Annotated in this window: 55 protein-coding genes (1 of these 55 only partly in view); 19 read left to right on the top strand and 36 right to left on the bottom strand. The window is 66.8% G+C overall.

What is annotated here, in order from left to right:
* Both QB898_RS03340 and QB898_RS03335 read left to right on the top strand, forming a co-directional pair.
* Nucleotides 1-381, top strand: the 3' portion of a protein-coding gene (locus QB898_RS03340; RefSeq protein WP_279523787.1) for a 6-phosphofructokinase. It extends 687 nt beyond the left edge of the window; only the last 381 of its 1068 coding nucleotides appear in the window; its start codon lies beyond the left edge, outside the window; it ends in the stop codon at nucleotides 379-381.
* A gap of 195 nt (nucleotides 382-576) precedes the next feature.
* Nucleotides 577-1407, top strand: a complete 831-nt coding sequence (locus QB898_RS03335) for an RluA family pseudouridine synthase (protein WP_279523786.1) — start codon at nucleotides 577-579, stop codon at nucleotides 1405-1407.
* A 213-nt stretch (nucleotides 1408-1620) separates the two neighbouring features.
* Here the strand turns inward: QB898_RS03335 and QB898_RS03330 are convergent, their stop codons facing one another.
* Both QB898_RS03330 and QB898_RS03325 read right to left on the bottom strand, forming a co-directional pair.
* On the bottom strand, nucleotides 1621-2277 hold the full coding sequence (locus QB898_RS03330; RefSeq protein WP_279523785.1) for a GAD-like domain-containing protein: 657 nt from the start codon (nucleotides 2275-2277) through the stop codon (nucleotides 1621-1623).
* A 29-nt stretch (nucleotides 2278-2306) separates the two neighbouring features.
* Nucleotides 2307-3359 carry a YeiH family protein gene (locus QB898_RS03325; RefSeq protein ID WP_279523784.1) on the bottom strand — a complete coding sequence of 351 codons (1053 nt, stop codon included), beginning with the start codon at nucleotides 3357-3359 and terminating at the stop codon, nucleotides 2307-2309.
* Nucleotides 3360-3612: 253 nt separating this feature from the next.
* On the opposite strand from QB898_RS03325, the gene QB898_RS03320 reads away from it, so the two are divergent.
* Both QB898_RS03320 and QB898_RS03315 read left to right on the top strand, forming a co-directional pair.
* On the top strand, nucleotides 3613-3837 hold the full coding sequence (locus QB898_RS03320; RefSeq protein WP_279523783.1) for a hypothetical protein: 225 nt from the start codon (nucleotides 3613-3615) through the stop codon (nucleotides 3835-3837).
* A gap of 40 nt (nucleotides 3838-3877) precedes the next feature.
* Nucleotides 3878-4060 (top strand): hypothetical protein, encoded by a 183-nt coding sequence (locus tag QB898_RS03315; RefSeq protein WP_279523782.1) that lies wholly within the window; start codon nucleotides 3878-3880, stop codon nucleotides 4058-4060.
* Between the two features lie 62 nt (nucleotides 4061-4122).
* Here QB898_RS03315 and QB898_RS03310 read toward each other — a convergent pair whose 3' ends face one another.
* The 14 genes from QB898_RS03310 to gspG all read right to left on the bottom strand — a co-directional run bounded on the left by QB898_RS03310 (nucleotide 4123) and on the right by gspG (nucleotide 16917).
* Nucleotides 4123-4407: a hypothetical protein gene (locus QB898_RS03310; RefSeq protein WP_279523781.1), complete on the bottom strand. Its 285-nt coding sequence runs from the start codon at nucleotides 4405-4407 to the stop codon at nucleotides 4123-4125.
* Between the two features lie 94 nt (nucleotides 4408-4501).
* The gene (locus QB898_RS03305) at nucleotides 4502-4786 is read right to left on the bottom strand and encodes a hypothetical protein (protein ID WP_279523780.1); all 285 of its coding nucleotides are present in this window, start codon (nucleotides 4784-4786) and stop codon (nucleotides 4502-4504) included.
* The gene (locus QB898_RS03300) at nucleotides 4783-5895 is read right to left on the bottom strand and encodes a hypothetical protein (RefSeq protein WP_279523779.1); all 1113 of its coding nucleotides are present in this window, start codon (nucleotides 5893-5895) and stop codon (nucleotides 4783-4785) included. Before QB898_RS03300 ends, QB898_RS03305 begins: the two co-directional genes overlap by 4 nt.
* Nucleotides 5896-6780: 885 nt before the next feature.
* On the bottom strand, nucleotides 6781-8169 hold the full coding sequence (locus tag QB898_RS03295; RefSeq protein ID WP_279523778.1) for a sulfate adenylyltransferase subunit 1: 1389 nt from the start codon (nucleotides 8167-8169) through the stop codon (nucleotides 6781-6783).
* Between the two features lie 58 nt (nucleotides 8170-8227).
* Entirely contained in the window at nucleotides 8228-8845 is a 618-nt protein-coding gene (locus tag QB898_RS03290; RefSeq protein WP_279523777.1) for a histidine phosphatase family protein, read from the bottom strand.
* Nucleotides 8846-8984: 139 nt separating this feature from the next.
* Nucleotides 8985-9902: a sulfate adenylyltransferase subunit CysD gene (gene cysD, locus QB898_RS03285; RefSeq protein ID WP_279523776.1), complete on the bottom strand. Its 918-nt coding sequence runs from the start codon at nucleotides 9900-9902 to the stop codon at nucleotides 8985-8987.
* Between the two features lie 77 nt (nucleotides 9903-9979).
* A complete protein-coding gene (locus tag QB898_RS03280; protein WP_279523775.1) occupies nucleotides 9980-10651 on the bottom strand; it encodes a phosphoadenosine phosphosulfate reductase domain-containing protein in 672 nt (223 codons plus the stop codon).
* Entirely contained in the window at nucleotides 10648-11130 is a 483-nt protein-coding gene (locus QB898_RS03275) for a DUF934 domain-containing protein (RefSeq protein ID WP_279523774.1), read from the bottom strand. Before QB898_RS03275 ends, QB898_RS03280 begins: the two co-directional genes overlap by 4 nt.
* 34 nt (nucleotides 11131-11164) lie before the next feature.
* The gene (locus tag QB898_RS03270) at nucleotides 11165-13009 is read right to left on the bottom strand and encodes a nitrite/sulfite reductase (protein WP_279523773.1); all 1845 of its coding nucleotides are present in this window, start codon (nucleotides 13007-13009) and stop codon (nucleotides 11165-11167) included.
* A gap of 380 nt (nucleotides 13010-13389) precedes the next feature.
* Nucleotides 13390-14412 (bottom strand): type II secretion system minor pseudopilin GspK, encoded by a 1023-nt coding sequence (gene gspK / locus QB898_RS03265; protein WP_279523772.1) that lies wholly within the window; start codon nucleotides 14410-14412, stop codon nucleotides 13390-13392.
* A 218-nt stretch (nucleotides 14413-14630) separates the two neighbouring features.
* Complete coding sequence (locus QB898_RS03260; protein ID WP_279523771.1) at nucleotides 14631-15437, bottom strand: PulJ/GspJ family protein; 807 nt, start codon at nucleotides 15435-15437, stop codon at nucleotides 14631-14633.
* A gap of 8 nt (nucleotides 15438-15445) precedes the next feature.
* The gene (gspI, locus tag QB898_RS03255; protein ID WP_279523770.1) at nucleotides 15446-15832 is read right to left on the bottom strand and encodes a type II secretion system minor pseudopilin GspI; all 387 of its coding nucleotides are present in this window, start codon (nucleotides 15830-15832) and stop codon (nucleotides 15446-15448) included.
* A 13-nt stretch (nucleotides 15833-15845) separates the two neighbouring features.
* Nucleotides 15846-16325, bottom strand: coding sequence for a prepilin-type N-terminal cleavage/methylation domain-containing protein (locus QB898_RS03250; protein ID WP_279523769.1), 480 nt, complete (start codon nucleotides 16323-16325; stop codon nucleotides 15846-15848).
* A 109-nt stretch (nucleotides 16326-16434) separates the two neighbouring features.
* The gene (gspG, locus tag QB898_RS03245) at nucleotides 16435-16917 is read right to left on the bottom strand and encodes a type II secretion system major pseudopilin GspG (protein ID WP_279523768.1); all 483 of its coding nucleotides are present in this window, start codon (nucleotides 16915-16917) and stop codon (nucleotides 16435-16437) included.
* A gap of 203 nt (nucleotides 16918-17120) precedes the next feature.
* Here gspG and QB898_RS03240 point away from each other — a divergent pair, with 203 nt between their 5' ends.
* From QB898_RS03240 to gltS, 4 genes are all read left to right on the top strand, one after another.
* Nucleotides 17121-17579 (top strand): type II secretion system protein N, encoded by a 459-nt coding sequence (locus tag QB898_RS03240; protein ID WP_279523767.1) that lies wholly within the window; start codon nucleotides 17121-17123, stop codon nucleotides 17577-17579.
* 214 nt (nucleotides 17580-17793) lie between these two features.
* Nucleotides 17794-18696 (top strand): diaminopimelate epimerase, encoded by a 903-nt coding sequence (gene dapF / locus QB898_RS03235; protein WP_279523766.1) that lies wholly within the window; start codon nucleotides 17794-17796, stop codon nucleotides 18694-18696.
* 22 nt (nucleotides 18697-18718) lie between these two features.
* On the top strand, nucleotides 18719-19426 hold the full coding sequence (locus QB898_RS03230) for a DUF484 family protein (RefSeq protein ID WP_050714773.1): 708 nt from the start codon (nucleotides 18719-18721) through the stop codon (nucleotides 19424-19426).
* Nucleotides 19427-19764: 338 nt separating this feature from the next.
* Nucleotides 19765-20991 (top strand): sodium/glutamate symporter, encoded by a 1227-nt coding sequence (gene gltS, locus QB898_RS03225; protein WP_279523765.1) that lies wholly within the window; start codon nucleotides 19765-19767, stop codon nucleotides 20989-20991.
* Between the two features lie 92 nt (nucleotides 20992-21083).
* Here gltS and QB898_RS03220 read toward each other — a convergent pair whose 3' ends face one another.
* From QB898_RS03220 to rbfA, 6 genes are all read right to left on the bottom strand, one after another.
* Nucleotides 21084-21596 (bottom strand): disulfide bond formation protein B, encoded by a 513-nt coding sequence (locus QB898_RS03220; protein WP_279523764.1) that lies wholly within the window; start codon nucleotides 21594-21596, stop codon nucleotides 21084-21086.
* Nucleotides 21597-21872: 276 nt separating this feature from the next.
* Nucleotides 21873-23702: a translational GTPase TypA gene (gene typA, locus QB898_RS03215; protein WP_279523763.1), complete on the bottom strand. Its 1830-nt coding sequence runs from the start codon at nucleotides 23700-23702 to the stop codon at nucleotides 21873-21875.
* A 186-nt stretch (nucleotides 23703-23888) separates the two neighbouring features.
* A complete protein-coding gene (locus QB898_RS03210) occupies nucleotides 23889-24386 on the bottom strand; it encodes an O-acetyl-ADP-ribose deacetylase (protein WP_279523762.1) in 498 nt (165 codons plus the stop codon).
* A gap of 32 nt (nucleotides 24387-24418) precedes the next feature.
* Nucleotides 24419-25015, bottom strand: a complete 597-nt coding sequence (locus tag QB898_RS03205) for a cold shock domain-containing protein (protein ID WP_279523761.1) — start codon at nucleotides 25013-25015, stop codon at nucleotides 24419-24421.
* A complete protein-coding gene (gene truB, locus QB898_RS03200; protein ID WP_050714768.1) occupies nucleotides 25005-25976 on the bottom strand; it encodes a tRNA pseudouridine(55) synthase TruB in 972 nt (323 codons plus the stop codon). Before truB ends, QB898_RS03205 begins: the two co-directional genes overlap by 11 nt.
* Nucleotides 25973-26350, bottom strand: a complete 378-nt coding sequence (gene rbfA / locus QB898_RS03195; RefSeq protein WP_050714767.1) for a 30S ribosome-binding factor RbfA — start codon at nucleotides 26348-26350, stop codon at nucleotides 25973-25975. Before rbfA ends, truB begins: the two co-directional genes overlap by 4 nt.
* 6 nt (nucleotides 26351-26356) lie before the next feature.
* Here rbfA and QB898_RS03190 point away from each other — a divergent pair, with 6 nt between their 5' ends.
* Complete coding sequence (locus tag QB898_RS03190) at nucleotides 26357-26617, top strand: hypothetical protein (protein ID WP_279523760.1); 261 nt, start codon at nucleotides 26357-26359, stop codon at nucleotides 26615-26617.
* 143 nt (nucleotides 26618-26760) lie between these two features.
* Here the strand turns inward: QB898_RS03190 and infB are convergent, their stop codons facing one another.
* The 4 genes from infB to QB898_RS03170 all read right to left on the bottom strand — a co-directional run bounded on the left by infB (nucleotide 26761) and on the right by QB898_RS03170 (nucleotide 32344).
* Nucleotides 26761-29775 carry a translation initiation factor IF-2 gene (gene infB / locus QB898_RS03185; RefSeq protein WP_279523759.1) on the bottom strand — a complete coding sequence of 1005 codons (3015 nt, stop codon included), beginning with the start codon at nucleotides 29773-29775 and terminating at the stop codon, nucleotides 26761-26763.
* 24 nt (nucleotides 29776-29799) lie between these two features.
* Nucleotides 29800-31284: a transcription termination factor NusA gene (nusA, locus tag QB898_RS03180; protein WP_279523758.1), complete on the bottom strand. Its 1485-nt coding sequence runs from the start codon at nucleotides 31282-31284 to the stop codon at nucleotides 29800-29802.
* The gene (gene rimP, locus QB898_RS03175; RefSeq protein WP_050716372.1) at nucleotides 31281-31859 is read right to left on the bottom strand and encodes a ribosome maturation factor RimP; all 579 of its coding nucleotides are present in this window, start codon (nucleotides 31857-31859) and stop codon (nucleotides 31281-31283) included. The genes nusA and rimP overlap by 4 nt, the downstream gene beginning before the upstream one ends.
* Before the next feature lie 74 nt (nucleotides 31860-31933).
* Nucleotides 31934-32344 carry a hypothetical protein gene (locus tag QB898_RS03170; RefSeq protein ID WP_279523757.1) on the bottom strand — a complete coding sequence of 137 codons (411 nt, stop codon included), beginning with the start codon at nucleotides 32342-32344 and terminating at the stop codon, nucleotides 31934-31936.
* On the opposite strand from QB898_RS03170, the gene secB reads away from it, so the two are divergent.
* Nucleotides 32327-32806 carry a protein-export chaperone SecB gene (secB, locus tag QB898_RS03165; protein WP_279523756.1) on the top strand — a complete coding sequence of 160 codons (480 nt, stop codon included), beginning with the start codon at nucleotides 32327-32329 and terminating at the stop codon, nucleotides 32804-32806. The two genes, QB898_RS03170 and secB, sit on opposite strands and share 18 nt — an antisense overlap.
* 262 nt (nucleotides 32807-33068) lie before the next feature.
* A complete protein-coding gene (locus QB898_RS03160) occupies nucleotides 33069-34127 on the top strand; it encodes an NAD(P)H-dependent glycerol-3-phosphate dehydrogenase (RefSeq protein ID WP_279523755.1) in 1059 nt (352 codons plus the stop codon).
* Between the two features lie 205 nt (nucleotides 34128-34332).
* Here the strand turns inward: QB898_RS03160 and thiL are convergent, their stop codons facing one another.
* Entirely contained in the window at nucleotides 34333-35445 is a 1113-nt protein-coding gene (gene thiL, locus QB898_RS03155) for a thiamine-phosphate kinase (RefSeq protein WP_279523754.1), read from the bottom strand.
* Between the two features lie 34 nt (nucleotides 35446-35479).
* Nucleotides 35480-36544, bottom strand: a complete 1065-nt coding sequence (locus QB898_RS03150; protein WP_279523753.1) for an NAD(P)H-dependent flavin oxidoreductase — start codon at nucleotides 36542-36544, stop codon at nucleotides 35480-35482.
* 231 nt (nucleotides 36545-36775) lie between these two features.
* On the opposite strand from QB898_RS03150, the gene QB898_RS03145 reads away from it, so the two are divergent.
* Entirely contained in the window at nucleotides 36776-37174 is a 399-nt protein-coding gene (locus tag QB898_RS03145; protein WP_050714760.1) for a cupin domain-containing protein, read from the top strand.
* Between the two features lie 151 nt (nucleotides 37175-37325).
* Here QB898_RS03145 and hemW read toward each other — a convergent pair whose 3' ends face one another.
* The 3 genes from hemW to QB898_RS03130 all read right to left on the bottom strand — a co-directional run bounded on the left by hemW (nucleotide 37326) and on the right by QB898_RS03130 (nucleotide 39898).
* Nucleotides 37326-38582 carry a radical SAM family heme chaperone HemW gene (gene hemW, locus QB898_RS03140; RefSeq protein WP_428982719.1) on the bottom strand — a complete coding sequence of 419 codons (1257 nt, stop codon included), beginning with the start codon at nucleotides 38580-38582 and terminating at the stop codon, nucleotides 37326-37328.
* The gene (rdgB, locus tag QB898_RS03135) at nucleotides 38579-39181 is read right to left on the bottom strand and encodes an RdgB/HAM1 family non-canonical purine NTP pyrophosphatase (protein WP_279523752.1); all 603 of its coding nucleotides are present in this window, start codon (nucleotides 39179-39181) and stop codon (nucleotides 38579-38581) included. The genes hemW and rdgB overlap by 4 nt, the downstream gene beginning before the upstream one ends.
* A 207-nt stretch (nucleotides 39182-39388) precedes the next feature.
* Complete coding sequence (locus tag QB898_RS03130) at nucleotides 39389-39898, bottom strand: OmpA family protein (protein WP_082203353.1); 510 nt, start codon at nucleotides 39896-39898, stop codon at nucleotides 39389-39391.
* Between the two features lie 239 nt (nucleotides 39899-40137).
* Between QB898_RS03130 and pdxH the strand changes: the two genes are divergently transcribed.
* On the top strand, nucleotides 40138-40776 hold the full coding sequence (gene pdxH, locus QB898_RS03125) for a pyridoxamine 5'-phosphate oxidase (protein ID WP_279523751.1): 639 nt from the start codon (nucleotides 40138-40140) through the stop codon (nucleotides 40774-40776).
* A 205-nt stretch (nucleotides 40777-40981) separates the two neighbouring features.
* On the opposite strand, the gene QB898_RS03120 is transcribed toward pdxH, so the two are convergent.
* A complete protein-coding gene (locus QB898_RS03120) occupies nucleotides 40982-41839 on the bottom strand; it encodes an EamA family transporter (protein WP_279523750.1) in 858 nt (285 codons plus the stop codon).
* A 48-nt stretch (nucleotides 41840-41887) separates the two neighbouring features.
* A complete protein-coding gene (locus QB898_RS03115) occupies nucleotides 41888-42139 on the bottom strand; it encodes a hypothetical protein (protein ID WP_279523749.1) in 252 nt (83 codons plus the stop codon).
* On the opposite strand from QB898_RS03115, the gene argA reads away from it, so the two are divergent.
* The 5 genes from argA (at nucleotide 42138) to QB898_RS03090 (ending at nucleotide 48785) form a co-directional block, all read left to right on the top strand.
* Complete coding sequence (gene argA, locus QB898_RS03110) at nucleotides 42138-43487, top strand: amino-acid N-acetyltransferase (RefSeq protein ID WP_279523748.1); 1350 nt, start codon at nucleotides 42138-42140, stop codon at nucleotides 43485-43487. The genes QB898_RS03115 and argA overlap by 2 nt on opposite strands.
* Nucleotides 43488-43569: 82 nt before the next feature.
* Complete coding sequence (locus QB898_RS03105) at nucleotides 43570-44394, top strand: UDP-2,3-diacylglucosamine diphosphatase (RefSeq protein WP_279523747.1); 825 nt, start codon at nucleotides 43570-43572, stop codon at nucleotides 44392-44394.
* A 362-nt stretch (nucleotides 44395-44756) separates the two neighbouring features.
* Nucleotides 44757-47237 carry a PAS domain S-box protein gene (locus tag QB898_RS03100; protein ID WP_279523746.1) on the top strand — a complete coding sequence of 827 codons (2481 nt, stop codon included), beginning with the start codon at nucleotides 44757-44759 and terminating at the stop codon, nucleotides 47235-47237.
* Nucleotides 47238-47241: 4 nt separating this feature from the next.
* A complete protein-coding gene (locus tag QB898_RS03095; RefSeq protein WP_279523745.1) occupies nucleotides 47242-47874 on the top strand; it encodes a response regulator transcription factor in 633 nt (210 codons plus the stop codon).
* Between the two features lie 44 nt (nucleotides 47875-47918).
* Nucleotides 47919-48785, top strand: a complete 867-nt coding sequence (locus QB898_RS03090) for a bifunctional methylenetetrahydrofolate dehydrogenase/methenyltetrahydrofolate cyclohydrolase (protein WP_279523744.1) — start codon at nucleotides 47919-47921, stop codon at nucleotides 48783-48785.
* 179 nt (nucleotides 48786-48964) lie between these two features.
* Here QB898_RS03090 and QB898_RS03085 read toward each other — a convergent pair whose 3' ends face one another.
* The 3 genes from QB898_RS03085 to QB898_RS03075 form a co-directional block, all read right to left on the bottom strand.
* Nucleotides 48965-49969 carry an MFS transporter gene (locus tag QB898_RS03085; protein WP_279523743.1) on the bottom strand — a complete coding sequence of 335 codons (1005 nt, stop codon included), beginning with the start codon at nucleotides 49967-49969 and terminating at the stop codon, nucleotides 48965-48967.
* Between the two features lie 11 nt (nucleotides 49970-49980).
* Entirely contained in the window at nucleotides 49981-50502 is a 522-nt protein-coding gene (locus QB898_RS03080) for a hypothetical protein (RefSeq protein WP_279523742.1), read from the bottom strand.
* A gap of 242 nt (nucleotides 50503-50744) precedes the next feature.
* Complete coding sequence (locus QB898_RS03075) at nucleotides 50745-52802, bottom strand: TonB-dependent receptor (protein ID WP_279523741.1); 2058 nt, start codon at nucleotides 52800-52802, stop codon at nucleotides 50745-50747.
* Between the two features lie 324 nt (nucleotides 52803-53126).
* Here QB898_RS03075 and QB898_RS03070 point away from each other — a divergent pair, with 324 nt between their 5' ends.
* Nucleotides 53127-54131 carry a helix-turn-helix transcriptional regulator gene (locus QB898_RS03070; RefSeq protein WP_279523740.1) on the top strand — a complete coding sequence of 335 codons (1005 nt, stop codon included), beginning with the start codon at nucleotides 53127-53129 and terminating at the stop codon, nucleotides 54129-54131.
* The last annotated feature ends 466 nt before the right edge of the window (nucleotides 54132-54597 follow it).

The following is a 54597-nucleotide window of genomic DNA, read 5'->3' as shown; positions in this document are numbered from 1 at the left end:
GCGCTCACCATCGAGCGCGTCATCCAGGGCAGCCCCGACCCCGTGCGCCTGGGCGGCGTGGCCCACACCCTGCGCGCCCTGCTGGAGCCGCACCTCAAAAGCGAAGTGCGCGCCACCGTTTTGGGCCACGTGCAGCGCGGCGGCCCGCCCACGCCGTATGACCGCATCCTGGCCACCCAATTCGGCCACCAGGCCGCCAGCCTGGTGCTGCAAGGGCGCTTCAACCGCATGGTCACGCTCGCCAGCGACACGCCCGGCAGCGCGCTGGGCGACATCGCCCTGTCGGAAGTGGCCGACCGCACCCGCTGCGTGCCGCCGAATCACCCGCTGGTCATCACCGCCCGCGAAATCGGCGTGAGCTTTGGCGACGAGGCAGACTGAAGCGGCGGGCGGGAAAAACTGCGAACGGCCAGCGCAAGGCCACGCTCCTGATAGCGGCCAAGCCCGTCAAACCGTGCGGCAAAGGCGCAAAGGCGTTTTCTGGCCCCTGAATTGGCTCCTGCTCCGTGGTGAAACCGGAAGCGCAGCCTGCCCCCTATGAACCGGCTTTGAACCGGCTTTGAACAGGCTCTGAACATGCTTTTGCCGCCGCCGCCCGCGCCCGTTTACGCCGATGAACACCTGCTGGCCTTTGACAAGCCCGCCGGCTTGCTGGCCGTGCCGGGCCGGGGGCCGGACAAGGCCGATTGCCTCAGCGCCCGCGTGCAGGCCGTCTGGCCCGGGGCGCTCATCGTCCACCGGCTAGACGAAGCCACCAGCGGTCTCATCCTCATGGCCCGCAGCCCGCGCGTGCAGCGCCTGCTGGGCGAAGCCTTTGCGCAGCGCCGCGTGCGCAAGCGCTACGAAGCCGTGGTTGGCGCCAGCGCCGCCGCCGTGGCTGCCGCTTTTGCCGCCGCTTTCACCGCCAGCCAGCCTGAGGCGGACGAGGCGGATGAATGGGCGGATGAATGGCTGCAAGAGCAGGAGGCGGAAGAAGACGAAACTGCCGCCTTGTCTGCCGCCCTGTCTGCCACTTTGTCAGCCGTTTCCGCCCCGCCCGGATGGGCCGCCATCGGCCTGCCCCTGCTGCCCGACTGGCCGCGCCGCCCGCGCAGCAAGGTTGATCATGTCCACGGCAAACCCAGCCTCACCCTCTGGCGCCCCGCAGGCGGCGGCCCGCTGCCCGGCACGGCGCGCGTGGCGCTGCGGCCCATCACGGGCCGTTCCCACCAGCTGCGCGTGCACCTGGCTGCCATCGGCCTGCCGATTGCGGGCGACGCGCTCTACGCCCCGCCCGCCGCGCAGGCGCTGGCTCCGCGCCTGCTGCTGCACGCCAGCGCCCTGCAACTGACGCACCCGGCCACCGGCAAGCCGCTGCGCCTGGCCAGCCGGACGCAGCATTTCGACGCCCTGTTTCCCCAGGCATGACGGTCCGCCAGCATCAAAAGCCATGAGCGCCGCTCCAGCGCCTCTGCGCAAAAACATCAGAAAAAGGAGCGAATAAAAAGGGCCGAAATACCGCCCCGCGCAATATCCACTAGGACATCATGCTATGGATAAAGGAGCGAAATAAGGCCGGGTATTCAACATTCAAGCCTGCCCGCCCCAGCCTGCCCTCTGCCGCGCGCGGGTTTCCCCGCCTCACAGCGCCACAAAGCGCGGCGCGCCGCGCTCCAGGGCCAGATCGTGCTGGGCCAGCAGCGGCACGCGGGCCATGTTGGCAATGCTGCGCGAGCCGCCCAGGCTGGGGTGGAGCCTGAAGCCATACATCTCCTCCGCCTGCAAGGGGCCAAGCCGGTACGCCAGGCGGGCGAACAGGGGGCGCTGCGCGTCATCTTCCTGCTCGAAGGTTTCGGGGCGCAGCCCGCCCCAGAAGCGGCGCATCTGCGCATCGGCCTCCGCGCCGGGGGCCTGTGCGGGGGCGCGGTCGGCGCTGGCGTAGTGAAAGACGATGCCCTCCAGCGGGCTGATGAGCGCCACCTGCCCCTTGCCGCTGGCCCAAACCAGCAGCTCGCCAAAGGCCGTGCGGGCAATGACGGCCAGATCACGCCGCTGGCGCAGCAGCGTGCCTTGCAGCCAGCGCGCCAGCAGCGACTCGAACTCCTGCGGATTGGTCATCCACATCAGGCCATCGCCAAAACCGCAAACGCCCACCTCGCGCCAGTAAGTGAAAAGCTGCCGGGGCAGCAGGCCCGCGCAGGCGTCAAAAGCCGCCTCCGGCATTGGCTGGGCGTGCACGGGCGAGCCAAACAAGGCCAGAAAGCGCCCGAAGTCTTCATCCAGTGATTGCGGCGTCATGCGTCAGCTCCTTTGCAAAAAGGAAAAAATCAGGCGGCCAGCAGCACCTGCACGAGGCCGCCCACGCCCACCAGCCACGCGAAAACCAGCAGCCCCAGCAGCAAAGGCTTGATTCCCGCTTGCCGTATGGCGGAAAAATGCGTGGAAAGCCCCAGCGCCGCCATCGCCATGGCCAGCAGCCAGGTATCGGCCTGCACCAGCGCCGCCACCCAGGCGGCAGGCAGCAGGTTCAGCGAATTGAACAGCATCACGCCAATGAAAACGAAGGCAAACCAGGGAATGACGATGCGGCCTTCCCCCTCCTTTTCGCCCTGGCCCGTTTGCCCTTGCGGCGCAGGCGCGCCGCGCCGCCCCAGCCACAGCGACAGCAGCAGCAAAAAAGGCGCCAGCATCATCACGCGGATCATCTTGGTCGTCACCGCAATATCGGCCACCGCCGCATTGATGGCCTTGCCCGCCGCCACCACCTGCGCCACCTCGTGCACGCTGGAGCCGATGTACACGCCAAACTGCCCGTCCGACAGCGGCCACCAGTGCCAGGCGTGCATCTGCGGATACAGAAAAATGCCCGCCGTGCCGTAAATCACCACCGTCGCCACCGCCACCGCCACGCGGTCAGCGCCTGCGCGCAGCACCGGCGCCGTGGCAATCACCGCCGCCGCGCCGCAAATGCTGCTGCCCGCGCCCATCAGCAGCACCGTCTGCCGCTCCATCTTCAGCCAGCGCAGGCCCAGCCAGCAAGTCAGCAAAAAAGTGGAAGCGAGCATCAGCGCATCCGCCGCGAAACTGGCCAGCCCCACATCCAGCACCTGCCCCAGCGTCAGCCGGAAGCCATACAGCATGATCCCCAGCCGCAGCAACGGCCCCTTGCAAAACAGCATGCCCGCATGGCAGCGCACCGCCACGCGCGGATAAACCGTGTTGCCCGCCAGCATGCCGATGACGATGGCCAGCGTCAGCAGGCTGAACCCCGCCTGCGCCGCCCACGCGCTGCGCCCCGCCAGCCAGGCCGCCGCAACCACCGCGCCCACCGCCAGCAGCCCCGCCGCCTTGGCCAGCGGCCCCGTTCCTTCAGATCGCATCGCCCGTTTCTCCTGCCGCCATTATCTGGCGGGGGCGACGGCTGCCTTCTTGCGCCAGGGCAAAACAAGGCGCGGCGGCGCGGCGGCGCGGCTGGCGGGCGGGCGAATAGGCGCTATCCGTTCATCCACGCCCCTGCCAGCAGCAGGGCGCAAACCAGCAGAAAAGCCAGCCATTGGGGCTGCGCCTGGAAATAATCCGCCCAGCCAGCGCGCGAGAAAAAAGCGTTCCCAGCCAAAAAAGCGCGTAAAACGCATGCAGCAGGGCGATGAACAAAATCAGCCAGAAATGAAAGCCCATGACTTTCGCTCCCATCAGCAGGCAGAAAACCGCGCCCAGCAGCAAATCGGCGCTGACCATGTGAAACACGCCATGCCCCGTCAGCCAGTAATCAAAAGCCTTGCCCGCATCCGCCCGCGCCGGGCCGGGGCGAAGCCGCCGAAACTCCGCGCCGCCCGCGAAAAAATGAATGCCGCCTAAAACAAGCTGAACCACGCCCGCTGAAAGAACCCAGTAATTCATGAAACCATCGCCATTTGCTATTGAAACCTGCGCAGAGCCTGGCTGGAAGAAACCGCAGGCCGCCCGAGTCCACGCTTTTCACCCATTCTCCGAATTTGAACAAGCTCTCTGCGCAGCCCATTTTTCAAGAAACAACCCGTCCGGAATTAAAAGCGGCATTCTAAATACAGCAAGCTGGTGACCTGACGCTATTTCTTGATGCCCCGCAAAGTCATGACCCTGAACTTTTTGGGAGGGAACGGCTTATTCCATCTGCTTGATATTCCTGTTCCACAGGGCCATGGCGGTATCGACGCCTTTTTTGCGGTCGCCTGAATCGAAGGCGGCGAACATTTCTTCAATCTGGGCGTCGATGGCGGGAATGAGGGCGGCATCGCGCTTGAGCTGGCCTTTGGCTTCGGACCAGTAGCGCAGCAGGTTTGCCTTGTTTTGTTCGTAGCTCATTGGCATCAGGTAGCGGTCATGCGCGAACATGGCGCAAAAGGCGACTTCAGTGGAGAAATCGGCGAGGGTTTCTTTGAGAGACATGGTGAGGTTGCTAAAAATATCAATGAACTGGAAAAAATGCCGCCACTGGTTATATAGCAAACCAAAGACGGCATTTGAGAAGGGGCGCGGCTGGCTAGCGTAATTTCTTGATATGGCCGCAGCCCCACAAGGCCATTGCAATGAGAACGCCCTTGTCTTGGTTTCCGGATTCAAAGGCGTAAAACATCTCATCCATCAGGGCATCGATGGGCGCGATGCGGTCCACGTCGCGCCTGAGCTTTGGTTTGGCCTCAGCCCAGTATTCCAATATTCGGGCCTTCCTTGACTTATATGCCATGCGGAAGGCGTGCGGATCCTTTCTTAGCGTAATACCGACCAGTGCGTCGGCAAGATAGCTAAGTGATTCATTCAAAGTCATGGCATAAACCCTTTGGGAGGAAGAGGAACTTTATTGATATTTCGTGCCGGGATGGCATATGAACCTCCTAGCGCGTCGGGGCGAATAATCATATAGTGACCTTCGCGTATGGAATGCCATCTTCTAATCTGTAGGGTGTTGGGGCTTTTGAAGGCCAGCGTACTGTCTAAATAAAGATTATTGCCCAGACGTAGATCTGGAATGCCATATTTATCAGAATCAGGCGTAATTAAATGTCGATTTACGGCGGCAATCCGCGATTGCTGATTTTCATCAATGCCCATGTTGCTGAATTCCTCGCGCAATCTGCTACGTACTGCGCCATCTATATAATTACCTATGGCCGTATTGAGGCTTACTCCATGTGAGCGGATTAGCTGGTTTCGACTTGCCAAATCCAAGGCTTCTTCATAAGCTTCATTGACTGTTCTTTGTTGCAGATTGCTCACCCATCTCTCAAATTGCATTGGAGTCATATTCTGATTGCCAATGCGAATATTGCGGTAGTTTTCGCCCCAGGTTGCGCGCAAGCGCCGGTCTTGCAGGAAGGCGTTGTAGTCGCTTTGCAGGCGTTGCGCGGTAGCCTGATAGTCGCGCACGAGGTTGCCGCCGTTCACCCAGGCCATCTGGTATTCGTTGGAGACGTTGGTCATGCCCGCCTCGCGCATGCGCTGGCGCATGTAATCAATCTGGCGCTTGGCGTTGGCTCGATCGTTGATTTGCCTCATCCGGGCCAAATCGTTGTACGGGGCCGGAAGCTCGCCCAGAAAGCCAATCGGGCCTGCTGCCAGATTCAGCGCGGCATCCCAGCCCTGATTGACGACGGGCGAAACCGCGCGCATTCCGCGCGGTGCGCGCGGAGCGCTGCCGCCGGTGGGGATGAAGTCGCCGCTGTCGGGCAGGGAGTCTTCGCGGGCCTGCTCGGCGATCAGCTCGCGCACGACCTGGCGGTGAATGTCGCGCAGGTGTTCGGGGATGAATGAGTCGGGCTGGGAGTGGTCCCTGTTGTCGCGCTGGATGGGGCCGCCGCCGCTGTCTTCGCTGATGACGCGGCCAGCGAACGGAGGCGGCGGGCTGCCTGCTGGCGGGGCGGGGGGGCGCGGTTTCAATGGGGGCGGGCTGGGCGGGGCTTGCGGGCGCAGGGCCTTCGGGGGCGGGGCCGCCGCCAGCGCCGCCGCCGTGGTCTGGCGGGAAGGCGTCGAAAGGCAGGGGCAGGGAGGGGCGGGACGGCGGGGGGTCGCGGCTGTCTTCGATGACGACGGGGTCCAGATCTTCAAACCTGCCGCCGGGCATGCCGTCGTTGCTGTTTCCGGGCGAGGGAGGTTTGCCGGGGTTGGGGCCTATGGGCACCAGGGGGATGGGCGGCGTGACCCAGACGCGGCTGCCATCGGGCCTGCGTACCCAGTGGGCGGGATCTCCCCATTGCAGTTCGCATCGTTCGTGGCGGGAGCTGCCGGGATCGCAGAGGCCGCAGTCATGGTCGCAGTCATGGTCGCAGTCGGATGTGTACTTGCGCTGCTCAGGCGGCTGCTCATGCCTTTGCAGTTGCAGGGCGAGCTGGGGCGGCAGGGGCAGTTGCGACAGCGTGGCCGATGGCGTTGGCGCTTGCGCTGGCGCGGCGGGCGCGGGTGGCGGGGCGCTGCCGTCGGGCTGCGGCGCGGGGGCCGGCGCAAGCGGCGGGGCGATGGGCGGACGGATTTGCGCGGCGGCTCATCTCATGGATAAAAAGACGCCAGAAATGGACGTTATTGCGTCGTCATTTGCATCATGGGCGCGGGCCGCCATGAAGGGCCTGGCGGCGCAGAGAAGGCGCGGCAGGCAGGCTTGCGCTGCCCGCGCCTGCGGGGCTGGCGGCATGGGCAGCCCAAAAAAGAGGAGCGAATTCAAGGGGCTGAAAACAGCTTTCGCGCTCTTTCCACTAGGACGTCATGCTATGAAACAAGGAGCGAAATCAGGCTTTGCTGAAGCGGCTTTCCGTTCGCTTCGCATGCCATTCAGCTGGCCAGCGCGGCGGCGGCGGTGCGGTGTGTGGCGGCGTCCACAAGGATGAGCGCGCCCAGCGCGCGGCTGGTGGCAAAGGGCGCGGCGGGGATGGCTTCTTGCAAGGCCAGCTCGACTTGGCCGATGGCGTTGGCTTCCAGGCGGTCGGCGTTTTGGGGCTGGAGGGTGTGGATGTCCAGCCGGTGGAGCACGCGGCGGGCTTTGGCCTTGAGCCAGCGGTGGCCGTGCAGCGCCCAGTAAACGCGCCCCGGGGTGAGCGGCTCGTCGTCAAGCCAGCAGAGGGTGGCTTGCAGCTCGCGTGTGACGGGCCAGGCGGGCTGGGCGGCGGGGGTGTCGAATTCGTCGAATTCGCCGGCTTCACCGGCTTGGCTGCCGCTGGCGGGCTGGGCGGCGGCGGTGATCCAGTCGCCGCGCGAGAGGTCGAGTTCGCGGTCGAGCACGAGGCCGGCGCTGTGTCCGGCGTTGACGCCGGGCTGCGGCTGGCGCGTGTGGTCCAGCACCTGGGCGATGCGGGCCGTGTGGCCGCTGGGCAGCAGTTGGACGGCTTCGCCCGCGCGGGCTTGTCCGGCGGCCACGCGGCCCCAGAAGATGCGGCGGCCCTGGCGGGTGTCGCTGGAGGAGGCGTTTTTTTCCACCCATTGCACGGGAAAGGCCAGGGGCAGGGCGCTTTCGCTGGGCGTGGCGGGCAGTTTTTCAAGCAGCGGCAGCAGCGCGGGGCCTTGGTAGCCGCACCAGCCGGACTCGTCAGGGTTGGGGGCGGCCACGTTCCAGCCCATGAGGGCGGAGATGGGCACGATGGCGGCGGGCTGTATGCCCGCTTCTTGCGCGAAGGCTTGCAGCGCATCGCGGATGTGGGCAAAGGCGGCGGCCGGTTGCGCCACGGCGTCGAGCTTGTTGATGGCAAAGACGATGGAGGGCACGCGCAGCAGGTGCGCGAGCAGGGCGTGGCGGCGCGTTTGCGGCAGCAGCGCGGGCAGGGGGCTTTGCCAGTCGATTTTGGTGGCGTCTACCAGCACCACGGCGGCGTCGGCCTGGCTGGCGGCGGTGACCATGTTGCGCGTGTATTGCTCGTGGCCGGGGGCGTCGCCGATGATGAATTTGCGCGCTTCGGTGGCGAAGTAGCGCCAGGCCACGTCGATGGTGATGCCTTGCTCGCGCTCGGCTTGCAGGCCGTCGGTGAGCAAGGCCAGGTCGGTCTGGCCGCTGCGGGTGACGCCGGCCAGGTGGTCTTGCAGCACGGCGCGGCTGTCCAGCAGCAGGCGGCCAATGAGGGTGCTTTTGCCGTCGTCCACGCTGCCGCAGGTGATAAAGCGCAGGGCGGGGCGGGTGGCGCTGGCGTCAGCGGGCGTGGGTGCGGCGGGGGCGGATGCGGGAGAAGTCATGGCTGCAAAGGGTGTGAGGGGTGGATGAAAAGCGGTGGCGCTGGCGGGCTGGAACGGGTCAGGCTGGAGAGACGGTCACGCCTTGGCTTTGGGCAGCGCAGGGGGCGGGGCTGTCATGGCGCAGCACGCAGAAAGACCAGTGCCTGCGCGCATGGGCGCCTTGGCGCTGCCAGCCCTGGCGCTGGAGCTGATGGGCCAGCAGGCGGTTGAAAACGCCATGCCCCACCAAAAGCACGGAGCCATGCCGCGCCGCCAGCGCGGCCAGCCAGAGGGCGGCTTGCGCGGCGCGCAGGCGGGCTTGCGCGAGCGATTCGCGGCCGCAAGCGATGCCTGCCAGCCATGCCAGCCGGGCCAGCGCTGCCCAGGCGCTGGCGGGCAGGCGCAGCAGGGGCCAGCGCGCGGCGGGCGTGGGCAAAGCGGCTTCGCGCAGCAAGGCTGCGGCTTGCGCGGGGCGCACGCCCAGCAAGGCGGCTGATGAGAGGCTGCGGGGCAGATCGCTGCAAACCACGGCGCCGCACGGGCGCGCCTGCTCGAGCACAGCGGCAGGCGGCGGGCAGGCGGGGGTGACGGGCGCGGCGTCGTAGCGGCGCACCCAGTCGGCAAAGCCGTGCGCCGTCAGCCATTTGCCTGCGGGCGCATCGGGCAGGCCATGGCGCATGAGGGTGATGGTGGGCATGGGCGGGCGGTTGTGCGGCTGGGAGTCGGCTGGGGTTTTCAGGGGCGAATCGGCCTGAAGTCCCCGTGGAATGGGCGCGGTGCGCTATCTTTTTTGATGGTGAAAGGGTGGGGCTGGCCGGGGTGGGGCGCGGGGCGGTTCAGAAGTAGCCGTCGCGCTTGCGCTTTTCCATGCTGGCGTCGCTGGTCTGGTCGTCCATGCGGGTGGCGCCGCGTTCGCTGACGCTGGCGGCCAGGGTTTCCACAATGATGTCGGCGGGCGTGGCGGCGGTGCTGGGCACGGGGCAGGTGCAGGTGATGTCGCCCACGGTGCGAAAGCGCACGCTGCGTTTTTGCACGGTTTCGCCCGGCCGGGGCGGCGTCAGGGGCGTGACGGGCACGAGCAGGCCCCGGCGTTCGATGACGTCGCGCTCGTGGGCGTAGTAGAGGCTGGGCAGCTCGATGTTTTCGCGACCGATGTATTGCCACACGTCCAGCTCCGTCCAGTTGCTGATGGGAAAGACGCGGAAGTGCTCGCCGGGGGCCAGGCGGGTGTTGAACAGCGTCCAGAGTTCGGGCCGCTGGGCTTTGGGCTGCCATTGGCCGAAGCTGTCGCGGTGGCTGAAGATGCGCTCTTTGGCGCGGGCTTTTTCTTCGTCGCGCCGCGCGCCGCCCATGAGGGCGTCGAAGCGGAATTCTTCAATGGCTTCGAGCAGGGTGACGGACTGGTGGGCGTTGCGGCTTTCGTCGGGGCGGGCCAGGCGCACGGTGCCGCGCGCGATGCTGTCCTCCACACTGCGCACGATGAGTTCGGCCCCCAGTTCGGCGGCGCGCTTGTCGCGCAGGGCGGTGACTTCGGGGAAGTTGTGGCCCGTGTCAATCATGAGCAGCGGGTAGGGGATGCGGCCCGCGCCAAAGGCTTTTTCGGCGCAGCGCAGCATGACGAGCGAGTCTTTGCCGCCGGAAAAAAGCAGCGCCGGGCGGTCAAAAGCGGCGGCGGCTTCGCGCAGGATGAAGATGGTTTCTTCTTCCAGCGCGTCCAGATGGGCGGCCGAGAGGTGGCGGGCAGGTGCGTTCATGGGCGTGGGGGCGTGAGTGGCGGTGTTGGGGGAAGGCCGGGCGGCGGGCACTTGGCGCGCGGGGTTCCGTGCGGGATTCAGTGCGCCAGGTGCAGGCCGCATTCGCGGCGCTCTTCGGCTTTGGTGGGGTCGAAGTAGTCAAAGTTGTTGGGCAGGCCGTGGGTCTGGCAGTAGGCGTGCAGGTCTTTGGCGCTCCAGTGCAGCAGGGGGGCGACTTTGATGAGGCCGTCGGGGTTGAGGCTGACGGGCTGCATGCGGGCGCGCTCGTCGCTGTCGCTGGCGCGCAAGGCGGTGAGCCAGATGCGGGGGGCCATTTCGCGCAGCGCGCGCGCAAAAGGCTCCAGCTTCACTTCTTCGGTGAAGGCGGCGTGGCGGGGGTCGTCCAGCGCGGGGGCGGGGCCTTCCAGCGCTTCGCGGTGGGCGCGGGTGCGGCGCGGCAGGTAGGCGTGCAAATTCAGGCCCAGCTGGCGCGTGAGCGCGTCGGCGAACTGGTAGGTGGCGGCGGTGTTGTAGCCGCTGTCCATCCACACCACGGGCACATCGGGCTGCACGCGGCAGGCCATGTGCAGGATGACGGCCTCGAAGGGCCGGAAGTTGGTGGTGACGATGGCGCGCAGCCCCAGGCGCTGGCCCAGGCCCAGCGCCCAGGCGGTGAGGGCGGGGGCGTCATGGCCCAGCTCATCGCTCACGCGGGCCAGCTCTTCGGCGCCGGGCATGGCCGGGGCGGCTGTTGCGGCGGCGCGGTTCATTCGGCCTCCCGTGCGAAGTGGGGGCGGGGCTGCTGCGCGTCGCCCTGGTAGAACTCGTCAAACACCACGAACTGGCGCGGGGCGGCTTCGGCGTTCACGCCTGCGGCCAGCACGGCGCTGGTAAAGCCGCTGCGCTGCATGAGCAAAAGCTGGTCGATGAGCACGTCGCCCGTGGCGCGCAGCTCGCCGGTAAAGCCCAGGCGGCGGCGCAGCAGCACGGCCTGGCTGTAGGCGCGGCCATCGGTGAATTTGGGAAAGTTCAGCTCGATGCAGGTGACGCCCTGCAAAGCGCCTTCGGCGGCCAGCGCGAGCACGTCGGCGTCGTTGGCGATTTGCAAAACGCCGGGCGCGGGCGCGGCGCTGGCGCAAGCAGCGCTTTCAGAGGCGTTTTCAGCAGTGTTTTCTGCGGGGTTTTCAGCGGCGCTGCCCGCCGGGGCTTCGCTTTCAGCGGGGGCAACGATGCGGATGGTTTCTTTCATCGCGGCGCTTTCTTTGTTGTGCCGGGCCGCTCGCTCAGGCCACGGCGGCGGGCTGGGCCGCAGCGGGGGCGGCGGCAGGCTTGGCGGGCTTGTCTTCGGGCCGCGCGTGGCGGGCGGCGTTGGCGGCGGCCTTGAAAGGGTCATGGCCCAGGCGGCGCACGGTGTCGATGAAGTGCTCTTTGCCGTCGCGCAGTTCGCGGTAGGTGTTCAGGATGGCCTGCACCACGTCAGGCACTTCGGCGGCGGAGAAGGCCGGGCCGATGATCTTGCCCGGCCCCTCGCGGCCCGACAGGTGCGAGCCGTCGCTGCCGCCTAGGGTAATCTGGTACCACTCCTTGCCGTCTTTGTCCACGCCCAGAATGCCGATGTGGCCGCTGTGGTGGTGGCCGCAGGAGTTGATGCAGCCGCTCATGTTCAGGTCAATCGGCCCCAGGTCTTCGGCCTCGTCGATGTCTTCATACAGGGCCATGAGCGCGGCGGCAATGGGAATGGAGCGCGCATTGGCCAGGGCGCAGAAGTCGCCGCCGGGGCAGGAAATCATGTCGGTAATCAGCCCGATGTTGGGCTGCGCCAGCCGCAGCGCGCGCGCCGCTTCGTAAAGAGCGGGCAGATCGGCGCGGCGCACCCAGGGCAGCAGCAGGTTTTGCTCGTGCGTGAGGCGCACTTCGCCCGCCGAAAAACGGTCGGCCAGATCGGCCACGGCGTCCATCGTGGCGGCGTCGGCGTCGCCCGGGGCCATGCCCAGGCGCTTGAAGGAAAGATGCACCACGGCCAGGCGCGGGTCGCGGTGGGCCTGCACATTGCGCGCCAGCCAGCGCTGGTAGGGCAGGGCATTCACATCAACCGGCTGCTGCGGCGCCACGGCGGGCGCGTCTTCACCCGCCAGCGCGGGCGGCGCAAAGCACGCGGACACGCGCTCCAGCTCGGCTTGCGGAATGGTGTGCGGCGCGCCGTCGTGCTCGACGATGGCGCGGTATTCGGCCTCCACCGCGTCAATGAAGCTCTGCCCTTCGGCCTTGACCAGTATCTTGATGCGCGCCTTCCACACGTTGTCGCGGCGGCCATAGCGGTTGTAGACGCGGATGATGGCTTCCAGATAGTTCAGGATCTGATCCCAGGGCAAAAACTCGCGCAGCACCGCGCTGATGACCGGCGTGCGCCCCATGCCGCCGCCAGCGCGCACCTTGAAGCCCAGCGCGCCCGCATCGTCTTTCACCAGTTGCAGGCCCACGTCGTACCAGCCCAGCGCCGCGCGGTCTTCGGCCGCGCCGTTCAGGCTCACCTTGAACTTGCGCGGCAGAAAAGCGAATTCGGGATGCAGCGTGCTCCACTGCCGCAAGATTTCGGCGAAGGGGCGCGGATCGGCCAGCTCATCGGGCGCAATGCCCGCCAGCGCGTCGGTGCAGATATTGCGGATGCAGTTGCCGCTGGTCTGAATGCCGTGCAGCCCCACGGTGGCCAGCAAGTCCATCACATCGGCGCTCCTGGCCAGCGGAATCCAGTTGTATTGCACGTTGGTGCGCGTGGTGAAGTGGCCGTAGCCGTAGCGCAGCGGCGGCGCATCCAGCGTCAGCCCCGGCTGGCGGGCCTGCAAGGCGTCTTGCCGGGCCTGCGCCTCGGCAAACAGGCCCGGCTCCGGCTGATCGAACTCGCGCGCCACCCGCGCCAGCACCCGCATCTGCGCGCTGCTGATTTCGCCATAAGGCACCGCCACGCGCAGCATGGGCGCGTAGCGCTGCACATACCAGCCGTTTTGCAGCCGCAGCGGCTTGAACTGGTCTTCCGACAGCTCCCCGCGCTGCCAGCGCGAGAGCTGATCGCGAAACTGCGCCGCCCGCTGGCGGATGAGTTGCAAATCGAATTCGGTTTTGACGTACATGGTGGGCTTTGTGGGAAGCAAGCCCGCCCACGGCCTGGCCGCGAGCGGTTTTGCGAAAAAACAAGCCCCGCACTGTAGGCACGCGCCGCGCCAAAGGGAACGATTTTTTGGTTAGTGCCTTATGCGCCAAACGGCATAAAGCGCCGCCGCCTGCCAACACGGCCCCAGGGTTGGCGGACGTGGCCGCAGGCAAGGCCGGGCCGGGCGGCGGGTGCATGAGAGCCGGGCCTGAATCGCAGGCGCCGCCCGTCTGGAAGCACCAAAAAGAGGAGCTGATTCAGGGGGTCAAAAATACCGGTTCCCGCAGTTTCCACCAGGACATCATGCTATGGATAAAGGAGCGAAAATAGCGGCCAGCGTTCCGGCCATGCCTTGCCTGGTCAGTCTTCTTTCAGCCCGGTCAGCGGCTGGCGCTGGCGCCAGAGGACGGTGACGGGCGGATGGCGGCCCTGGCCGCGCTGCACGGCGGCGGTTTCCTGCAAGGCCACGTCATCCAGCCGCAGGCGGCCCTGCACTTCAAAGAAGCTGGAGAGCACGTCGCACCACTGGGCGGGGCATTCGCGCACTGGCTGCTGTGCGCCGCCGGCGGCCTGGGCGGCGTCGGCAATGCTTTTGAACGGCCTGGCGGCGCGCGCGGCGGCCATGCGCTGGGCGCTGGCCAGGTCGATGCCGGTGACGGCGTGGATGACTTCGGCGCTGGCGGTGTTCAGATTGACGGGCGTGCGCTGCGGCAGCAAGGTGATGTGCGGCAGCAGCGCCGCGAGTGTGGCGGGCGGCACGCCCAGCCAGCCGAGCTGATCGGCGCGCAAGGGCATGGGCGCGGCCAGCGCGGCCTGGCCTTGCTGGGCGGGCTGGGCCAGGGCGCTGGCGGCTTTGTTCAGGTGTTCGGCGAGGGCGTCCAGCTCATGCGCGGGCAGGCCCAGCAGGGCAAACAGGCGCTCGAAGCGCTGGCGGCTTTGCTGCGCTTCTTGCGGCGGGGCGCCGGCCTGGGGCACCAGGTGCAGCACGTTCATGCGGGCCTGCAAGTCGGCTATGCCGCCGGAGAGAAAGGCATCGCGCCCCAGGTCGCTGGTGTCGGCGCCTGCGGTGAGGAAGGTGGAGATGCGCGCTTCGGCCAGCGGCACGGCCCAAGGCTCGCCCAGGTGGTCGGCCTGGCGGTCGTCGTCCACGCGCAGGATGAGCCGCCCCCAGTCGAGCGCGCCGCCCAGCAGCCAGGCCGATTGCACGCGCGTGCGCTCGGCCGCTTCCACTTCCACGCCGCGCCATTGCTGCCACATGGCGGCGGCGGCCAGCGTGGCCACCAGCGCGACGGTGAGCATGGCCGCCAGCAGCGCCGCGCCGCGCTGCGCCGCGCCTGGCCGGGAGACGGCGGCTTCGCTGGCTGTGAAAGGGCGTTTTTTCATGGGCGGACGGGTTTTTTTGCTGTTGATGGCAGGCGGGTTTCAGGATTTTTTCAAGGCGGGCGCTATTGGACTATTGGAAGCAGGGCGGGAAAACGGGGCGATTTGAAAAAAGCATTTTGAAAAAGGGCGTTTTGCGCGAGGGTTGCCGCCTTTGTTGCGATTTTTCTTTCCGGGTGTTTCAAGGGGCTGGATTCAATACAAGGGGCTGGATTCAATATTCACATGCCCGCCGTGGGCGTGAAAGTGGGCGAAAGCCAGTCCAGCATCACGGGGCCGGTCAGCGCCTGCCCTTCGGCCAGGGTGAGATTCAGGCGGATGGCTTCGGGCACGCGCGCCAGCTGCGCTTCGCCCTGGGCGGAGCTGGACAGGGGGTTGAACCAGGCGTTGTCCAGAAAGTAGTAGAGCTGCCAGTCTTGCAGCGCGGCAATGGCCACGGCCTGCCCGGCGCTGACGGGGCGCTCGGGCGTCTGGCTCCAGCCTTGCGCGGCCTGCCAGGCGCTGGCCCATTCGTTCCAGGTGCGCACGGGGTGCGATTGCCAGCGCCACCACTGGCCGCTTGTGGCGCTGCGCGTCCAGGCCACCACGCGCAAGGCGCTGGGCGCGGGCGGGCGGGCCGTGGCGGGCGGGCCGCCGGGCGCGGCGGAAAGGGGAGCAGGCAGGGGCAGGGGGGCGCTGCGGGTGATGCGCAGCACGCGCCCGTCCCACGCCAGGCTGCGGGCGGCCAGCGGTTCGGCGCTGCTCGATGAGCTGCCGCCGGATGGGCTGCCGGATGGGTTGCCCGGCGGGGCTGCGGCGGCGGCCAGTTGCTGGGGCCAGACCATCATGGCGTCCAGATCGGCGTGCCACTGCGCGAAGGCCGCTTGCAGCGCCAGCGTGCCGTCGGCATGTGCGCGCGCCCTTTCTTGCGCGCGCGTCATGCCGTCGATGGCCTGCCAGCTCATGACGGCCATGACGGCCATGATGGCCAGCGCCACCAGCACTTCGATCAGGGTGAACCCCCGGCAGGGCTGCATGCGGGCCGCCATCGCTTGCCTCAGTAACGCCCGATGAGCGTGGAAACCTGCACCACCGTGAGCTGCTGCTGGCGCACGATGGCCTCGACGCGGCGGAAGTTGGGGTTGGGCGTGGCGCGCACGGCCAGCGTGACTTCAAACGCCTGCCCGGCCTGCTCGCAAGCCAGCGTGCTGTCGCCCGCGCCGGGAAACTGGCGCGTGAGCTTGAGTTCGATCAGCGCGTTTTCGGCGCAGATTTGCCCCAGCATCACGCGGCTTTGCCGCGCCGCGTTGTCAGCGAGCGCGCCTGCGGCCTTCAGCCCCGCTACCAGCGCGATGGCGGTGATGGACAGGGCCACCATCACTTCCACCAGCGTGAAGCCGCCGCAGACAGCTCTCTTGCTGCGAGTGAGGGCGAATGCAGGCATGGCCGGGCCTTGTTCAGGGCTGGCGCGCATCGGCTGGGCCGCCCGGGGCGCTGACGGCAAAGGGGCGCAGCCCGTCGGTGGCCACTTGCAGCGTGGCCGGGCTGCCCGCGCGGTGCAGCGCCACGGCCTGCGGGCCGATGATGGGGTCAGGCCCCAGCAGCAGCGCCGCGTTGCCCTGCGCGGCGGTGGCGGCGTCCAGCCACTGCGTGGGCCAGGGGCTGCCGCCGGGCGGCACGCCTTCAAACACAAAGCCTTGCGCGGCGGGCCGCCAGGTCACCGCCACCCCCGTGGCGCGCGAGAGGGCGCGGGCCGATTCCAGCAGCGCCGCCAGCCGCGCTGCGTCGCGCTCCAGCGCCGAAGCCGCGCTGTCGCGCAGCGCAATGGCCGCCAGCGAAACGCCCAGCGCGATCACGGCGACGGTGACCACCAGCTCGATGAGGGTAAAGCCCCGGCTGCGGCAAAGCGCGTGTTCGGCGGGCATGCGGTTGGGCATCAAGATTGGGCGTCAAAAAGAGGAGCGGATTCAGGCCTCTGAAAAGGCATCTCGCGCAGATTCCTCTAGGACATCATGCTATGGAACCAGGAGCAAAAATATGCCCTTCTCACTGCCAGCTGCCAATGTCGGCGTCGCGCCCCTCGCCGCCGCTTTTGCCGTCGGCGCCAAAGCTCATCACGTCCACCTCGCCCTTGACGCCCGGGTTCAGGTACTGATACGGGTTGCCCCACGGGTCATTGGGCAGCTTTTCCAGGTACACGCGCCAGTTGCGCGGCTCGGGCGGCGCGCTGGGGCGGGCGATGAGCGCCTGCAAGCCCTGCTCGGCGGTGGGGTAGCGCAGGTTGTCCAGCTTGTAGAGCTTGAGCGCCTGCACGATGTTGTTCACGTCCGTGCGGGCGGCGGTGGCGCGCGCGTCGTCCGTGCGGTCCAGCAAATTGGGCACGATCAGCGCGCCCAGCACGCCAATGATGACCAGCACCACCATCAGCTCGATCAGGGTGAAGCCAGCCCCGCGCTGGCGGGCGCGGGAACGGGCGCTGAGATGGGCGCGAGAGCAGATGCGGGAAAGGGCGGAAAAGGCAGTATTCATAAGCGAAAAAGCGCCGCAGCGCACGCCTGGAGCAGGGCGGAAGTGCACCCAAAGCGGGCCGGGAAGCAGCCGGAAACGGATCAGAAAAGAAGGCCGCGAACAGACGGCGGACGGGCCGCCATCAAGAGTGCGCTCAATGATAATCGGCGCATGTCTTTGCCCCTGTTCAGGAGCGCCGCCCGCCGGTCTCCGTATTTTTCCTGATGGCACGCCCGGCGCTGAACCGATTCGCCCCCGCCCTGGCCGCGCTGCTGCTGTGGGCGCTGGCCGCTGGCAGCGCGCTGTACTGGGCGCTGCACGCTGCCAGCAGCGCCCCGCCCGCTGCGGCCGCCACAGCCGCGCCCGGCATGCCCCCGCTTGACGCGCAGGCCGTGGCCCGTGGCCTGGGCGCGGCAGATGACGCCCCGCCAACGGTTCAGGCCGCGCCGCCTGACGCCCGCTACGCGCTGGCAGGCGTGGTCGCTCACGGCAGCGAACGCGGCGCGGCGCTCATTGCCGAACAGGGCCAGCCCCCCAAGCCCTACCGCGTGGGCGCGAAGCTGCCCGGCGGCTGGACGCTGCAAGCCGTCTTGCGCCGCAGCGCGGTTCTGGACGCGGGCGATGGCCGCCAGATGCGCCTGCAAATGCCCGAACCCGCCCCGCCCGCGCGCCGCGCGCCCTGACGCCCCGGGAGCCGCCTGCCTGCAATCTGCCCGTGGGTGCGGCGCACTGCCGCCCCTCACGGTCAGATCATGAACAGGCGCCTGGCCCGCAGGCCCTGGTGAAAGAGGCGCAGGCCGCTATTGATTCGGGGGCAAAGCGCATCTGCCGGGCCGGGCGCAGGGGCGCGGCGACCAAGGGAATACGGCGGCCGGGCGCGCCTGATAATCCGCCGCCATGCGAGTGCGCTTTACCAAAATGCAGGGGGCGGGCAATGATTTCGTGGTGCTTGACGAAACGGCCGCGCTGCTGAACCTGACGGCGGATCAATACCGTTTTCTGGCCGACCGCCACTTTGGCGTGGGGGCCGACCAGATTCTGAGCGTGCGGCCCGCGCCCGCGCCGGATGTGGATTTTGAATACGTCATCCACAACGCCGATGGCGGCGAGGTGGAGCACTGCGGCAACGGCGCGCGCTGCTTTGTGCGCTACGTGCGCGGGCAGGGGCTGACGGTCCGCAACCCTGTGCGCGTGAAAGTGAAAAACGGCGTGATCGAACTGGCCGAGCAGCCTGATGGCCGCGTGCGCGTGAACATGGGCGCGCCGGTGTTTGATCTGCCCCGCGTGCCTTTCGATTCCGCAGGACTGACGCCGCTGGCCGAGGGCGGCTGGCAGGTGTGGCCGCTGGCGCTGGAGCAGGCGGGCGGGCGCGGCGCGGCGTGCATGGTTTCTGTCGCCGTGCTGTCCATAGGCAATCCGCACGCCGTGCAGGTGGTGGCGCAGGCAGATACCGCCCCCGTGGCCGAGCAAGGCCCGCTGATTGAAACGCACCCGGCCTTTCCGCGCCGCGTCAATGCAGGGTTCATGCAGGTGCTGGATCGCCGCCAGATCCGTCTGCGCGTGTGGGAGCGCGGCGCTGGCGAAACGCTGGCCTGCGGCACCGGCGCTTGCGCCGCCGTGGTGGCGGGCCGCCGCCTGGGCCTGCTGGATGAGCGGGTGGATGTGCACGCGCGCGGCGGCCTGCTGACCATTGAATGGGCAGGCGGCGAGCGCGATGCCGTGTTCCTGACCGGCCCGGCGCAAACCGTGTTTCACGGCGAAATCGATCTTCCCGGCGCGCCGCAGCCGCCCGCGCGCTGACGGGAAAAAAGGAAAACCCGAGATGACCGAAAACCACAACCCCCATCCTGAAGTGCATGACGGCGTGGACGAAAACGCCATCGCCCAGTACCTGCTAGCCGAACCCGGCTTTTTCGAGCGCCATGCCGAGCTGCTCACCCGCGTGCAGCTGGCCAGCCCCAACGGCGGGCGCACCATCAGCCTGCAAGAGCGCCAGGCCGAGGCCCTGCGCGAAAAAATCGCGCTGCTGGAGCGCCGCCTGATGGAGATGGTGCGCTACGGCAACGAAAACATGCTGATTGCCGACAAGCTCCAGCGCTGGGCGCGGCAGCTGTTTCTCGCGCACCGGCCCATTGATCTGCCCGCCGTCATGGTCAGCGAGCTTCAGGCGCAGTTCGGCGTGCCCCAGGTCGCCCTCAAGGCGTGGGAGGTGGCCAGCGTCTATGCGGGCGAGCCTTTTGCGCAGGGCGTCAGCGATGACGTGAAGAGCCTGGCCGCCTCGCTGGCCGCGCCTTATTGCGGCGTGAACACCGGCTTTGATGCCGTGCAGTGGCTGCCCGCGCCGCAGGAAGCGGCCTCGCTGGCGCTGCTGCCGTTGCGCAAGCCAGGGGCGAGCCAGGGCGCTTTTGGCTTGCTCATCCTCGCCTCGCCCGACAGCCACCGCTATGAAGCGGGTATGGCCACGGATTTTCTGGAGCGCATCAGCGAAATTGCCAGCGCAGCGCTCTCGCGGCTGCGCGATGAGGACTGACGGGCGCGTGCGCCAGGCAGCGGCCCGGCGCGTGAACCCGCCCGTCCGAAGGCCTGCCCGTGCGGCAGGCGGTCTCTGGGCGGCATCAGAAACAGGAGCGAATTTGTAGGGGTCAAAAGGCCACTCCGCGCTGCATCCACCAGGACATCTTGCTACGAATAGCGGAGCGGAAATGGCACGGCGCGTTCAGCCCCGCGCGCATGCCGCCTTGCCATGAAGGGCTGCGGGCCGGGGGGGCACTTTCGCGTCATGGACAAACTGTGAACAGGTTCTCAAGTCTTTGCTCCCAAATGTGACAATCGCCGCTTTTCACTGCAACCGATGAAAGGGAAATGCCTATGACGACTCTGACGTTCAACGCGTACTACACGCTGATTGCGGCAGTGCTGGTGCTGCTGCTGGGCAGCTGGCTGGTGCGCAAGATCAAGTTCTTGCAGGATTTCAACATTCCGGAGCCGGTGGCCGGCGGCCTGGTGGCCGCGCTGGTGCTGTTTGGCGTGCATACCGTGCAGGGCGTGAATTTCCAGTTTGAAAAGCCCTTGCAGGACGCCTTCATGCTGGTGTTTTTCTCGTCCATTGGCCTGTCCGCCGATTTCGCGCGGCTGCGCCAGGGCGGCAGGCCGCTGGTGATTTTCATCATCGCGGTGTCAGCTTTCATCATCGTGCAGAACGTGGTGGGAACGGTCATGGCTTCGGCGCTGGGGCTGGATCCGCGCATCGGCCTGGTGGCCGGCTCGATCACGCTCACGGGCGGCCACGGCACGGCGGGCGCCTGGGGCAAAGACCTGGAAGCCGCTGGCGTGCAAGGCGCCATCACGCTGGGCATGGCCTGCGCCACGTTTGGCCTGGTGATGGGTGGCCTGCTGGGCGGCCCTGTGGCACGGCGTTTGATTCGCGGCAAGCCCACGCCGGGCCTGGCGGGCATTGATGACAGCAAGCCTGCCGCCGGCGATCAGGAAGTGGTGTTCGAGCGCCCGCACCAGCAGCGCCTGATCACGGCGGAATCGGGCCTGCAAACGCTGGCCATGTTTGCCGCCTGCCTGGCGTTTTCCGACATCATGTTCAAGGTGGCGCAAGGCACGTTCTTTCAGCTGCCGCAGTTCGTGTGGGCGCTGGCCGGCGGCGTGCTGGTGCGCAATGGCCTGGTGCTGATTTTTGGCGTGAACATGTTTGATCGCGCCATTGACGTGTTCGGCAACATCGCGCTATCGCTGTTTCTGGCGATGGCCCTGCTTTCGCTCAAGCTGTGGGAGCTGGCCGGGCTGGCCGTGCCGGTGATGTTCATTTTGGCCGCGCAGACGGTGGTGATGGCGCTGTACGCCACGTATGTGACCTACCGCGCCATGGGCGGCGACTACGACGCCGCCGTGCTGGCTGCCGGCCACTGCGGCTTCGGCCTGGGCGCCACGCCCACGGCAGTGGCCAACATGCAGGCGCTGACCGACCGCTTCGGTCCCTCGCACAAAGCCTTCCTGATCGTGCCGATGGTGGGTGCGTTTTTTGTGGATATCGTCAATGCGCTGCTGCTGCAAGGCGCGCTCAAAGTCATTGCCTGGGTGAGCTGAACGCCCCGCAAGCGGCCTCAGCCGCTGAAAGAAAAACGGCGCGCCAGATGGCGCGCCGTTTTTGTTTGCTGTGGATGAGGCCGGGGGCGCCTTCAGCCTGCCTTGCGGCGCAGCGCCAGCGCCAGCAGCAGCGCTGTGCAGAAGGCAAACCACATGAAGGACCAATTGGCGATGCTGCCGCCCAGCAGCGTCCAGTCCACGGCGGCGCAGTCGCCGCTGCCTTTGAAGATGGATGGCAGCAGACGGCCAATGGGCATGGATTCGATCATGCCGTAGAGGTCGCCTCGCCCGCATGCGGAAAACGCGGGCGGATTCCATTGCAGCCAGCTTTGCCGTCCGCCCGTGAAAGCGCCCAGCACGGCAAACAGCAGCGCCAGCACGCCAAAGCCGCGCTGCCAGCCGCCCGGCTTGCAAGCCGCCGCCAGGGCGCTGAACACCGCCACGGCAATCAGCGCCTCGCGCTGCACGATGCACATGGGGCACGGTTGCAGGCCCACCATGCCCTGGAGGTAGAGCACGCCAAAGGCCAGCATGCCCAGGCAGGTGGCGCTGATGGCCAGGTAAAGGCGGCGCGGAGCGGCGAGGATTTGTCGGATGAGGTTCATGGTCATTCAAAGCGAGTGTGAAGCGTGGCGTTTGGAGCGGGGGCCTGGCAGCGGGTTCCGCCAGCCTGGCTGGTGCGGCGCTTGCGTTTGCCCATCGCAGCCTTCTGCTCGGCCCTCCGCCATCTCAAGCTTGCGCGCACCAGACAAGGCAAACCGAACTTGTCGAAAAGAGGCGTCTTTTTGCTCTTTTAATCACGCATAAAAGAGCGGAATCAGGCGTGTAAACAGAACGGGAACGCAAGCTCAAGGAGCGCGGGAGGTTTTCTGAATAGGCGCTCACGCTCCTTCGCGGCTGGCGCGCTTGCGTTCGTGCTCTTTGAGGTGGCGCTTGCGCAGGCGGATGCTTTTGGGGGTGATTTCGACGAGTTCGTCGTCTTCGATGAATTCCACGCCGTATTCCAGCGTCAGCTCGATGGGGGGCGTGACTTTGATGGCGTCTTCCTTGCCGCTGACGCGGAAGTTTGTGAGCTGCTTGGTGCGCGTGGCGTTGACGACGATGTCGTTGTCGCGGTTGTGAATGCCCACGATCATGCCTTCATAGACCGGGTCGCCCGCTTTCACGAACATGCGGCCCCGGTCATCGAGCTTGCCCAGGGCGTAGGTGAAGATTTCGCCGTCGTCCATGCTGATGAGCACGCCGTTTTTGCGGCCGCCCACATCGCCCTTGAAGGGTTCGTAGCCGTCGAAGATGTTGGAAATCAGCCCGCTGCCGCGCGTGAGGTTGAGAAATTCGTTGGAAAAGCCAATGAGGCCGCGCGCCGGTATGCGGTATTCCAGCCGCACGCGGCCGCGCCCGTCCGGCTCCATGTTCACCAGCTCGCCCTTGCGCTCGCCCAGCGCCTGCATCACGCCGCCCTGGTGACCTTCTTCCACGTCGGCGGTGACCAGCTCAATGGGTTCGCACTTTTGCCCGTCTATTTCGCGAAAGACCACGCGCGGCTTGCTCACGGCCAGCTCGTAGCCTTCGCGGCGCATGTTTTCCAGCAGGATGGTCAGGTGCAGCTCGCCCCGGCCCGAGACTTCAAACACGCCGTCTTCGGCCGTTTCCCGCACGCGCAGGGCCACGTTGCTTTGCAGCTCTTTTTGCAGGCGGTCCCAGATTTGGCGGCTGGTGACGTATTTGCCTTCGCGCCCGGCCAGCGGGCTGGTGTTGACGCAAAAGTTCATGGTCAGCGTCGGCTCGTCAATCTTGAGCATGGGCAGCGGCTGCGGGCTGGCCGGGTCGGTGACGGTGGCGCCAATGTTGATGTCTTCAATGCCGTTGATGAGCACGATGTCGCCCGGGTAGGCCTCTTTCACCTGCACGCGGTCCAGCCCCTCGAAGGTGAGCACCTGGTTCACGCGGCCCTTGGTTTGCCTGCCTTGCGGGCCTTCCATGACCAGCACGTCCATGCCCGCCCGGATGGTGCCCGCGTTCACGCGGCCCACGCCAATGCGGCCCACGAACGTGGAATAGTCCAGCGCCGAAATTTGCAGTTGCAGCGGCGCGTTGCGGTCGCCTTCGTGCGGCGGCACGTGCTTGAGGATGGTCTCGAATAGCGCCGTCATGTCCGGCCCCCACTGCTCGCCGGGCGCGCCTTCTTCCAGAGAAGACCAGCCGTTGATGCCGCTGGCATACACCACGGGAAAGTCCAGCTGCTCGTCCGTGGCGCCCAGCTTGTCGAACAGGTCGAATGCGGCGTTGATCACCTTGTCCGGGTCGGCGCCGGGCTTGTCCACCTTGTTGACTACCACGATGGGTTTAAGCCCCAGCGCCAGCGCCTTTTTGGTGACAAAGCGCGTTTGCGGCATGGGGCCTTCCTGCGCGTCGATGAGCAGCAGCACGCCATCGACCATGCTCAGGGCGCGCTCCACCTCGCCGCCAAAGTCCGCGTGGCCGGGCGTATCGACGATGTTGATGTGCGTGCCCCGCCAGGAAACGGCGCAGTTCTTGGCCAGGATGGTGATGCCCCGCTCGCGCTCGATGGCGTTGCTGTCCATCACGGTATCCACCACTTTTTCGTGGTCGGCAAAAGTGCCGGATTGGCGCAGCAATTGATCAACCATGGTGGTTTTGCCGTGGTCCACGTGGGCGATGATGGCGATATTGCGAATTTGGGAAGACATGAATCAGAACTCAATCAAAAGAAAATAAAGCGGCGATGGGACGAAAAAATAAATCAGAAATCAGGCGCGCCCCGCCGGAATGAAAAACAAAAAACGGATCCATCATGCCCGCGCTTGCCGCGATCCACATGAAGAAAATAGGCGATATGGCGAATGATGCGAAGCATGAAAATCTCTTTGTAAAAATCAAATCAGCCGCTGGTAAATCGCCAAATCGGTTGGGCTGAAACAGCAGAACATGATTTCGTCCAATTGCCCCAGCGCCGGATGGGCGCGGACGGCCTGAAGGGCGATTTCGGCGGCCGCTTCTTTCGGATAGCCATAAACGCCGGTGCTGATGCACGGAAAAGCCAGGGTTTTGAGGCCGTGCTGCGCGGCCAAATCAAGGCAGTGCGTGTAGCAGCTGTGCAGTTTTTGCGCCTCGCCCGCATGGCCGCCATGCCAGACTGGCCCCACGGTGTGGATGACGTGGCGGCACGGCAGGCCGTAAGCGCCGGTGATGCGGGCCTGCCCCGTGGGGCAGCCGCCCAGCTGGCGGCACTCTTGCAGCAATTCAAGCCCGGCGGCGCGGTGAATGGCCCCATCCACCCCGCCGCCGCCCAGCAGCGACGAATTGGCGGCATTCACAATGGCATCCACGGCCAGCGTGGTGATATCGGCCTGGAGGGCAAAAAGTCGGGTCATGGCTCAACCTTTAACACGACATGTCCGAAGCGTTACCAGCCACCACTGCACCATTGCGACTCGCAAGGAACGCCATCATTGTCACTGTCCATCTTTGTGCCCGGGCAATGATTGATAAAAAACTTGGCTTCTTCACACGAAGTCATCTGCGAACAATGTGTGCGGCCATCACACCGATAGACGGACGAAGTGGCTTGCACAGGGACTACGGGAGTGCTGCTCGACATCTGGCGCAGTTCTTGCCGATGCTGCCTTTCGCTCCATTCTCTCTTCATATACTGGTAAGCCACGGCAGTGCCAATCACCAGCAGCACAACCCAAAACACGTTTCCAGGCCAAGACGTTGATTCCCTGGCTTTCGAGTGTCTTCTTCGCGCATGAAGCTGCTTGTCCGCTTTGTCAGATCGAGCCTTGGGTCTATCCGGACAAAACAGGTTTTTGGCCTTCTTCTTGCCTTTTTCGCCAGTCACCACCTCAAACGACACACGCTCGCCCACCGTCGGCCGCCGCCCGTCCTTAGGGAACTCGGAGATATGCACAAAAACTTCTGCATCATCGTTGCCAAAAGCTTTGAGAAAGCCAAAGCCTCGATCATCGTTCCAGCGGGAAACAACACCTTCAAATCGCATCACGTTCTCCTTGTTGCGCCAGCATCTGCTTTACTTCCATCGGGCTGAGCAAACGCACCGCAATCAACTCCCCTGTCTTGACTTGTGCCGTGCCCAGCAGGGCGCGGGGTTGCTTGCCGAACACGGCCACTTGCGGCGCATCGGGCCAGGGGCCGCGGCGGCGCAGGCCGGTCAAGAAGCGGGCGGCGTCGTCATGGCCGAGGGTGATGGCGGCAAAGCCGGGCAGCAGGGCTTGCACGGGCAGCAGGGCAGCGAGGCGCTGGTCTTCGGGCAGGGCTTGCAGCGCTTCCAGCGTGATGCACTGCGCGAGCGTGAACGGGCCGGTGGCGGTGCGGCGCAGGGCCGTCAGGTGGCCGCCGCAGCCCAGGGCGGCGCCGATGTCTTCGCCCAGGGTGCGGATGTAGGCGCCTTTGCTGCATGTCACTTCCATTTCAATGGCGGCCCGGCCTTGTTCATCCAGCGACAGGGCCAGGTTCAAGGCATGCACTTGCACTTCGCGCGCGGCGCGCTCCACTTGCACGCCCGCGCGGGCGTATTCGTAAAGCGGCTTGCCGTCTTTTTTCAGCGCGCTGTGCATGGGGGGCACTTGGGCGATGCGGCCCAGAAAGCGCTGGCGCACGGCTTCGAGCTGCGCTGGCGTGATGGCGGGCACGGGGCGGCGGGCGGTGATTTCGCCTTCGGCGTCGCCCGTGGTGGTGGTGAGGCCCAGGCGCAGCGTGGCGGCGTAGGACTTGTCGGCGTCCAGATGCCCGGCGCTGAATTTGGTGGCTGCGCCAAAGCACAGGGGCAGCACGCCGCTGGCCAGAGGATCCAGCGTGCCGGTGTGGCCGGCTTTTTCGGCGCGCAGCAGCCATTTGGCTTTTTGCAGCGCCTGGTTGCTGGACAGGCCCAGCGGTTTGTCAAGCAGCAGCACCCCGTGCACGGGACGCCGCTGCACCCGTGCGCGTGGGGCGGCGGTCATGGCGTGTCGTCTTCCTTGGAACGCGAGGCCACCGCCTTGGCGATGAGGGCGTTCAGATCGGCCGCGTGTTCGGTGGTGCGGTCAAAAATGAAATGCAGCGTGGGCACGGTGTGGATGTGCAGGCGCTTGAAGAGCAGGTTGCGCAGGTGGCCGGCAGCGTGGTTGAGGGCGTCTTGCGTTTGCTGGGCGTCGCCGGTGAGCAGGCTGAAATAGACCTTGGCGTGGGCGTAGTCGGGCGTGATTTCGACGGCGTTGAGCGTGAGCATGCCAATGCGCGGGTCTTTGACTTCGCGCGCGATCAGCTCGGCCAGGTCGCGCTGAATCTGGTCGGCGATGCGAAAACTGCGGTTGGGTGTGGAGTGTTTCCGGTGCATGGCTGTATGCGCGTGGCGGGCGCGTTAAAAGTCAAAGGGCAAGAAGGCAAGCGCTTCAGCCTGTTTGCGGCCTGGCTGCGGGCTGATTATTTGAGAGTGGCTGCCGTACGTTCTCTGATCGCTGCCGCCGTGCATTTTCAAAGGCTGGCGCCGGTTTCCAGCCTGCTTCAGGGCGGACAGATTCCGGCCTGGAATCCCTTCAGGGTCTGTCCGTGGGCGCAAAAGCGCAAACCGGATACGGCCTTGCGCGCAGCACTCTGTTTTTGAGAGCAAATTCAGGGCCTTGAAAATGCCTCCATCGCACAGTTTTATAGGACTCAACACTATCAAACTGGTAGCGAAATAAACGATGGTTTCCAAGGCAAGGGCAGCTGCAAGAACCGGTGCACGGGCGGATTCTGGACAGGTTCTTACAGCGTGCGCGCGATTTCCTTGATTTCAAAGAATTCGAGCTGGTCGCCTTCGCGGATGTCGTTGTAGTTCTTGAGCTTGATGCCGCACTCGAAGCCTTCCTTGACTTCGCGCACGTCGTCTTTCATGCGCTTGAGCGATTCAAGCTCGCCGGTGTAGATCACCACGTGGTCGCGCAGCAGGCGGAAGTGGGCGTCGCGCCGCACCACGCCGCTGGTGACGTAGGAGCCGGCCACGGTGCCGATCTTGGAGGCCACGAACACGGTGCGGATTTCGGCGGAGCCGATGACTTCTTCCTTCTGCTCGGGCGCGAGCATGCCGCTCATGGCGGCTTTCAGGTCGTCCACCGCGTCGTAGATGATGTTGTAGTAGCGGATTTCGACGTCGTTGGCCTCGGCCAGCTTGCGCGCGCCCGCTTCGGCGCGGACGTTGAAGCCCAGCACGATGGCGTTGGAGGCAATGGCCAGGTTCACATCGCTTTCGCTGATGCCGCCCACGGCGGCATAGACCACCTGCACTTTGACTTCATCCGTGCTGAGCTTGAGCAGCGAGGCGGACAGCGCTTCCTGCGAGCCTTGCACGTCGGCCTTGATGATGATGGGCAGCTGCTTGACTTCATCAGCCGACATGTCGGCGAACACGTTTTCCAGCTTGGCCGCCTGCTGCCGCGCGAGCTTGGTGTTGCGGAACTTGCCGGCGCGGTAGGTGGCGATTTCACGGGCGCGGCGCTCATCGGCCAGCACCATGAATTCGTCGCCAGCCTGCGGCACGTCGGCCAGGCCCTGGATTTCGACCGGGATGGAGGGACCCGCTTCTTTGACGGGCTTGCCGTCTTCATTCAGCATGGCGCGCACGCGGCCGGAGGTTTGGCCGGCCAGCACCACGTCGCCCACTTTCAGCGTGCCGGACTGCACGAGGACCGAGGCCACGGGACCACGGCCTTTGTCAAGCCGCGCTTCGATCACCAGGCCCTTGGCGGCGGCGTCCACCGGGGCCTTGAGTTCCAGCACGTCGGCTTGCAGCAGCACGTTTTCGAGCAGGTCGTCAATGCCCATGCCGGTTTTGCTGGATACGGCAATGAAGGGCGAGTCACCGCCGTAGCTTTCGGGCACGACTTCTTCGGCCACGAGTTCGCTGGTCACGCGCTCCACATTGGCTTCGGGCTTGTCGGCCTTGGTCAGCGCCACGACGATGGGCACGCCCGCCGCCTTGGCATGCTTGATGGCTTCGCGCGTTTGCGGCATCACGCCGTCGTCGGCGGCCACCACCAGGATCACGATGTCGGTGGCCTGCGCACCGCGTGCGCGCATGGCCGTGAAGGCTTCGTGGCCGGGCGTGTCCAGGAAAGTGACGATGCCGCGCGGCGTCTTGACGTGGTAGGCGCCAATGTGCTGGGTGATGCCGCCCGCTTCGCTGGCGGCCACCTTGGCGCGGCGGATGTAGTCAAGCAGCGAGGTCTTGCCGTGGTCCACGTGGCCCATGACGGTGACCACGGGCGCACGCGGCAGGGCCTCGGCGGACTGGGCCTGCACTTCTTCGTCGGTGAAGGCCTCGGGGTCGTCCAGCGCGGCCACCACGGCGGTGTGGCCCATTTCTTCGACGACGATCATGGCCGTGTCCTGGTCGAGCGGCTGGTTGATGGTGACCATCTGGCCCATCTTCATCAGCGTCTTGATGACTTCGGATGCCTTGACGGCCATCTTGTGCGCCAGCTCGGCCACGGAGATGGTTTCCGGCACATGCACTTCCAGCACGCGATGCTCTGCGGGCGCTGCTTGGGCGGCCTGCTGGCTGTCGCGTTCGCTGCGGCGGCTTTTTGGGCCGCTACGCCAGTTGTTGCGGCCCACGCCGCCGGAAGCATCGCCGCGCGTGGGAATGCCTTTTTTCTTGCCAGGCTCGCCCGCCCAGCTGGAGGACAGCTTGGCGGATTTGACTTCCTTGCTGCCGCCTGCGGGCGCGCTGCCCTGACGGGCCGCGCTGACGCCGCCTGTCTTGGCAGGCTTGCCGCCGTCTTTGGACGCTTCAGCCGCTTTCTTGGCGCTTTCAGGCTTCTTGGCCACCAGCACTTTGCGCGGCTTGTTCATCATGCTGCGAATGGCTTCGGCTTCAGCCATGGCCTTGCGGCGGCGCTCTTCCTGCTCGCGCTGGCGGGCGGCTTCTTCTTCCGGGCTGGGCTTGGCGGGTTCTGCTACTGCGGCGGGCGCTGTAGCAGATGAAGAGACAGGCTTGGCCGCGCCGCCTGTTGCAGCCTTCCGGGCCGCAGGAGCGGCGGTTCCCTTGGCCGGAGCAGACCCGGAAGCGGGCGCAGCGGAGGAGACGGTTTCGGGAGCGGCCTCGGGTTCAGCCGTCTTGGGCGGCTTGGTCTGGGTTGCGGCGGGCGCGGAGGGCGGCACGGAATCTGCAGCTGACGCTTGCGGCGCAGGCGCTTGAGGAGCGGCCGGCGTTTCTTGCGGCTTGGTTTCTTCGGGGGCAGGCTGGGCGGCTTCAGCCTGACGGCGTGCGTCCTGCTCTTCACGCAAACGGCGTTTTTCGGCGGCTTCGGCTTCCTGGCGGCGCAGCAGCTCGGCGTGGCGGCGCGCTTCTTCCTCGCGGCGGGCGGCTTCAGCCGCGCCAATCACTGGCGACGCAGGAGCTGCGACCGCAGACGCAGCAGGTCTGGCAGCCTCGGCAGCAGGGGAGGGCGAAGGCGTTTGGGGCGCGGCGGCCGGCTCGTCATCGCGCTTGATGAAGGTGCGTTTTTTGCGCACTTCCACCTGAATGGTGCGGGCTTTGCCGGTGGCGTCAGCCTGCTTGATTTCGCTGGTGGTTTTCTTGGTCAGCGTGATTTTCTTGCGGGCGGGCGCGACGGTGCCGTGGCTGGTTTGCAGATGGTCCAGCAGCTTTTTCTTGTCCGTTTCGGTCAGGACGTCGCCGCCCGAGGATTTTTTGACTCCGGCCGCCTGCAATTGCTCCAGCAGCTTGCCCACGGAGCGTTTGAGTTCATTCGCCAATTCAGCGACTGTGATGTTCGACATATTCTGTGACTGCCTCCATGCCCGTTACGCTTCATCGCTGAACCAGTGCTCACGCGCCTTCATGATGAGGGCGCGGGCTTCGTCCTCCGTCTGGCCGGTGATGTCGGTGAGTTCGTCTACGGCCAGATCGGCCAGATCGTCGCGCGTGCGCACGCCCGCTTCGGCCAGCGCGGCCAGCAGCTCGGCGTCCATGCCTTCTAGCCCGCGCAGGTCTTCGGCCACGGCCTCCACCTTTTCCTCGCGCGCGATTTCAAGGGTCAGCAGCGCGTCTTTGGCGCGGGCGCGCAGCTCATTGACGGTGTCTTCATCGAAGGCTTCAATATCCAGCATCTCCTGCAAGGGCACGTAGGCCACTTCTTCCAGGTTGGTGAAGCCTTCCTCGATCAGGATGTCGGCGATTTCCTCGTCCACATCCAGCTTTTCCATGAACAGCTGGCGGATGGAGCCGGTTTCGGCCGCCTGCTTTTCGGCGGATTCGGCGGCGTCCATGATGTTGATTTTCCAGCCCGTGAGTTCGGAAGCCAGGCGCACGTTCTGGCCGCCCCGGCCAATGGCGATGGCCAGGTTTTCCTCGTCCACCACCACGTCCATCGCGTGCTTTTCCTCGTCCACCACGATGGAAGAAACATTGGCCGGAGCCAGCGCGCCGATGACGAACTGCGCCGGGTCTTCGCTCCACAGCACGATGTCCACGCGCTCGCCGGCCAGCTCGTTGGTCACGGCCGTCACGCGCGAGCCGCGCACGCCCACGCAGGTGCCGATGGGGTCAATGCGCTTGTCGTGGCTCACCACGGCAATCTTGGCGCGGCTTCCGGGGTCGCGCGCGCAGCTCTTGATTTCCAGCAGCCCCTGTTCGATTTCGGGCACTTCCTGGCGGAACAGCTCCACCATGAATTCAGGCGCGGCGCGGGAAAGCAGAATGGGCGCGCCGCGCAGCGTCAGGTCCACTTCCATGATCATGGCGCGCACGCGGTCACCATTGCGCAGGTTTTCCTTCGGAATCATCTCGCTGCGGCGAAGGCGCCCTTCCACCCGGCCGGATTCGACCAGGATGTCGCCCTTGTCCATGCGCTTGACGGTGCCGGAAAAAATCTTCTCGCCCCGGCTCATGAAGTCGTTGAGCAGCATCTCGCGCTCGGCGTCGCGGATTTTTTGCAGGATGACCTGCTTGGCCGCCATCGCGCCAATGCGGCCGATGGAGACGGACTCCACAGGCTCCTCGATGTATTCGCCAACCTCGATGTCAGGAATCTGCTCGCGCGCCTCGAATTGCAGGATTTCCTGATCAGGCAATTGCAAGCCCGCTTCATCCGGCACCACGTGCCAGCGGCGGAAGGTTTCGTAGTCGCCCGTTTCGCGGTTGATGGCCACGCGCATGTCCACATCGCCCTCGTACAGCTTTTTGGCGGCCTGTGCCAGCGCAGCTTCCACCGCGCCAAACACCACGTCGCGATCCACGTTTTTCTCGCGCGAGATGGCTTCCACCAGCATCAACAGTTCACGGTTCATGATTCATCCCCAGTCCTTGGGCGCTTGCCCTTGAAATCCACCACCGGAGCCAGCCGCGCCTCGCGCAGCTCCTCCAGCGCAAAACCCATCACGTTCAACGGCAGCGCCGCCAGTTTCCTGGCGCTCACGCGCTGGCCCGGCTTGGCGGGCGCCGGTTCGTCGCGCCACGCAATTTGCCAGCCGCCGCTTTCGGCGCGTTGCAGCTGGCCGCGAAAGCGCTTGCGATTGGCGCTGATCTGCCCTGTGGCGGCTGCGCCGATGGGCGCTTTCAGCGTCAGGTCCACCATTTCCCCCTCAAACCGCTCGAAATCCGCCGCATTGCGCAGCAGCCGGTCGATGCCGGGCGAAGACACTTCCAGCCGCCTGTAATCCACGCCTTCCACTTCCAGCGTGAATTGCAGCTGGCGCGTCACGCGCTCGCAGTCATCCACCGTCACGGGCGGCGCAGGCGGCTGCCCTGGCGCCCAGGGAAAGTCGATCGTCACCCGCAGCAGTCCGCCTGCGGAGCGCTCCAGCTCCACCAGCTCATAGCCAAGGCCGCTGACGGTGTCTTCAATGGTCTGATGCAGTGTCACGCCTGAGAACGAAAAAGCAAAAAAAATGGGCGGTTGGTGCAACCGCCCTTTTTTGGTCGTTGTAAGAGCGCGGATTATAGCGCAAAGCTTTGTAAAAACCGCGCTGCGGCTTGCGCGATTTCAGGTGCTGATCGCCCGCAAGTCCTGATGAAACGGGCGCTGGCAGCTATCTTTTCAGGAGCTAAAGCGGCTGGGTTGCAAACGGCTCCGAACTTGCTCAGAGTCTTTTGAGAGGCATGGCCAAGAAAGAAAGGGATGGTCTGCAAAACCCAGGCTAACGCGGCCGTTGTCGATTGATATTCCAGATGACGAGATTTTTCGGCCTTCAAAGGGTGAATCCAGGCGAGATTCAGTTTCGCTTGTGTCCGCTGCTCTGGCAGGCCCTGCGATAATTTCACCCGACCCGCGCCCGCCGTGTTTTTACTTGGCGGGCGCTTTTCCATCCGCTCAACACACAAGGAACCGCCATGGCCGAGCAGCAACAAGAACCCGTTTTCCAGATTCAGCGCGTCTATCTGAAAGAAGCCTCGCTGGAGCAGCCCAACTCCCCCGCCATCTTGCTGGAGCAGGAAGCGCCCACGGTGGATATCCAGCTGCAAATCAGCTCCGAAAACGTGGCCGATGGCATTTATGAAACCGCCGTCACCGCCACCGTGCAAACCAAGATCAAGGACAAAACCGTGTTCCTGGCCGAGTGCCGCCAGGCCGCCATCTTTGAAATCCGCAACCTGCCCGAAGACCAGATGGGGCCTGTGCTCGGCATCGCCTGCCCGCAAATCGTCTATCCCTACCTGCGCGGCAATCTGGCTGACCTGATCACCCGCGCGGGCTTTCCGCCCGTGCATCTGGCAGAAATCAACTTCCAGGCCATGTACGAGCAGCAGCAGGCCCAGCAGCAAGAAGGCGGCGATGCCTCCGCCGCGCCCGCTGCTCCTGCCGCGCAGTAATCAAGGCCGCCCCGGCAAAAGCCGCGCCGCATGCTGCCCGTGCCGCGCGGCTTTTTCATGCCCTGGCGCAAGGCGCGCGAAATGCACAATCCGCCCGCTCCGCCTGGCCGCCAACGCCAGCGGCGGCCAACGCCGTTTCCGCCCCCTCAAATCCGCCCCTTTTTCTGATGCCACCTCGTTCGCCCGCCCCGGCTATCGCCCGCCCGCGCCCTGAGCTGCTTGCACTGTGCGGCCTGCTGCACAACCTGCCGGGCCGCGCGTCATGAACATCGCCATCTACGGCGCAGGCGCATGGGGCACGGCCTTGGCCATCAGCGCCAGCCGCAGCGGCCACGCCGTGCAGCTGTGGGCGCGCAGCAGCGGGCAGGCGAGCGCCATGCAGGCCGCACGCGAAAACGCCCGCTACCTGCCCGGCTGCGCGCTGCCGCCCGCGTTGCAAGTGCGCGCGGGCGATGCCACCTGTCTGGCTGAACATCTGGCGGCCTGTCTCGCCGCGCGCTCCGCCCTAGCCGCGCCGGAGCCGGAAACCGCGCCTGATCTGCTGGTCATCGCCACCCCCACCGCCGCCTTGCGCGGCACGCTGGCCGCCTTGCGCCACAGCCCTGCGCCCGTAGCCTGGCTTTGCAAAGGCTTTGAAGCGCCGCGAGCGCCTGATGCCTGCGGCCTGCTGCCGCATGAAGTGCAGCGCCAGGCCGCCCCCGCCTTGCTGGCCGGCGCCCTGAGCGGCCCCAGCTTCGCGCAAGAAGTGGCGCGCGGCCTGCCTGCCGCCCTCGTGGCCGCCAGCGCCCATGCCAGCGTGCGGCAGGCGCTGGTGCAAGCCTTTCACGGCCCCGCCCTGCGCGTGTACGCCAATGACGATTTGCCCGGCGTGGAAGTGGGCGGCGCGGTCAAAAACGTGCTCGCCATCGCCACCGGCCTGGCCGACGGCCTGCAACTGGGCCTGAACGCGCGCGCCGCGCTCATCACGCGCGGGCTGGCCGAAATCACGCGCCTGGGCCTGGCGCTGGGCGCGCGCGCCGACACCTTCATGGGCCTGTCGGGCCTGGGCGATCTGGTGCTCACCGCCACGGGCGATTTGAGCCGCAACCGCCAGATTGGCCTGCGGCTGGCGGCGGGCCAGTCCCTGCCCGAAGCCGTGCAGTCCCTGGGCCACGTGGCCGAAGGCGTCTATAGCGCCCGCACCGTCTGGCAGCGCGCCCAGTCGCTGGGCGTGCCCATGCCCATCACCGAATGCGTGGTGGCCCTGCTTGATGGCCGCCTGCGCCCGGCCGATGCGGTGGCCGCCCTCATGAGCCGCCTGCCGCGCAGCGAGCCGGTGTGAGCGTCTGCCCCAAAGTCTGTCTGCGCTTTCGCGCCTGCGTACAGGCATTGGTGGCTTCTATTTAGCTCCTCTATCCATAGCATGAGGTCCTAGTGGAATGTGTGCAAGAGCGGTATTTCGACCCCCTAGATTCGCTCCTGTTTCTGATGTTTTCCGGCCTGCGCCGGAGCCTGTCTGCGGGCTGGCTGCAAGGCGCTGGCGAAGTTCACGCCGCGAAGTGGTCAAAGCCGCGCGCTTCGGCGGGCAAGGGGCGCAGTGCGCCGCTGGCCGCGCGCAGGAAGATGGATGCGGGCGCGGCGGCTTCGGCCCGTGTGACGCGGCCTGCGCGCGTCACGGGCGTTTGCGCCGCTGCGGCGGCGGCCAGCACGGCCTGGCGGGCGCCGGGCGCGGCGGTAAATAGCAGCTCGTAGTCATCGCCGCCCGCCAGCGCGGCTTGCAAGCGGGCCGCCGCGTCCAGCGCGCTTTTGCCGCATGCGGGCTGCGCTTCTTGCTCCTCCTGTGCCTCTTGCGCCCAGGGCGCCGTCAGGCCGATGAGCGCTTGCTCGTCCAGCTCTGCGCCCAGCGGCTGGCCTGCCGCCTGGCTGCTGGCTTGCAGAACGTGGGGCAGATCGCCCGCCAGGCCGTCGCTGAGGTCGATGGCGCTGCGGGCCACGCCGCGCAGCGCCAGGCCCAGCGCCACGCGCGGCGCGGGGCGCTCCAGCCGCTGGCGCGCGGCGGCCAGCGTGGCGGGCGGCAGGGTGATCCGGCCTTGCAGGGCGTGCAGCGCCAGGCGGGCTGCGCCCAGGCTGCCGCTGATCCAGATGTCGTCTCCGGCTCTTGCGCCCGCGCGCGTGAGCGCCTGCCCGCGCGGCGTTTGCCCGAAGATGGTGATGCACACGTTGAGCGGCCCGCGCGTGGTGTCGCCGCCCACCAGCGGGCAGCCGTGCCCGCCCGCCAGCGCCAGCAGCCCCTGGCTGAAGGCGGCCAGCCAGGCGTGATCGGCCTGCGGCAGCGCCAGCGCCAGCGTGAAGGCCAGCGGCTGCGCGCCCATGGCCGCCAGGTCTGACAGGTTCACGGCCAGCGCCTTGTGGCCCAGCGCGGCAGGGTCGGCGTCTTCAAAAAAATGGCGGCCCGCCACCAGCATGTCGCTGGAGACGGCCAGCAGCATGCCCGGCTGCGGCGCGAGCAGGGCCGCGTCGTCGCCAATGCCCAGCTCTACGCCGCCGCCAGACGGTGCAGGCGGCGCAGACGGCAGGAAGTAGCGGCGGATCAGGTCGAATTCGCCGCAGGGGCGCGGGGCATGGGCGGCAGGCGCGGCGGCGGACGTGGCGGCAGGCATGGCGGCAAGGGGCGTGAATGGGCGCAGGCGGCTTTCAGCGCGCGGCGGCGAAGCCTTCGGCCAGCGCCTGCGTGATGTGCGCTGCGGGGGCGCTGCGGCAGGCGCTGGCGTTTTCGCCGCACCAGAAGAATGAGAAATCGGCGCGGCCCTGCTTTTCAGCGGCGGCGCGCAGCCAGGCGGCGGCGGGCGCGGCCAGTGGAAAGGCGGGCGCGGCGGGGTTCAGCGGCCCCAGCTCGCGCGTCAGGCGGTTGGGCAGGCCGCGCGCGGGGCGGCCCGTCATCAGCGTGGTCAGTGCGGTGTGCGCCTGCCCGCTGGCGGCGGCGGCCAGCAAGGCGGCGCGGTACAGGGGCGAAGTGGCGGCCTCATCCGCGCACAGGTAGGCCGTGCCCGCCTGCACGCCCGCCGCGCCCAGCGCCAGGGCGGCGCGCACGCCCGCCGCCGTGGCAATGCCGCCCGCGGCAATCACCGGCACGCGCACGGCGGCCACCACTTGCGGCAGCAGGGCGAAAAGGCCGGCCTGCCGCGTCAGATCGTCAGACAGAAAGTGCCCCCGGTGGCCGCCCGCTTCCAGCCCCTGGGCGATGATGGCGTCGGCCCCGTGCGCTTGCAGCCACAGCGCTTCTTCAACCGTGGTGGCGCTGGAGAGCACGAAAGCGCCCGCGCGCTTGATGCGTTCCAGCGCCTGCGGCGCAGGCAGCCCGAAGTGAAAGCTCACCACCGGCGGCCTGAATTCGGCCACCAGCGCGGCGGCTTCGTCGTCAAACGGCTGGCGGCCCGGGCCGGATGGAATGTGCGCCGCATCCAGCCCCAGCTCGTCGAAATACGGCTTGAGCAGCGCATGCCAGGCGGCCTGCCTTGGGGCGTCAGGCTGCGGCGCGGCGTGGCAGAAGAAGTTGGCGTTCCACGGCAGGCCGCTGCCCCGCATGGCCTGCATTTCTTCACGCAGCCTGGCTGGCGGCAGGGCTGCCGCCGGCAGCGAACCCAGCCCGCCCGCGCGGCTGACGGCCAGCGCCAGCGCGCTGCCTTGCGCGCCCGCCAGCGGGGCCTGAATGAGGGGGTAGCGGATGTTCAGCCGGGTGTTCAGCGGTGTGGCGGGCATGGCTTTTTCTTCTCTCCAGTCAATGGGGCGCAAGCGGAGCTAAGCGAAGGGCGGCATTGTGGCGGAAGGGGCGCAGCGGGCGCGCCGCATCAGAATTCACTAGGACATGATGCTATTGATAGAGTAGCGAAACTGAAGGCTACGGCGCTTTGCCCCTTCATCCGCTCGCCCGGCCCGGCGGGCGGAGGCCGTCTCTATCATCCTTGGCCTTTTTGCAAGGAGAGATGTGACATGACCGCCCCGGAAATCGTGCTGCCCGTGCTGTTCACGGATGAGGATGGGCGCGCCCGCTGGAGAGAGCAGGCCGTCAGCCTGCGGGCGGACTCGCCGCAAGTCTGGCTTTCGGCGCTGGCGGCGGCCAGCGGCGTGCAGTGGCGCGAAAGCCCGGTGGGCTTTGCCAGCGGCTTTCACTGCACCACGCAGCCGCAGTGGCTGGTGGTGCTGCAAGGCGTGATGGAGATTGGTCTGCGCGACGGCTCATGGCGGCGCTTCGGGCCAGGCGAATGCTTTTATTCCGGCGACACGCTGCCGCCCGGCGCCGCGTTTGACGAAACGCTGCACGGCCACCGCAGCCGCCAAAGCGGCAGCGAGCCGCTGCGCACGCTGTTCGTGCGCGGGCCGCTGGCGTGATGAGGGCTGTTTTTGCTCCCTGATTGATAGCATGAGGTCCTGGTGGAAAGGGCGCGGGAGCTGTTTTTCATCCTTTGAATTCGCTCTTCTTTTTGATGCGCTTTATGCCTTTGTCCTCGCCTTTGTTTTCAGCTTGCGGGCAGCGCGCGCCTCATGGCAGAAAAAGCTGCTGCAAGTCGCTCAGGAAATCAAAGCCTTTGGGGGTGGGGCGGATGTGGCTGCCCTGGCGCTCGATCCAGCCTTTTTGCGCGGCCTGCTCCAAAAGCGCGGCGATGGCGCTGATGGGCTGGCCGGTGCGGGCGGCGTAGTCGGCCAGATCAAAGCCTTCGCGCAGGCGCAAGGCGCCCAGCATGTATTCAAAGGGCAGGTCGGCGCGGGGCACATCGTTTTCTTCGGCCACGGCGTAGCCGGCCAGGGCGCGCTCCATGTAGTGCTGGGGGTTTTTGGGGCGGCTTTGGCGCACCACGCGCTGCGGGAAGCTGATCTTGGCGTGCGCGCCCGCGCCGATGCCCAGGTAGTCGCCAAACTGCCAGTAGTTGAGGTTGTGCACGCACTGGTGGGCGGGGCTGCGGGCGTAGGCCGAGACTTCGTAGCGCGGCAAGCCCGCTTCGGCCGTGAGGCGCGTGAGGGCGTCGAGCATGTCCCAGGCGGTGTCTTCGTCGGGCAGTGCGGGGGGGCGCTTGGCAAAGTGCGTGCCCGCTTCGATGCTGAGGTGGTAGATGGACAGGTGCGGCGGCGCCCAGGCCAGGGCGGCGCGCACGTCGGCCTCCAGCTCGTCCAGGGTTTGGCCGGGCAGGGCGTACATGAGGTCGAGGTTGAAGGTCTCGAAAACGCGGGCGGCTTCTTCCAGCGCAGCGCGGGCCTGCTGGCTGCTATGCACGCGGCCGATGGCTTGCAGGTGGCGGTCGTTGAAGCTTTGCACGCCGACGGAAAGGCGCGTGACGCCCGCTGCGCGGTAGGCGGCAAAGCGCTCGCGCTCGAAAGTGCCGGGGTTGGCCTCCAGCGTGATTTCGGCAGCGGGCGCCAGCGGCAGCAGCGCGCGCACGCCGCCCAGCAGGCGGTCAATGGCTTCGGGCGAAAACAGGCTGGGCGTGCCGCCGCCCATGAACACGCTGATGACCTGCCGGCCCCACACCAGCGGCAGGCAGGTTTGCAAATCGGCCAGCAGGGCGTCCACATAGCGGCCTTCGGGCAGGCCCTGGCGGCTGTGCTCGTGCGAGTTGAAGTCGCAATAAGGGCATTTTTTGAGGCACCAGGGAATGTGGATGTACAGCGCCAGCGGCGGCAGCGCGGCCAGTTGCAGCAGGCCGGGCCGCATGTAGTGGCGAATGTCGGCGGGCGCGAGCGGATCGAGCGGGTTGCGCGCCTGCGGCTCGCTGGCGGGCTGATGGGGGCGGATGGGTATCACAGCCAGCGCTCGCGCATGAGCGCCAGCATGGCCTGCGCGGCGCGGCCCCGGTGGCTGTGGGCGTTTTTCACTTCGGCGGGCAGCTGGGCGAAGGTTTGGCCGAATTCGGGCAGGAACATGACGGGGTCGAAGCCAAAGCCGCCATCGCCCACTGGCTCGCGCGTGATTTCGCCCGCCACGCGGCCCGTGGCAATGAGCGGCTCCGGGTCGTCTGCCGAGCGCAGGGCGACGAGGGTGCTGACCATCGCGGCGCGGCGGTCTTGCACGCCCTGCATTTGCTCCAGCAGGGCGCGCACGTTGTTGGCGTCGCTTTTTTCATAGCCGAAGCGGGTGGCGTAGTAGGCAGTGTCCACGCCGGGCTGGCCGCCAAAGGCGTGCACGCACAGGCCCGCGTCGTCAGCCAGGGCAGGCAGGCCGCTGGCGGCGGCGGCGTGGCGGGCCTTGGCCAGGGCGTTTTCCACAAAGGTGCGGTGCGGCTCCGGGGCCTGCCCGATGCCCAGCTCGGAAAGCGACAGCAGCGTCATTTGCAAAGGCGCCAGCAGCGCCTGCAATTCAAAAAGCTTGCCGGGATTGCCGGAAGCAAGAACGATTTTCTGCATGGTTGGATTTCAAATCATGAAAATCAGCGGCGAAATGAATGGGCGGACAGAAACAGAAATGCCCTGTCAATGCGGCAAAGCGCATAGGCGCGATTGAATGGCCGGAGTATGTGAGCGGAGAAACAAAAAACCCACGGGCCAGCCGTGGGCATTTTGTTTTCAGGCGCTGATGGCCGCCTGGATGGCGGCTGCCTCATTGCAGCCGCCTTATTGCAAGCGCACCTCCACGCGGCGGGCGGCGGCGTCGCTGCCGCTGGCATTGGCCTCGGCGGCTTCGGGTTTTTGCAGCGTCACCTTGTCTTCGCCCACGCCCAGCTCCAGCAAGGCGGCGCGCACGGCCTCGGCGCGCTTTTTGGCCAGCTCGGCATTGAAGGCGGCGTTGCCCGTGGCATCGTGAAAGCCGCTAACCACGGCGGTCTGGCCAGCGGCCACGCCGCGCACGATGTCGGCCAGCGCCTCTTTCGCGCCTTCGGCCAGGTCGGCCTTGCCGGTGGCGAAATAAAACTTCACCACGCCTTCTTGCACCTGCACGGCGGGGCCGTCGCCGATCACAACCGTCTCTTGCACCACGGCGGCCGCAGGTTCGGCCTGGGGTTCAACCGGCCGGGGCGCTGCGCCAGCGCCATCCACGCGCGCCTGCAAAACGGGGCGCCCCAGGGCGGCTGCATCGGCCTTGCCGCGCTGCCAGGCGCGAGAGGCCAGCACGCCGGCCGTCATGAGCACGGCCAGCGCCAGAGCGCCAAAAATGACGATCCAGGCCACGATGCGGTCCTGCCGGTCGCTGGAGCGGCTGTCTGCAAAGCCAGGCTGGCGCGTTGGCCGTATGGGTATCGGCAAAATGGGTTTTTCCCGCTCGTCTGGTGTGCTCATGAAATCGGTACTCCGTCAAATGAATGCCAAAAGAGCGCAAATTGTAGACTTTGCCCTCTTTGCCCCGCGATGGAGGTTTTGCATTCATGAACCAGGATATTGCCAGCCTGCGCAAAAGCTATGAGCGCGCCGAGCTGAATGAATCGGCCAGTGAAGCCGATCCCTTGCGCCAATTTGCCCGCTGGTTTGACGAAGCCCGCAAAAGCGGCGTGCCCGAGGCCAACGCCATGACGCTGGCCACCGTGGGCAGCGACTTGCGCCCCAGCACGCGCGTGGTGCTCATCAAGGATTTCGACGAGCGCGGCATCGTCTGGTACACCAACCGCCAAAGCCGCAAGGGCCGCGAGCTGGCGGGCAACCCCTGGGCGGCCCTGCAATTTCACTGGGTGGAGCTGGAGCGCGTGGTGCGCATCGAAGGCCGCGTGCGCGAAGTGGACGACGCCGAAAGCGACGCCTACTTTGCCAGCCGCCCGCTGGACCACCGCATCGGCGCCTGGGCCAGCCCGCAAAGCCAGCCCATCCCGGGCCGCGCCTGGCTCGTGGCCGAAGCCGCCAAATACGCCGCGCGCTTCATGCTGGACCCGCCCCGCCCGCCGCACTGGGGCGGCTACCGCCTGGAGCCAGACTGCTGGGAGTTCTGGCAAGGCCGCAAAAGCCGCCTGCACGACCGCCTGCGCTACCGGCTCGAAAGCGGCCAGTGGATCCGCGAGCGGCTCTCGCCCTGAGAACCGGTTCAAAGTGCCAGGCATGGGTGGCTGAATTTTGCTCCTTTACCAGTAGCATGATGTCCTGGTGAAATGGGCGCAAAAGCCCTTTTCAGGCCCCCATATTTGCTTCTCTTTTTGATGTTCCCCGGCCGCCGCTGAACCTGCTCATGGCCTGCGCGGCGCAAAAAATCAGGATTCGCCGCAAGAGACTGGGCGGAGCCTTTCATTTTTTTGACGCTGCCCGCTGCACGCCATCAATCGAAAGCAGCGCCAGCGCAAAGCCCAGCAGCGATTTGCCATCCATGCCTTGCCCCAGAAACAGCCAGCCCAGCGCGAACGCGCATACCGGGCTGAGCAGCCCCAGCGACGACACCACGGCAGGCGGCAATCGGGCAAGCCCGCTGAAAAACAGCACATAAGCCAGCACTGCGCCAAACAAACAGAGATAGAGGTAGCCGCCAATGTTGGCCAGCGTCAATGCCGGCAGGGGCGGCTCCGCCAAAAGCGCGGCGGGCAGCAGGCACAGGCCGCCAACCAGCAATTGCCAGCCAGCGAATGCCAGCACCGGCAGGCTGGTTTTGCGGTGTTTTGACAAATACACGCCCAGGCTCATGGAGGCCGCGCCCGACAGGGCAGCAGCGATTCCCCAGGCGTCATAACGGGCCTGCGGCGAAAGCACCATGAGCGCAATGCCCGCAACGCCTGCCGCTGCCCATAACCAGGCCGCTTTGGGCGGCATGGTTTTGCCAATCAGCCACGTCAGCAATAAAACCATCAGGGTTTGCGTGGAACTGAGCACAGCCGCCAGACCGCCCGGCAGCCGGTAAGCGGCCACAAACAGCATGGCCTGGAAAAAACCGATATTGAGAATGCCCAGCAAAATCACCGTGCTCCATTCGCTGCGCCTGGGCAGCACGCGTGCGTACATCAGCAGCAACAGGCCCGCAGGCAGCACGCGCAGCAGCGCAGCGGTCAATGGCCGGTCCGGCGGCAGAAATTCGGTGGTGACAAGGTAGGTGCTGCCCCATATCAGGGGAGCGCAGGCGGTGGTGAAAATGGCTGCGGCGCGGGAATGGGCCATGAGAATCTGTTCAGAAAATAGGCGGAAGCGGCGCTTTTCAGCGGGGATTCAGCCCGAAAGCCGGTTTCCAAAAGTGAAAACCAAATGCGATTCGCCGGAATATATCCACTGCAATCGCGAAACGCCGCGCTGGTACAAAACCATGAACGAATATCCGGTGAAAATGCAATGAACGCGCAATAAATGTGCGGCGCGCGCTGAATCAATCTCTTTTTCCCGTGCCCGGCCATGCGGAAAAACCTGCGCGGGCCGCCGCATAATTTGCGCCTTCTTTTTTTCTCGCACGACGCTGGCTGCCATGTCTTCCGCCGCATTCAATCCTGCTTTTGTCCCGTGGTTTCGCGCCGTGGCGCCCTACATTCACATGCACCGGGGCAAGACGTTTGTGGTGGGCGTGGAGGGCGAGGCCATTGCGGCGGGCAAGCTGGGCGGCATCGTGACCGATTTGGCGCTGATTCAAAGCATGGGCGTGCGCATCGTGCTGGTGCATGGCTTTCGCCCGCAATTGACCGAGCAGCTGGCAGCCAAGGGGCATGAAGCGCAGTTTTCGCACGGCATGCGCGTGACCGATCCGCTGGCGCTCGATTGCGCGCAGGAGGCGGCGGGGCAGCTGCGCTACGAGATCGAGGCCGCTTTCAGCCAGGGGCTGCCCAACACGCCCATGGCGGGCGCCACGGTGCGCGTGATTTCGGGCAACTTCATCACGGCGCGGCCCGTGGGCATCATCGACGGGGTGGATTTCAGGCACACCGGCCTGGTGCGCAAGGTGGACGTGGCGGGCATCACCCGCTCGCTGGACGCGGGCGCGCTGGTGCTGCTCTCGCCCTTTGGCTTTTCGCCCACGGGCGAGGCGTTCAACCTGACCATGGAAGAAGTGGCCACGCGCGTGGCCACCAGTTTGCAGGCTGACAAGCTCATTTTTCTGACGCAAAAACCCGGCGTAGCCATACGCCCCGAGGAGCCGGTGAGCGAGGGCAACCCGGTGGATACCGAAATTCCGCTGGCCGAAGCGCGCCGCATCGTCGCGCGCCTGCCCCGGCCTGAAACGCCGCTGGACACGGGCTACTACCTCAGCCGCTGCATCACCGCCTGCGAGCACGGCGTCGAGCGCAGCCACATCCTGCCCTTTGCCGTGGACGGCGCGCTGCTGCTGGAAATTTACGTGCACGACGGCATCGGCACGATGGTGGTCGATGAAAAGCTGGAAAGCCTGCGCGAGGCCACGGCCGATGACGTGGCAGGCATCCTGCGGCTGATCGAGCCTTTCGAGCAGGACGGCACCCTCGTCAAGCGCAGCCGCACCGAAATCGAGCGCGACATTGGCAACTATTCCATCGTCGAGCACGACGGCGTGATCTTCGCCTGCGCGGCGCTCTACCCCTACCCCGAGGCGAAAACGGGCGAAATGGCCGCCGTCACCGTCTCGCCGCAGAGCCAGGGCCAGGGCGACGGCGACAAGCTGCTGCGCCGCATCGAGCAGCGGGCCAGGGAAATCGGGCTGGGCAGCATCTTCGTGCTCACCACGCGCGCCATGCACTGGTTCATCAAGCGCGGTTTCCGGCAGGTGCCGCCCGACTGGCTGCCCGAAGCGCGCATCCGCAAATACAACTGGGACCGCAAAAGCCAGGTGCTGGTCAAGCAACTATGAAAACCATAGCGGCCTGCGCTGATTCCACGGGGGCTTGCGGCCCATCTGGCTGGTAAACGCCCCGCAAACGCCCCGCCTTTTCATGTCCGCCCCGCCGCCAGCCATGCCGCACGCCTTCGCCCCGCCCGTCGCCATCGCGCAACTCGCGGCCCCGCCCGCGTGGCAGGCCGTGGACTTCATTGCCGATCTGCACCTGAACCCTGCTGAACCCGCCACCGTGGCCGCCTGGCAGCGCTACATGCTGGGCACGGCAGCCAGCGCCGTCTTCATTCTGGGCGACCTGTTTGAAGCCTGGGTGGGCGACGACGCCGCCCGCCAGCCCGGCCTTGAAGCCCAGTGCGCCGCCACACTGCGCGCCGCCGCCGCCCGCCGCCCCGTGCACTTCATGCGCGGCAACCGCGACTTTCTCGTCGGCCCCGCCTTTCTGGCCGCCTGCGGCGTACAGGATTTGCCCGACCCCGTCACGCTTATTTTTGGCGGCCAGCGCTGGCTCCTCTCGCACGGCGACGCCCTGTGCCTGGATGACGCGCCCTACCAGCAGTTTCGCCAGCAAGTGCGCCAGCCCGCCTGGCAGCGGCAGTTTCTGGCCCGCCCCCTGGCCGAGCGGCAGGCCATCGCGCGCCACATGCGCGGCCAAAGCAGCGCCCGCCAGCAGGCAATGAATCAGTGGGCCGATGTCGATGCCGACGCCGCCCGCGCCCTGCTCGCCGCCGCGCGCGCGCCCGTGCTCATTCACGGCCACACGCACCGCCCGGCCAGCCACACGCTGGGCGCGGGGCTGAGCCGCGTCGTCCTCTCTGACTGGTGTCTGGACGCCCCCGCGCCGCGCGCCGAAGTCTTGCGCCTGCGGCCCGGCCAGCCCCCCGCCCGCATCAGCCCGCAAGCCGCCCTGACGCCCGAGGCCTGAGGCCTGAAAACCAGCCCCGCGCCTTCCAGCCTCTCTCTTTCCGCCAGCCCGCTGCTCCTTTGGCTGCGCAGGGCCTTATTCATCAAAAGCAATAGCAAATTAAAGGGCCAATAAAACGGCGTTCGCGCATGTTTCACTAGGACATCATGCTCTACTTTCAGTAGCGAGAAATGGCCTCGCAGGCAGTTCTTTCGCCTGGCCGGGCCAGTTGCGCAGAGGCGATTCAGTGGCCATGAATTCACGCCAGCTTTGACTGAAGCGTTTCCCAGGATTGCCTGCATCCGGCGCGCAGGCAAGGCGCTGGCTTGAGCCTGGCGGCAGATAGGGCGCTTGCCGGGCCTTGCGCCCTACACTGCCCGTCCATGCGAAGCAATCCTTTTTTGGCGCCGCAAGCGCCTTGGACTGACCGGTGGAAGCGCTTGCTGGGGCAGGAGCGCCTGGCGGCCATTGCGCCGCTGGCGGCGGTGCTGCTGTTTTTGGCCACGATTGCGGCGGCGTTTTGGTATCTGAGCGCGCAAGACGCTCAGCGCGAGCTGGCGGCGGCGCGGCATGACCTGGAGTTCAGCCAGCAGCAGTTGCGTTTGCACTTGCAGGAGCAGGCGGGGGAGCTGGAGCGGCTGGCGCGCGCCGTAAGCGGCGGCAACATGGGCGCGGCGCAGTTCGCGCAAAGCGCGCGGGCGCTGGCTGGGCGCTGGCCGGAAATGCGCGATATGCGCTGGCTTGATGCGCAGGGGCGAACCGTGGCGCGCCTGCCGCCCGAAGGCAGCGCGGCCGGGTTCGCCGGGCCGCAAAGCGAAGGCGCTGACGAGTCTGAAAACGCCAATGAACTGGCTCAGACAGGCAAGATGCATGGCGAGCCGTATGCCGTGCCCCTGCCAGCGGGGGCTGGCAAGGCGGGCAGCCTGCGGGTTTATGTGCCGTTGATGAACGAAGGGCGGCGGGAAGGGGCCTTGCTGATCGTGTATGACGCCAGCCAGCTCCTGTACCACGGCCTGCCGCAGCGGCTACAGGAGAAATACGCCTTCAGCCTGCTGGATGAAACAGGCGGCGTGCTGGCGGGGTTGGCATCCGCCGGAGGCCACCCGCAGGCGGATGAAGGCTGGCCCTGGGCGGCCCGCCGCTCGCAGGCGCGGAGCCTGCCGTTGGCGCTGCCCTGGGCCGGGGGGGCGCTGACGCTGCAAGCGCAGGTGTGGCGCGCGCCCGAGGGCGTGGTGGGGCGGGCGCTGTTCTGGTTGGCAGCGGCGCTGTCGGCCATGACGGTGTGGATGCTGGTGGTGAACTGGCGTTTCGTGCGCTGGCGGCAGCAGGCGCAGGCGGCGCTGACGGCGGAAACAAGCTTTCGCCGCGCGATGGAAAACTCCATGCGCACCGGCATGCGCGCGCTGGATTTGCACGGGCGCATCACGTATGTGAATCCGGCCTTTTGCCGGATGACGGGCTGGAGCGAGGCCGAGCTGGTGGGCCAGATGCCGCCTTATTCCTACTGGCCCGAGCAGGAACATCAAACGCTGATGCGCGTGCTGGCTGACGAGCTGGCGGGCCGCGCGCAGGCGGCGAGCCGCCAGATTCGCGTGCGGCGCAAGAGCGGTGAGCTGTTTGACGCGCGGCTGTACATCGCGCCGCTGATGGACGGGCATGGGCAGCACAGCGGCTGGGTGGCGTCGATGACCGATATTTCGGAACCCAACCGCGTGCGCGCCGAGCTGGCGGCGGCGCGCGAGCGCTTCACGCTAGTGCTGGAGTCGCTGGAGGCTTCCGTCTCGGTGGCGCCGCTGGGCAGCAAGGAGCTTTTGTTCGCCAACAAGCGCTACCGCCGGTGGTTTGGCGACACCACGCAGGGCCACCTGGGCATGGTGATCAGCGCCAGCTCGCTGCGCACGGCCCCTGGCGAAAGCGGCGAAAAAATGCGCCCCGACAACGCCGAAATCTATTTGCCCCCGCTGGACAAATGGCTGGATGTGCGCTCGCGCTATCTGACCTGGGCCGATGGCCGCCTGGCGCAAATGGTGATTGCCACCGACGTGACGGCCCGCCGCGCCGCCGAGGCCCGGGCCGAAGAGCAGGCCCGCCTGGCCGAAGACGCCAGCCGCCTGATCACCATGGGCGAAATGGCCTCCAGCGTGGCGCACGAACTCAACCAGCCGCTCACGGCCATCAGCAACTACTGCACCGGCATCATCTCCCGCGTGCAAGCGGGCGGCCTGGCGCAAGAAGACTTGCTGGGCGCGCTGCGCAAGACGGCGCGGCAGGCGCAGCGGGCGGGGCAGGTCATTCAGCACATCCGCAACTTCGTCAAGCGCAGCGACCCGAAGATGCAGCTGGGCACGGTGGCCGCCATCATCGAGCCGGTGCTGGAGCTGGCCGAGGTGGAAGCGCGCCGCCGCCAGGTGCGCCTGGGCAGCAACGTGGCCCCGAATCTGCCGCAAGTGCTGGCCGACCCCATCCTCATCGGGCAGGTGCTGCTGAACCTCATCCGCAACGCCGCCGAATCCATAGAGGCCGCGCAGCGCCCGCCCGATGAGCGGCGCATCACCTTGCTGGCCAGCCTCATCCTGATTGAAGACCAAAGCGCCGTGCAATTTGCCGTGGAAGACACCGGCTGCGGGCTGCCGCCGGGCGTGCAAGAGCGCCTGTATGAAGCCTTTTTTTCCACCAAGCGCGAAGGCATGGGCATCGGGCTGAACCTGTGCCGCTCCATCATCGAGGCGCACCAGGGCCGTTTGCGCGCGGTCAATCTCTACAATGGCGGACAAACCGTGGGATGCCGTTTTTCCTTCTGGATACCGGCCGCTGCGGCCGCCGCGCCAGCGCAGGCGCGACCCCTCAACCCTGAAGAAACCTGATCCCATGAGCCTGATTCCCCCCAAAGGCGTCGTTTATGTGGTGGATGACGATGACGCCGTGCGCGACTCCGTTCAATGGCTGCTGGAAGGCAAGGGCTACCGCGCCCGCTGCTTTGAATCAGCCGAAGCCTTTCTCAAACGTTACGACCCCCGCGAAGTAGCCTGCCTGCTGGCTGACGTGCGCATGGACGGCATGAGCGGCCTGGAATTGCAGGACAAACTGGCCGAAAGCCACTCGCCCCTGCCCGTGGCCATCATCACCGGCCACGCCGACATCGCCTTGGCCGTGGACGCCATGAAAAAAGGCGCGCTGGACTTCGTGCAAAAGCCCTTTTCCGAAGAGCAGCTGCTGCCCCTGGTCGAACGCCTGCTGGAGCAGGCCCGCGCCTCCTTCGCCCAGCACGCCCAGGCCGCCAACCGCGAAGCCATGCTGGCGCGGCTCACGGGCCGCGAGGCGCAAGTGCTCGAACGCATCGTCGCGGGCCGCCTGAACAAGCAAATAGCCGACGACCTGGGCATCAGCATCAAAACCGTGGAAGCGCACCGCGCCAACATCATGGAAAAACTGCACGCCAACACCGTGGCCGACCTGCTCAAAGTGGCGCTGGGCGCCGACGCCCCCAACCAGGAGCGCTGAGAACCCGCCTGCACCCTCCTTCGCAACCCTTCCCCCGCCTTCCCATGACCGTCCAACTCATCGACGGCAATGCCCTTGCCGCCCAAATCCGCGCCGAAGTCGCCGGCCGCACCGCCGCCCTCAAGGCGCGCGGCATCCAGCCGCACCTGGCCATCATCCTCGTCGGCGACAACCCTGCCAGCCAGGTCTATGTGAAAAGCAAAGCGGCCGACAGCGAGCAAACCGGCCTGAAAGCCACGCTCGAGCGCTACCCGGCCAGCCTGCCCGAAAGCGCGCTGCTGGAGCGCATCGCCGCGCTCAATGCCGATGCCGGCGTGCACGGCATCCTGGTGCAGCTGCCCCTGCCCGCGCACCTGAACGCCAGCCGCGTCATCGAAGCCATCGCCCCGGAAAAAGACGTGGACGGCTTTCACATCGCCAGCGCCGGCGCGCTCATGACCGGCCAGCCCGGCTTTCGCCCCTGCACCCCTTATGGCTGCATGAAGATGCTGCAAAGCATCGGCATGAATGACCTGCGCGGCAAAAACGCCGTCGTCATCGGCCGCAGCAACATCGTCGGCAAGCCCATGGCCCTCATGCTGCTGGCCGCCAACGCCACCGTCACCGTCTGCCACAGCGGCACGGCCAGCCTGGCCGCCTTCACCCGCCAGGCCGATGTGATCGTGGCCGCCGCTGGCCAGCGCAAGGTGCTCACCGCCGGCATGGTCAAGCCCGGCGCCGTCGTCATCGACGTCGGCATGAACCGCGACGAAAACGGCAAGCTCTGCGGCGATGTGGACTTTGAAGGCGTCCGGCAAGTCGCCGGCTGGATCACCCCCGTGCCCGGCGGCGTCGGCCCCATGACGCGCGCCATGCTGCTGGTCAACACCATCGAAGCGGCGGAGCGCGCCAGCCAGAGCGCCAGCCGCTGAACCGCCCCAGGCGGGGCAAAAGACCGCTGCAAACGGAAGGAGCAGGCTGCGCCATCTTGCTCCTCAACCAATAGCAATACGTCCTAGTGGAATGGGCGCTGAGCCGCATTTCTGGCCATTCAATTTGCTCCTGTTTTTGGTATTCCAGGGCCAGTCCAGCCCCCACAGGCTCGCCGGTTTCATGCGCATCTGCCGCGTCCGCCTTCGGGCCTGCGGGGCGGGCTGGCTCCGCTTTCGCGGCCCGCCAGCGCCCACGCGCCGCCTGCGCACAGCAAGGCCGCGCTGGCCAGGCACGCGCCGTAGCCCATGCGCTGGGCCAGCCAGCCGACAGCCAGGCCGCCGGCTGCGGCAATCAGTGCGTCGGCGCTCTGAAACAGGGTGAAATCCACACCCGGCTGCAAGGGCGAGGCAGCCTCCATTAGCGCCGAATACAGCGCCACCCACAGGCACCCGGCAGTGGCAAAGAGCAACCCCGTAAAGACGGTCAGCGCCGTCACGGCCAGGCTGGCGGGTAACGCAGCTGGCACGGCAGCAGGCATGGCGGCTGGCACGGCGGCCACGGCCGTGGCGGTCAGCCCCGCCAGCACGGCGGCCAGTGCCGCCAGCGCCAGCTGCGCCGCGCGCCAGCCGGGAGCCAGGCGCGTGAGCCAGCCGCCCGCCAGCGCGCCCGCCAGCCCCGCCAGCAGGCTGAATGCGCCCAGCACCCAGCCCAGCCGCTCCAGCTTCATGCCCGCATCCAGCAGCAGGGGGCCGGGCAGGCCCATGGCCAGCCGCAGCCCGGCCATGCACAGCGCCACGCGCCACAGGCCCTGCTGCACGGCGGGCCTGCGCAGCGCGTGCAGCAGGCCGGGCCGGTGGGCGGCTGGTCCGCCGTCTGTTTTCGCTGAAGGGCCTGCTGCCGCATCTGCCGCATTCGCTGCGCATGCCGCCTCTGACCTGGGCGGCTCGCGCACGGCCAGCAGGGGCAGCGAAAGCAGCGCCATCACGCCCGCCGCGCCCGCCAGCGCCAGCGGCCATCCCACGGCTTGCGCCGCCAGCAGAAAGCCGCCGCCGCCCAGCATGGCGCCCACGTAGCCGCCGCCCACTTGCGCCACGTTGCCCCAGCCGCGCTGGCGGCGGGCGAGCTGGTCGATGGCAAAACCGTCACAGGCCACGTCGCCTGCCGATGACACCAGCGCTGCCATAAGAACCTGTTTCAGAGTCTGGCCGTGAGGGGCGAAAGTGCGAAATCGGGATGGGCTGCAAGGCGCAAACCGCAGACGGGCCTTGTGGCCCGGCGAGGATTTGCAACGCCGCAGACCGCCCGAGTCCGCGCTTTTCGCACCCACGGACAGACTCTGAAACAGGTTCTGAGCAGCGCCAGCGCCCATGCGCCGCCTGCCAGCGTGAGCGCGCGGCTTTCGCTGGCCAGGCCCGCTGCGCCCATTGCCAGCAAAAGCAGCGCCAGCGCCCATTGCGTGCCCAGCAGCAGCGGGCGGGAGCGCCGCTCGCGCCGCCCCGGCGGCAGCCGCAGGCGCTCCACCCACGGCGCCCAGACGAATTTCAGCCCCCAGGGCAGCCACCACAGCGCCGTCAGGCCCACGGCTTGCAGGGAGACGCCCGCTTCGCGCAGCAGCGCGGGCAGCGCCTGTGTGGTCATGGCCGTCAGCAGCGTCTGGCTGATGTAGATGCCCGCAATGGCAGGCAGCAGCAGATGCAATGGGATGTGTGTGGGCATGGTCTTGGCTTGCACTTTCAAAAAAGGATTCGGAGCGCCGCTTCCACGCCCCGGCCGGGCGCTGGGCTGCATCAAAAACAGGAGCCAATTCAGCGGGCGAAAAAAGCCGTCTGCCGCAGCTTCCACGGGGAGTGCGCGCTATTGAAGAAGGAGCAAATCTGGCGTGCCCGTGACCCGCTGGCCCGCTGTTGAGCGCATGCGTTCCGCCGCCTTTGCCGTGCGGCTGGCAGCGGGCCGCCCGCTCAGTACATGAATTCCACCGACACCCCCGCCGCGCGGCCGGCGGCCAGTTGCGCCAGCGGCAAGCCGCCAAAGGTGAAGCCGTAGTTGCGCACGGTTTTGCCCGTGAGGTTGCTGACCCAGGCGCGCACTTGCACGGTGGGCGCAGGCTGCCAGGCCAGGGCGGCGTCCAGCAGCGTGTAGCCGCCCTGGCGCAGGGTGTTGGCGTCGTCAAACCAGTGCGCGCCCACGTAGCGCGCGGCAATTTGCGGGCGCAGTACATGGCGGCCCGCTTGGAAGCGGCCCGTGAGGGTGGCGTTCAGCCCCGCGCGGGGCGTGTGGGGCACGCGCTTGCCCGCGCAAGCGGTGCAGCCTTCGGCGTAGTAGGCGGTGTAGGTGGCGCGATTGACGAAGCCGCCCGCACCCAGCTGCCAGCGCGGCGACAGCGCCCATTGCACCTGCGCTTCCACGCCGCTGGAGCGGGCGTGGCCTACGTTGCGCAGCACCTGCTGGCCGATTTCGCTGGTGTACAGCTGCACGTCGCGCGTGCGGATGCGGTAGATGGCAAAGCTGGCCTGCACGCGCGGCGTGCTCAGGCGCACGCCGGCTTCGTAGCTGAGGGCGCGCTCGCGCCTGAAGCCTTGCGTATCCAGCGGGTTGGACGGAGCGAGGTTGTAGCCCGCCGGTTTGTAGCCCTGCGCCACATTCACGTAGCCGCGCCACTGCGGGCTGAACTGCCAGCCGGCGGCCAGGCGGGCCTGCCAGGTGTTTTGCGCCTGCCGCGCCGCGCCCGCGAAGGCCGATGCGCCTGCGCCGCCTGCAAAGCGCGTGCGGCTTTCGTCGCGCGAGAGGCGCACGCCCGCGCCTGCGTCCAGCCGGGGCGTGAGGCGCCATGAGACATCGCCATAGGCGGCCAGCGACTGGCGGTCGTTGCCCGAGCGCGTGGCGGGCATGGAAACGGGCACCGTGGCCATCGTGAACTGGCTGGCGCGCTGCTGCTGCGCGCGCTGGCGGAACAGGCCGAAAACGGCGTCCCACGGGCGCGTGCGCCCCGCTCCATCGCCCGCTTCGCCGCCCAGCGTGGACAGGCGCACTTCCTGCGTGTTCTGCTGCCATTGCTCCGGCTGGCTGGAGTGATAGGGGCCAATGGGAAAGCCCCGCTCGAAATGCAGGCGCTGGCTGCTGGCGGTGGCCGTCAGCCGCCAGCCATTGCCTGGGCTGCCCCAATCGCGCTGGCCCTGTGCAGCCACGCTGTTGGCGCAGCGGCGCATGTGAAAAAAGCGCCAGGGCGCGGCCACGCGTGCGTCGGCATAGGCCTGGCGGGGGCGGATGTCGGCAAAGGGCACATACACATCTTGCGGGCCGCTCGTGCATTCGCGCGCGGCCCACGCGCTGGCCTCCCAGGGCTGGCCCTGCGGGGCCAGGCGCAGACGAAAGCGCCCCAAGCCGTCTCGCGCGCCGCCCAAGCGGCTTTGCGCCAGCGCGGCGCTGCTCACATCGCCCGGCGCGCTGCGCTTGCTGACCATGGCCGAGCCATACAGCAGCCCCGGCGACAGCGGCCCCGCCGCCTCGGCTTGCGCCACATGCCCGCCACGGCTGGACAGGCCCGTCAGCAGCGAAAAATAGGGCGCATCGCCCGGCGTGCGCGTGCTCACGTTCAGCACGCCGCCCAGCGCGCTTTGGCCATACAGCGTGCCTTGCGGCCCCTTGAGCAGCTCCACGCGCGCCGCGCCCGCCAGCGACTGCGCCGCCATCACGGGCAGCTGCGGCACGCCATCCACATACACCGTCAGCGCGGGGTTGTAGAAGTCTTGCGCCGAAGTCATGCCCCGCACGGTGAAGATGGGAAACATCACATTGGCCCCGTAGCCCGTGTAAAGCCCCGGCAGCGCCTTGTCCAGCGCCAGCGTGCCGCCCGCGCCCGCATCGCGCAAAGCCTGCTCACTCGCCACCGCCGCCGCGCCGTTGAAGCGCGCCAGCGGCTGCGCCCGCTTGGACGAGGTAATCACCACTTCCGGCAAGGCGCTTTCGCTGGCGGCATGGCCGCCGCTGGCCAAAGCGCCATCCGGGCCGTGATTCACGCCGTGATGCGGGCTGCCATCCGGGCGGTGATACGCGCCGCTTTCCGCGCCGCCAGATGCAGGGTGCTTGTGCGCGCATCCGAAGTCTCCTTGGCAAATGAAATTTTGTTGAGAGTTCCTGTCAATCAAAATCATTGGCCAGCGCCCCTGCGAAAACCGGCGGTTTTCAGCCGCCGCACGCGGTTCCGGGAATTTTTTGCAGGGCAATGCGGCAAGCTGATGGGGCTCCTGAATCCATCGCGTGATGTCCTGATGGAACGGGCGCAAACGCCGTTTTTTTGTTGGTTGAATTCGCTCCCTTTTCTCAATACCGAGGCCTTGCCCATGACGACGACGCGCCCTGTTTTGCGGATGGAATCGCTGCTGCGCCAGCCTGGCTTGCACCTGCCTGAAGAGTGGGCCTGCGGCATGCGGCTGCACGCGCCAGGCGTGGGGCTGCGGCTGGCCTGCCTGGATGTGCGCGCCAGCCGCCCCTGGGAGTGCGAGGCGGAAGGCCCGCCTGCCACCAGCCTGTGCGTGTTGCTGGAGGGCCGGATGGAAACCGCCTTGTGCGGCGGCCCCATGCTGCGCGCAAGCGGCGGCATGTGCGTTTTCATGCACGGCAGCGGCGCGCGCAATGCAGGCTTTCACTGCATGCACGCGCAGCAGCGCCTGCGGCTGGTGGAGATTCGCCTGACGCCACAGGCGGCGCGGGCGCTCAGGCCCGCGCTGGCCGCGCATTTACCCGTGCATCCGTTTGCGCAAGAGGGCGAGGGCGGCGGCGCTGGCTCCAGCCTGGCGGCAGCGCATGCCCCGGCGGCGCTGCTGCGCGCGGCGCGCGACATCCTGGTGGCCTGTCCGCTGCCAGACGGCGCAGCGCGCGCGCTGTGGCTGCGCGCCAAGGCGCTGGAAGCGCTGGCCGTGTTCGCCAGCCAGCCGCCCAGCCCTGCCGCGCAGGCGCCCTGCCACGCGCCGGTCCACGCGGCCGATCTGCCCCGCCTGCGCCGCGCCCATGCCTTGCTGCAATGGCACTGCGGCCAGCCGTGGACAGCCGCCGCGCTGGCGCACGAGGTGGGCCTGAATGAAAAACGGCTGCAAGCGGGCTTTCAGCATCTGTATGGCCAGAGCGTGCACACGCGCCTGACGCATTGGCGCATGCAAACCGCCCGCGCCCTGCTGGCAGCGGGCCGCCCCGTGGCTGAAGTGGCCTGCGCCGTGGGGTTTGCCAGCGCCAGCCATTTCGGCAAAACCTTCCGCCAGCACGCGGGCGCCGCGCCCAAGGCCTGGGCGCTGGCCAGCGCCCAGCAGGATGAGCGCGAGGCAAGCCGCATAGGCCATTTGCCCGCATGAGCGCTTTGGGTGAGGCCGGGCGCGGCATTGGCCGGGCGGCCTTGACCGAGCCGTTTCACTGATGGTTTCTGATGACGCCCGCTCCAGCGCGAAGGCGCGCCTGCGGCTTGCGGCAAGGGGCGCGTCCGGAACCGGTTCAGAGTCCGTTCGAGCCAATCCTCGCCGGGCGGCAAACAGCAAGCCCCGTCTGCGCCTTGCAGGTCGTCCCGATCCGCGCTGAGCCGACGCTTGAGCGCTTTGCGGCGTTGCTGCGCCAGCTTTCTTGCACGCCCTCACGCCCGCTTGCAGGCAGGAGCATGCCGCTTGGCCCAGCCGCCAGCGTTCGGCGGCGGCAAGGCATGGGCGCGGCTTCGGGCGAGGCGGCTTCCTAGAATCCGCCCCCTTTGCCTGTTTCCCCGGACCGCTTCCGGTTTTTTCCCTTGCGCCTGCCATGAACCTGCCCGCCTACACCCGCGCCCAAGACTTG

The sequence above is a fragment of the Ottowia cancrivicina genome (genome assembly GCF_029813755.1).
Taxonomy (GTDB): domain Bacteria; phylum Pseudomonadota; class Gammaproteobacteria; order Burkholderiales; family Burkholderiaceae_C; genus Ottowia; species Ottowia massiliensis.
Note: the sequence above shows the minus strand (reverse complement) of the source record. Positions and strands in the feature narration are given on the sequence as shown.

Bases quoted from the DNA above. Each gene is read 5' to 3' on its own strand.
- QB898_RS03335 (WP_279523786.1), top strand. From the start codon at position 577: ATGCTTTTGCCGCCGCCGCCCGCGCCCGTTTACGCCGATGAACACCTG.
- QB898_RS03330 (WP_279523785.1), bottom strand. From the start codon at position 2,277: ATGACGCCGCAATCACTGGATGAAGACTTCGGGCGCTTTCTGGCCTTG.
- QB898_RS03325 (WP_279523784.1), bottom strand. From the start codon at position 3,359: ATGCGATCTGAAGGAACGGGGCCGCTGGCCAAGGCGGCGGGGCTGCTG.
- QB898_RS03320 (WP_279523783.1), top strand. From the start codon at position 3,613: ATGCAGCAGGGCGATGAACAAAATCAGCCAGAAATGAAAGCCCATGAC.
- QB898_RS03315 (WP_279523782.1), top strand. From the start codon at position 3,878: ATGAAACCATCGCCATTTGCTATTGAAACCTGCGCAGAGCCTGGCTGG.
- QB898_RS03310 (WP_279523781.1), bottom strand. From the start codon at position 4,407: ATGTCTCTCAAAGAAACCCTCGCCGATTTCTCCACTGAAGTCGCCTTT.
- QB898_RS03305 (WP_279523780.1), bottom strand. From the start codon at position 4,786: ATGACTTTGAATGAATCACTTAGCTATCTTGCCGACGCACTGGTCGGT.
- QB898_RS03295 (WP_279523778.1), bottom strand. From the start codon at position 8,169: ATGACTTCTCCCGCATCCGCCCCCGCCGCACCCACGCCCGCTGACGCC.
- QB898_RS03290 (WP_279523777.1), bottom strand. From the start codon at position 8,845: ATGCCCACCATCACCCTCATGCGCCATGGCCTGCCCGATGCGCCCGCA.
- cysD (WP_279523776.1), bottom strand. From the start codon at position 9,902: ATGAACGCACCTGCCCGCCACCTCTCGGCCGCCCATCTGGACGCGCTG.
- QB898_RS03280 (WP_279523775.1), bottom strand. From the start codon at position 10,651: ATGAACCGCGCCGCCGCAACAGCCGCCCCGGCCATGCCCGGCGCCGAA.
- QB898_RS03275 (WP_279523774.1), bottom strand. From the start codon at position 11,130: ATGAAAGAAACCATCCGCATCGTTGCCCCCGCTGAAAGCGAAGCCCCG.
- QB898_RS03270 (WP_279523773.1), bottom strand. From the start codon at position 13,009: ATGTACGTCAAAACCGAATTCGATTTGCAACTCATCCGCCAGCGGGCG.
- gspK (WP_279523772.1), bottom strand. From the start codon at position 14,412: ATGAAAAAACGCCCTTTCACAGCCAGCGAAGCCGCCGTCTCCCGGCCA.
- QB898_RS03260 (WP_279523771.1), bottom strand. From the start codon at position 15,437: ATGGCGGCCCGCATGCAGCCCTGCCGGGGGTTCACCCTGATCGAAGTG.
- gspI (WP_279523770.1), bottom strand. From the start codon at position 15,832: ATGCCTGCATTCGCCCTCACTCGCAGCAAGAGAGCTGTCTGCGGCGGC.
- QB898_RS03250 (WP_279523769.1), bottom strand. From the start codon at position 16,325: ATGCCCAACCGCATGCCCGCCGAACACGCGCTTTGCCGCAGCCGGGGC.
- gspG (WP_279523768.1), bottom strand. From the start codon at position 16,917: ATGAATACTGCCTTTTCCGCCCTTTCCCGCATCTGCTCTCGCGCCCAT.
- QB898_RS03240 (WP_279523767.1), top strand. From the start codon at position 17,121: ATGGCACGCCCGGCGCTGAACCGATTCGCCCCCGCCCTGGCCGCGCTG.
- dapF (WP_279523766.1), top strand. From the start codon at position 17,794: ATGCGAGTGCGCTTTACCAAAATGCAGGGGGCGGGCAATGATTTCGTG.
- QB898_RS03230 (WP_050714773.1), top strand. From the start codon at position 18,719: ATGACCGAAAACCACAACCCCCATCCTGAAGTGCATGACGGCGTGGAC.
- gltS (WP_279523765.1), top strand. From the start codon at position 19,765: ATGACGACTCTGACGTTCAACGCGTACTACACGCTGATTGCGGCAGTG.
- QB898_RS03220 (WP_279523764.1), bottom strand. From the start codon at position 21,596: ATGAACCTCATCCGACAAATCCTCGCCGCTCCGCGCCGCCTTTACCTG.
- typA (WP_279523763.1), bottom strand. From the start codon at position 23,702: ATGTCTTCCCAAATTCGCAATATCGCCATCATCGCCCACGTGGACCAC.
- QB898_RS03210 (WP_279523762.1), bottom strand. From the start codon at position 24,386: ATGACCCGACTTTTTGCCCTCCAGGCCGATATCACCACGCTGGCCGTG.
- QB898_RS03205 (WP_279523761.1), bottom strand. From the start codon at position 25,015: ATGCGATTTGAAGGTGTTGTTTCCCGCTGGAACGATGATCGAGGCTTT.
- truB (WP_050714768.1), bottom strand. From the start codon at position 25,976: ATGACCGCCGCCCCACGCGCACGGGTGCAGCGGCGTCCCGTGCACGGG.
- rbfA (WP_050714767.1), bottom strand. From the start codon at position 26,350: ATGCACCGGAAACACTCCACACCCAACCGCAGTTTTCGCATCGCCGAC.
- QB898_RS03190 (WP_279523760.1), top strand. From the start codon at position 26,357: ATGCGCGTGGCGGGCGCGTTAAAAGTCAAAGGGCAAGAAGGCAAGCGC.
- infB (WP_279523759.1), bottom strand. From the start codon at position 29,775: ATGTCGAACATCACAGTCGCTGAATTGGCGAATGAACTCAAACGCTCC.
- nusA (WP_279523758.1), bottom strand. From the start codon at position 31,284: ATGAACCGTGAACTGTTGATGCTGGTGGAAGCCATCTCGCGCGAGAAA.
- secB (WP_279523756.1), top strand. From the start codon at position 32,327: ATGGCCGAGCAGCAACAAGAACCCGTTTTCCAGATTCAGCGCGTCTAT.
- QB898_RS03160 (WP_279523755.1), top strand. From the start codon at position 33,069: ATGAACATCGCCATCTACGGCGCAGGCGCATGGGGCACGGCCTTGGCC.
- thiL (WP_279523754.1), bottom strand. From the start codon at position 35,445: ATGCCTGCCGCCACGTCCGCCGCCGCGCCTGCCGCCCATGCCCCGCGC.
- QB898_RS03150 (WP_279523753.1), bottom strand. From the start codon at position 36,544: ATGCCCGCCACACCGCTGAACACCCGGCTGAACATCCGCTACCCCCTC.
- QB898_RS03145 (WP_050714760.1), top strand. From the start codon at position 36,776: ATGACCGCCCCGGAAATCGTGCTGCCCGTGCTGTTCACGGATGAGGAT.
- rdgB (WP_279523752.1), bottom strand. From the start codon at position 39,181: ATGCAGAAAATCGTTCTTGCTTCCGGCAATCCCGGCAAGCTTTTTGAA.
- QB898_RS03130 (WP_082203353.1), bottom strand. From the start codon at position 39,898: ATGACGGCCGGCGTGCTGGCCTCTCGCGCCTGGCAGCGCGGCAAGGCC.
- pdxH (WP_279523751.1), top strand. From the start codon at position 40,138: ATGAACCAGGATATTGCCAGCCTGCGCAAAAGCTATGAGCGCGCCGAG.
- QB898_RS03120 (WP_279523750.1), bottom strand. From the start codon at position 41,839: ATGGCCCATTCCCGCGCCGCAGCCATTTTCACCACCGCCTGCGCTCCC.
- argA (WP_279523748.1), top strand. From the start codon at position 42,138: ATGTCTTCCGCCGCATTCAATCCTGCTTTTGTCCCGTGGTTTCGCGCC.
- QB898_RS03115 (WP_279523749.1), bottom strand. From the start codon at position 42,139: ATGGCAGCCAGCGTCGTGCGAGAAAAAAAGAAGGCGCAAATTATGCGG.
- QB898_RS03105 (WP_279523747.1), top strand. From the start codon at position 43,570: ATGTCCGCCCCGCCGCCAGCCATGCCGCACGCCTTCGCCCCGCCCGTC.
- QB898_RS03100 (WP_279523746.1), top strand. From the start codon at position 44,757: ATGCGAAGCAATCCTTTTTTGGCGCCGCAAGCGCCTTGGACTGACCGG.
- QB898_RS03095 (WP_279523745.1), top strand. From the start codon at position 47,242: ATGAGCCTGATTCCCCCCAAAGGCGTCGTTTATGTGGTGGATGACGAT.
- QB898_RS03090 (WP_279523744.1), top strand. From the start codon at position 47,919: ATGACCGTCCAACTCATCGACGGCAATGCCCTTGCCGCCCAAATCCGC.
- QB898_RS03085 (WP_279523743.1), bottom strand. From the start codon at position 49,969: ATGGCAGCGCTGGTGTCATCGGCAGGCGACGTGGCCTGTGACGGTTTT.
- QB898_RS03080 (WP_279523742.1), bottom strand. From the start codon at position 50,502: ATGCCCACACACATCCCATTGCATCTGCTGCTGCCTGCCATTGCGGGC.
- QB898_RS03070 (WP_279523740.1), top strand. From the start codon at position 53,127: ATGACGACGACGCGCCCTGTTTTGCGGATGGAATCGCTGCTGCGCCAG.